The following is a 56,683-nucleotide window of genomic DNA, read 5'->3' as shown; positions in this document are numbered from 1 at the left end:
CTGCACATGGAGAACAAGGCCACCTTCGACCCGACCACGCTGCGCGCCGAGTACGGGCCGTGCAAGGGCGACTACTACGGCTTGCCGTGGCCATGCTGGGGCACGCCGGAAATGAAGCACCCGGGCACGCCCATTTTGTATGACCTGCACAAGCCGGTGATGGAAGGTGGCATGCCGTTCCGCGCCAACTGGGGTGTGGAGCACAACGGTTCCTCGCTGCTGGCGGCGGACGGCTCGACCAATGCCGGGTCGCAGATCGATACCGGCTACCCCGAGTTCGACCACGTGTTCCTGAAAAAGCTCGGCTGGTGGCAGGAGCTCACGCCCCAGGAGCAGGCACTTGCCGAGGGCAAGAACTGGAAGACCGACCTGTCCGGCGGCATCATCCGGGTGGTGATGCAGCACGGCTGCGCGCCCTACGGCAATGCGCGTGCCCGCTGCAATGTGTGGAACTTCCCCGACCCGGTGCCGGTGCACCGCGAGCCGCTGGTCACGCCGCGCCGCGACCTGGTCGCCAAATACCCGACCTACGACGACAAGGCCAATTTCTGGCGCCTGCCAACGCTCTACAAGTCGGTGCAGGACGTCGATTTTTCCAAGGACTACCCGCTGATCATGACGTCCGGCCGGCTCGTCGAGTTCGAGGGCGGCGGCGAAGAGACCCGTTCCAATCCCTGGCTGGCCGAGCTGCAGCAGAACATGTTCGTCGAGCTCAACCCCGACGACGCGGCCCAGATCAACGCCCGCCTGGGCGACTACGTGTGGGTCGAAACGCCCACCGGTGCACGGCTCAAGGTGATGGCCATGGTGACCCAGCGCGTGCCCAGCGGCATTGTGTGGATGCCGTTCCACTTCGGCGGCTGGTGGATGGGCGACGACCTCGAGCGCCACTACCCGGATGGCGCAGCCCCGATCGTGCGCGGTGAGGCGACCAATACCGGCTGGACCTACGGCTACGACGCCGTGACGATGATGCAGGAAACCAAGGTGTCGCTGTGCCGCGTAGTACGCGCGTAACGGCGGACAGGACAGGGGGGACGACATGGCTGCCAGGATGAAGTTCATTTGCGACACGGAGCGCTGCATCGACTGCAACGGCTGCGTGACCGCCTGCAAGAACGAGCACGAACTCGCATGGGGCATCAACCGCCGCCGCGTGGTGACGATCAACGACGGCGTGCCCGGCGAGCGCTCGATCTCGATGGCCTGCATGCACTGCACCGACGCGCCGTGCCTCGCGGTATGCCCGGTCGAATGCATCTACCACACCGAGGACGGCATCGTTTTGCACAGCAAGGACCAGTGCATCGGCTGCGGCTACTGCTATTACGCGTGCCCGTTCGGCGCACCGCAGTTCCCCGGCACGGGCCTGTTCAACCACCGCGGCAAGATGGACAAGTGCACTTTCTGCGCCGGTGGCCCGGAACCGGATACGTCCGAGGCCGAGTTCAAGAAATACGGCCGTAACCGCATCGCCGAAGGCAAGCTGCCGCTGTGCGCCGAGATGTGCGGCACCAAGGCCCTGCTGGGCGGGGACGCCGGCATCATCGCCGACATCTACCGCCAGCGCGTCGAAACCCGCGGCTATGGCCCCGAGCTGTGGGGCTGGAAAATCGCCTACGGCAAGCCGAAGGGCGGCGGCGAGATCAAGACCAAGGGCGACGGCCCGCGCGAGAACCAGAACCTGAACGACTCGCAGAACGACGTGGGGAGGTTCCCGACATGACCCTCGCCCGACTCGCTTTGGCGCTGCTGCTGCCGGCGGTGCTGTCCGGCTGCCTTGAGGTCAAGCAGCATCCGGCGTGGAAAAACGGCCAGTATGCCGGCAAGCACGACGATCGCCAGTTCCAGCGCCTGTTCCACAACGACAAGCTGGCATGGTTCGCCGCGATCTCGAACCGCAACAGCAAGCAGAACGAATACAACCGGGCCAACCCCTAGCAGGAGGCTGACATGCGAGCTACCAATTTTGCCGTGCGCGCGCTGCTGGCCCTGGTGCTGGCCCTGCTGCTGCCGGCCGCCTGGGCCGGCGTGCCCAACAACCGGGCGCAGCCGGCCTATGCCGAAGAGCAGACCATCATGCAGGCCGAGCAGGGCTCGCGAGCGCCAGAGCCCGGACTGGCGTCGGCCGAGTCGGGCCGGGTGCACATCGACCGCCACTTCCTCGGCCAGTACGGCGCCGCCGAGGGCGACGTCATCCTCCAGCGCGGCGGCAACACCTGGCGCGTGCTGCGCAACGGCCCCATCGGCACCACCGCCGGCACCCTGTTCGTGCTGGCCCTGGTCGGCATCGGCCTGTTCTACCTGGCCGTTGGCACGGCGCGCCAGCAGCATCCCGATTCCGGCCGCAAGATCGTGCGCTTTTCCAACTGGGACCGGCTGGTGCACTGGACCACCGCGATCAGCTTCCTGCTGCTCGCGTTTACCGGGCTCATCATCCTGTTCGGCAAGGTCGTGCTCAGGCCCTGGATGGGCGCCCAGGTGTTCTCGGTGCTGGCCTACTTGTCCAAGTACGTGCACAACTTCTTCGGCCCGCTGTTCATCCTGTGCTCGCTGGTAATGTTCTTCACCTTCCTGCGGCGCAACTTCTTCAACCGCCTGGACTGGCAGTGGTTCCGCGAGGGCGGAGGCATCGTCTCGCACAAGCATGTGCGCGCCGGCTTCTTCAACGCGGGTGAAAAGGCCTGGTTCTGGCTGGGCATCACCTTGCTCGGGCTGGTGATGTCGATCACCGGACTCATTCTCGATTTCACCAACATGGGCCAGACCCGCTACATCCTGCAGGTGGCCAACTACTTCCACATCGGCGGCGCCACGCTGTACATCATCGCTGCCATGGGCCACATCTACATTGGCACGCTCGGCACCGAAGGCGCCTACCACGCCATGCGCTACGGCACGGTGGACGAGGAATGGGCGCGCCAGCACCACGAGGCCTGGTACGAGCAGGTCAAGGCGGGCGGCGCGCCGCCGGTGCCGCCGGATGGCCGCCGCATGCCGCCGCCGTCCACGCGGCCTGGAGCGGCAACATGAGGGCCGCGATGAGAGCCTTTCCCTGGGTTTGCCACGCTGCCGCCTTCGCGCTGTTGCTGGCGACGGCGGGGTGCAACCGTGACCGTGCAGACGCGGCGGCCGGCGTGCGCCAGACCAGGTTCCCCGGCGAGGTGACCGCAGGCGGCGGCACCAGCGGGCAGGTACTGGCGCGCACCGCCAAACCGACGACCGACGCCACCTACGCCGGCGGCACGCCAGGCATTGCCGGCGGCGCCGGCGGCACCTCGGGCGGCGCGGCCACGTCCGGCACGGTCCAGGAATCCGGCCAGGGGCCCAGCCAGGGCACGTCCCAGCCGGCCTCGGCCGGGCGCCCGGGCACCAACCTGCCGCCGGGCGACATGGGCAAGCCGGCCACTCCCGCCCCCAGCGAAACCACCGGCGGTGCGGCAACCCACCGCGACGCCGGGCAGGGCGCAGCCCCCGGTCAACTGGGCAGCGGAGGAGGCAAGCAATGAAGACGACATCACTGGCGTTCACGCTGGCGTTGCTGGCACTGGGCAGCGTCGCCAATGCGGCGCTGCCGCCGCCCAGCCCGGCGCAGGCGCAGGCCGCCGCCGCAAAAAAAGCGGCCGCCGACGCCCAGGCGCAAAAGGACAAAGAGGCCCTGATGGCGTCGATGGATGCGATCGCCGGGCGCTGGCGCTCGCGCGCCGCTGGCCAGGGCTGGCACACCAACCCGTCGGTTGCGATTGCGGCGCCGGCGGCGCCCAGCGCACCGGCGGCCGGCGCCGCACCGGCCGGCCAGCCCGGCGGCAAGCCTGGCCCGGCCGCGCCGGCCGTGCCCATTCGCAGCGAAAAACTGGGGACGGCGCCGCCGAGCGCCGACGTCAAGAAAAAACCGTGATCACCACGCAAGCCTGGAGAGACCGATCGTGAAGATGGCAAGCATGCCGATCGCCGTGCTGATGCAGCGGCGCGCACCCAGCCACCGCTGGGCCGACGACGCCTGGGCGGCCGTCGGTGTCGTTCCCGACCGCGGCAGCCTGCCGCCGCTGCACGTGCTCAGCGAAAGCCCGCAGCGCGACTACTACCTGGTGTCCGGGCTCGAACTGGAGCTGTACACCGACGAAAACGACGGCTACTACGAAAACGCGGTGGCGCCCGAGTCGAAGATCTTCGTCCTGTGGCGCATGCAAGGGGGCCGCGCCATACCGGTGCGCGCCTCGGTCAGCTATGTGGAGGGCACGCGCATGTTCGACTCCGGCGAAAGCGCGGACGGCGTCGCCATGCCGGCCGAGATCCACGCCTGGCTCTCGGCCTACCTCAACGAGCACTACCGGCCCCGTCCCCGCCGTGGCCGCGAACACGGATAAGGCGCCGGCCATGAGCAAGGAAGGCTTCCTGCGCCGCTGGTCGCGGCTCAAGTCGCAGGGCGCGCCGGCCGAAGCAGACAGCGCCGGCCACGCCCCGTGTGCGCCCGGCGGCCAGGCCGGCGCAACGCGGCAAAGCGCCGACGACGCGGCCGCGTTCGACCTGCCACCCGTGGCCCAGCGCGACCCGCACCCGCCCGTCGTTCCGCGCGCGCCCGAACCGGTGCCGCCGCCACGCCTGCCCACGCTCGACGACGTGGCCTTGCTCGGGCCGGATTCCGACTTCTCCGTCTTCATGACGCAGGGCGTGGACAAGACGGTGCAGCGCCTCGCGATGAAAAAGCTGTTCTCCGACCCGCACTTCAGCATCATGGACGGCCTGGACGTGTACATCGACGACTACACCAAGTCCGCTCCCGTCTCGCCTGGCATGCTCGCCTCGCTCGCGCATGCCAAGAACCTGTTCGCCCGCTTTGCCAGCGACGATGCCAAGCCCGGCCAGGGCGAACCCGGCGCCGGGCCGCAAGGCGGGCAGGGCGGCCCCAACCCACCAGAACAAGACGACGCATGAACATACGATTGATGGCGCCTTTCCCGGCCGACCCCGCACAGGAGCAGCGCGACCTGCTGGCGCGCGCCGCCGCGCTGGCCGCAATGTCCGCACTGCCCGAGCCCGACGAGGTGGCCAGCGTGACCTACCGCTCGGCCGGACGGGTGCTCGTGGTCGGCAACGCGGCGCACGCCCAGCTTCACGCCGACCGGCTGGCGCAGTCCCTGCCGGTAACGCTGCTGCTGACCGACGCCGAGGCAGGCGAGCTGCCCGCGCGCGCCTACCCCGTCTTTGCGCCGCGCGCGGTGGCCGTGGCCGGCTGGCTGGGCGCGTTCGAGGCGCGCTGGCAAGCCGCTGGCCAGGCGCCGCAGCAGGGCAGTTTTGACCTCGTGCTCGACCTGTCGGCCAGCCCCCTGATCGCCACCCACCAGCACCCGCACGGCTACTACGCGCCGGGCCACAGCGAGGACGCGCGCCACGCCGCGGTGGACGAGCTGCTGGACATGGTGGGCGAATTCGAAAAGCCGAAGTACTTCAGCTACAAGGAGCGCCTGTGCGCGCACAGCCGCAACCAGCGCAGTGGCTGCAGCGCCTGCATCGACATCTGCTCGGCGGGCGCGATCGCACCGGCGGGCGAGCGCATCCGGGTCAACCCCTACCTGTGCGCCGGCTGCGGCGCCTGCACCACGGTTTGCCCGACGGGCGCGCTGGCCTATGCCTACCCGGGCGCGAGCTACACCGGCACGCGGCTGAAGGCCGCGCTGCGCGCCTTTGCCGAGGCAGGCGGGCGCGATCCCGTCGTGCTGCTGCACAGCCAGGCCGATGGCGCCGCGCTGCTCGCCAGCCACGCCGGCGCGGGCGGTGCCTTGCCCGGCCGCGTGATCCCGCTTGCGCTGCACCATGTGGCCTCGACCGGCATCGACGTCTGGCTGTCGGCGATGGCCTACGGCGCCGCCGGCGTCACCGTACTGCTCACCGGCGCCGAAGCCCCGCAATACGCCGCCGCGCTCGACCAGCAGATGACCATTGCCCAGGCAGTGCTCGACGGTTTGGGCTATGCCGGGCCGCATCTGCAGCTCGCGCGCGCCACCGCACCGGACGAACTGGACACCGTGCTGCGGCACGCCCCGCGTGGCGCCGTACCGTCCGAGCCCGCCACCTTCAACCTGGCACTGGACAAGCGCAACTCGCTCGACTACGCGCTCGACCACCTGCTGCGCCACGCGAGCGTGCCCGCTACCGAGATCGCGCTGCCGGCGGCCAGCCCGTTCGGCGCGCTGCAGGTCAATCGCGATGCCTGCAGCCTGTGCATGGCCTGCGTCGGCGCCTGTCCGTCCGGGGCACTGCAGGACGGCCAGGCGCTGCCCCAGTTGCGCTTCATCGAGAAGAACTGCGTCCAGTGCGGCCTGTGCGCCGACACCTGTCCCGAAAACGCCATCACGCTGGTGCCGCGCCTGTCGTTTGCCGAGACCCGCAACCAACCCGTCGTGCTGAACGAGACGGAGCCCTTCAATTGCATCCGCTGCGGCCAGCCGTTCGGCACCCTGCAGATGATCGAGAACATGCTCACCCGCCTGTCCTCCCACCCGGCCTTCGCCGATCACCTCGACCGCATCCGCATGTGCGGCGACTGCCGCGTGCGCGACATGATGCAGCCCGGCGGCGAACTGACGGTCCAGCTGCGCCGGCCCGTGTAAGCTTGCCGTAAGCGAGTATGGCCACGATGGGACTGCACAATGTACGATAGCGTACACAGCGGGACGGCAGGCCGCCGTACCCGCCAAGAATAATGAGCGCACAGGAGACCCACATGACCCCATACCAGCGCTTCGTAGAGGCGCGCGACTTCCTGCAACGGCACCGCACCGACTACGAGACCGCTTACCGCGACTACCGCGCGCCCGAGCTCGACACCTTCAACTGGGCGCTCGATTTCTTCGACCAGGAGGCCAAGGACAACCAGCGCCCCGCGCTGTGGGTGGTGGGCGACGACGGCAGCGAGCAGAAGATCTCGTTCGCCGACATGTCCTCGCGCTCGCACCAGGTCGCGCAATACCTGTACGAGTGTGGCGTGCGGCGCGGCGACCGTGTGCTGCTGATGCTGCCCAACCGCGTCGAGCTGTGGGAGATCATGCTGGCCGGGATCAAGCTCGGCGCGGTGCTGGTGCCCACGACCATGCTGGTTTCCACCGCCGACCTGCAGGACCGGCTTGACCGCGGCGCGATCCGCCACGTGATCGCACAGGCGTCCGAAGCCCGCAAGTTCGCCGGCCTGCAAGGCAGCTTCACCCGCATCGCCGTTGGCGGCAGCGCCGAGGGCTGGCGCGACTTCGAGGACAGCCGCGCCGTGACCACCGTGTTCACGCCCGAAGGCCAGACCATGGCCGACGACCCGCTGCTGCTGTACTTCACCTCCGGCACCACGGCCAAACCCAAGCTGGTGCTGCACAGCCACCAGAGCTACCCGGTCGGGCACCTGTCCACCATGTACTGGATCGGCCTGCAGCAGGGCGATATTCACTGGAACATCAGCTCGCCCGGCTGGGCCAAGCACGCGTGGAGCTGCTTCTTCGCGCCCTGGAACGCGGGCGCCACCATCTTCGTGTACAACTACGAACGCTTCAACGCGCGGGCAGTGCTCGACGTGGTCCAGCGCTGCGGCGTGACCTCGCTGTGCGCGCCGCCCACCGTGTGGCGCATGATGATCCAGGAAGACCTGTCCAAGTGGAAGCCGCCGCTGCGCGAGCTGGTCGGCGCCGGCGAGCCGCTCAACCCCGAAGTAATCGACCAGGTGGCCAAGGCCTGGGGCATCCACATCCGCGACGGCTTTGGCCAGTCCGAAACCACGGCGCAGATCGGCAACCCGCCGGGCCAGCCGCTCAAGCCCGGCTCGATGGGCCGGCCGCTGCCCGGCTACCGCATTGCCCTGCTGGACGCGGACGACCAGCAGGTATTTGAGGGCGAAATCTCGGTCGCGCTCGACCCGCGCCCGCTCGGCCTGATGCTCGGCTACGAGGGCGACGAGGCCAAGATGGCCGATGTCATGCGCGCCGGCTACTACCACACCGGCGACACGGCGACCGTGGACGAAGATGGCTACTACTTCTACGTCGGCCGCAACGACGACGTGTTCAAGTCGTCCGACTACCGTATCAGCCCCTTCGAGCTCGAAAGCGTGCTGATCGAGCACGACGACGTGCTGGAAGCGGCGATCGTGCCGAGCCCGGACCCGGTACGCCTGTCGGTGCCCAAGGCCTTCGTCACGCTGCGCCAGGGCGTGGAGCCGAGCCGCGAGGTGGCGCGTGCCATCTTCGCGTTCGCGCGCGAGCGGCTGGCGCCGTACAAGCGCATCCGCCGCATCGAGTTCCGCGAGCTGCCCAAGACCATCTCCGGCAAGATTCGCCGTGTCGAGCTGCGTAAGCAGGAAGCCGGGCGCGGCGAGGGCGGGGCGGCCGGCGTGGAATATCGCGAGGAGGAGTTCGGCAACTGAGCGTCCGCAAGGCCGGCGCAAGCGCAGTCAGTATCGTGTAACGCAGCACGCCAACGACAAGGAGAAAGCATGCCCACGATTTCGCGTATCACCCCATGCCTGTGGTTCAACACGGAAGGGGAAGAAGCGGCCCGCTTCTACACCAGCATTTTCCCCAATTCGCGCATCACGTCGCTCACGCACTACCCCGCGGTTGGGCAGGAGCTGCACCGCCGCGAGGCCGGTTCGGTGATGACCGTCGCATTCGAACTGGACGGCCAGCAGTTCACCGCGCTGAACGGCGGCCCGGCCTTCAAGTTCACCGAGGCGGTGTCGATGCAGGTCTGCTGCGACACCCAGGACGAGGTGGACCACTACTGGAACCGTCTGTCCGAGGGCGGCGAGGAGCGCGAATGCGGCTGGCTCAAGGATCGCTATGGGATGTTCTGGCAGATCGTGCCGCGCGTGCTGATGGATACGCTGGTCGAAGCCGAGCCGGCGAAGGTCGAGCGCGTGTTCGCCGCCATGCTAAAGATGCGCAAGATGGACGTGGCCGAGCTGCGCCGCGCACTGGCCGGCTAGCTCGTAGGGTGGGCGGGTTTCCCGCCCACGCGTTCAATCAGTGCTTGTTTGGATTGAGCGCGTGGGCAGGAGACCTGCCCACCCTACGAAACCAGGTGCAATCGCGCCGCCTGCCGCACAAACCCCGCAATCTCGTCCTTGAGCGCCTTCGGCTCCACCACATACGAGCGGTGCGCCTCGGCCTGCAGCATGCGCACCAACTGCAGCGAATACATCACGGTGGCCTGCAGCTCGTACGTCCCGTCCCCACGCTTGACGATGCGCTGGTCCGCCGCCATCGGCGTTTCGCGATAGCTGTCGCACAGCGCCTGCCCGTCCGCATTATCCGCAAAGCGCAGCCTGAGCGCGATCTTCCCCTTGTCGAAGAACTGCAGCTGCCCGTTCCCCAGCGCTGCCTCCAGGCTCGGCAAGCCGCGCGCCACCGGCTCCTGGCGACGCCGCGCCACGCGCCGGACGCGGTCGATCCGGAAGGTCTGCACCGGCCCCGGCGCGCGCTTGTGCACGTTCTCCTCCTTCACCGCCAGCAGGTAGAAGAACAGCCCCTGCTTGACCAGCCCGACCGGATGCAGCCGGTACGCCGTCTCGCCGCTGCTGCGCGCCGTGCGGTAGGCCAGGTCGAGCTGCTCGCCATGCAGCAGCGCCTCGTTGATCTCCTGCAGGTGCGGCATGTTCAACTCGGGCGGCCGCAGTGCCGGCCCGTCCGCGATCACGCGCACACGCTCGCGGAACTGCGCCTGCGGCTGGTTCGCATGCATGGAAAGCACCCGGTTCGACACTTTCAGGTACTGCATCAGCGATTCGTACGCCGAGGCCGGCATGAAGAACTTCAGCTCCTGCTCCACGAGGCTCAGTAACAACGCGTCTTCATTGGACAGCGTACGAAACAGCAGCGCCTTGCTGTTGGGCGTGTGGCTCCAGCGCGGCACGCGGGCGTCGTCTTCATCCATCCCCTGCTGCAGGTCCACGCCGATGCCGCGCCACACCGAGCCCACCGCGTCGATCGCCTCCAGGTCGCGCTCGACCGTGCGACGGCCGCAGTCGAAGCCGCTCGCATTGAGGTAGTCGGTCAGCTCGCCCACGGTGCGCCCGGCCGCGGGCGAGTGCCCGACCGGCAGCCGGTCGAGCAGGGCGATGCGCCGCGCCAGGGTTTGTTCGCTTGCCTGTTTGCCTTTTCCGCTCATGTTTTTTTCTGCGTCACATATTGTCGCGTATCGACTATAGCATGAGCACATCAGACAAAACACAAGAGGAGAACACAATGAGCATCCGATCCGTGACCCAGGTACGCCGTTCGCTGCTGCGCGGCGCATTCGCCCTGATTGGCCTGGCCGCCGGCACCGCTGCCCAGGCCCGCACCGCGCCCCGCGCGCGCCGCCGCTCGCGCGACGAAATGCTGTACGAGCAGGCCTTGAACCTGGTGCAGCAGCACTTCGACCAGCACGGCGACGTGATCGCCGGCCCGGTCTCGCTGCTGCAGCGCCAGTACGAACTGGGCTACGGCCAGGCGCTCGAACTGGCCGGGCAGCTCGAGCAGGCGCAGGTCTGGACCGTGTTCCGCGACGCCGCCGGCATGCGCTGCGCGCGCCGCCAGATCCGGGTCTAGACCGGCTGCGTTAAGTGTGCGCGGTGGCGCGGACGATTCTTCCATAATACGGGCAGTTCAACTCTCGCCTGCGGCATCATCGTGTTCATGTCCACCACCGCAAAGCCGGGCGCGCGCAAGGCGCCGCCGGCGTACGAAGTCAAGTCTTCACCGGTCCACGGCAATGGCGTGTTCGCCAGCCGCAAAATCCCGGCCGGCGAGCGCATCGTCGAATACAAGGGCGAACGCATCAGCTGGGACGAGGCGATCGAGCGCGCCGAGCGCCGCGGCGGCCCGGTCAACCACACCTTCTATTTCAGCCTGCACGACGGCCGCGTGATCGATGGCGGCAGCCATGGCAACCAGGCGCGTTTCATCAACCATGCTTGCTCCCCCAACTGCGAGGCGTATGAAGAAGACGGGCGCGTGTACATCCACGCGCTGCGCGACATCGAGGCCGGCGAGGAACTGAACTACAATTACGCCTTGATCTACGATGAGCGACACACGCCGGCGCTCAAGCGCCTGTTCGAATGCCGTTGCGGCACCGAGGGCTGCACCGGCACGATGCTCGCGCCCAAGCGCCGCCGCGGCAAGGCGGCGTAACGAACCGCCAGGGAGCTCATGAAATCCGTCGTCCGCAGCCTGCTCGAAACAGACCTCTACAAGTTTACGATGTGGCAGGCGCTGCTGCACCGGCATCCCGGCGCCCACGGCGAGTACGAATTCTGGTGCCGCAACCAGCCCGAGTTCCCGCTGGCCGAGCTCAAGGAAGAGGTGGAACGCGAGCTCGACCACCTGTGCTCGCTGATGTTCACCGACGAGGAAGTGGCCTACCTGCGCGGCCTGCGCTTCATCAAGAGCGACTTTGCCGATTTCCTCACCGTGTTCCGCTTCCAGCGCAAGTTCATCACCGTGGAAACGGACGGCCCGCACCTGCGCATCAAGGCCGTCGGCCCGGTGGTGCACGTGATGGGCTTTGAAATCTACGTGCTCTATATCGTCAACGAGCTGTACTTCCGCCGTTTTGAGCAAGCCCCGGCGCTGGTCGAAGCCCGCAAACGCCTGGCTGGCAAGATCGCCGAGCTGCGCGCCTTTGACAAGGAGCCGCACCGCAGCAACCCGTTCGAGTTCTTCGACTTCGGCGTGCGCCGCCGCTTTTCCGGCGACTGGCACGACGAGGTGGTGCGCACGCTGGCGCGCGAGGTGCCGCAGTACTTCAAGGGCACCTCCAACGTGCACCTGGCGCGCAAGTACAACCTGGTGCCGATCGGGACCATGGCACACGAGTACATGCAGGCCTTCCAGTCGTTCGGCGTGCGGCTGCGCGACTTCCAGAAGGCCGCACTGGAGGACTGGGTGCAGGAATACCGCGGCGACCTGGGCACTGCGCTGACCGACGTGGTGGGCATGAACGCCTTCCTCAACGACTTCGACCTGTACTTCGCCAAGCTGTTCGACGGCCTGCGCCACGACTCGGGCGACCCGGTGGAGTGGGGCGAGAAGGCGATCGCGCATTATCACAAGCTGCGCATCGACCCGCGCACCAAGCGGCTGGTGTTCTCGGACAGCCTGTCGGTGCCCAAGGCGCTGTCGCTGTACCGCCATTTCGGCGACCGTATCATGACGGGTTTTGGCATCGGCACCAAGCTGACCAACGACACCGGCATCGAGCCGCTGAACATCGTCATGAAGCTCGTGCGTTGCAACGGCCAGGCGGTGGCCAAGCTGGCCGACACGCCGGGCAAGTCGCAATGCACGGACGAGACCTTCCTGGCCTACCTGCGGCAGGTCTTCAACCACTACGTCTGACAGCATGCATTGCGCATGGCGCTTGACTCCCGGCGCGGCTGCGCTAGGATGGGCGCCAGTCCACCAACGCCAGGAGAAACGCATGAAGTTCCGCTGCCTGTTCGCTGTCGCGGCCTTTGCCGCAACCCTTGCCCATGCCCAGGACAACAACGTCAACGAAGCAACGGCCGCTGCGGAAAGCTGGCTCGCCCAGGTCGACAAGGGCGACGTCGCCGGCTCGTGGGACAACATCGCCAGCGCGTCGCAAAAGATGGTGAGCAAGGCGGACTGGGAAAAATCGGTGCGCGGTGCGCGCGACCCGTATGGCAAGCCGGTGTCGCGGCGGCTGGCGACTGCGGTGGCCACCCGGGCGCTGCCTGGCGCGCCGGAAGGCGAATACGTGGTCATCCAGTACAACACGAAGTTCAACCAGCTGCCCGCCAACCAGATTGGCATCGAGACCGTCACGCCCATGCGCGACAAGGACGGCAAGTGGCGGGTGTCCGGCTACTACATCAAGACGGTGCCGCATAACGAGCTGAAGGACTGAACGCGGTACCGTAGGGTGGGCCGCTCTGCTGCCCACGCGTTCAAACAGTGCGGGCTCTGCCTGAACGCGGCCTTCAGACCAGTTCTCGATCAGCACGTAGGGTGGGCACTTGTGCCCACGCGTTCTCACGCGCCGCGTATCGAACCGCGTGGGCTCAAGAGCCCACCCTACGGGAAGTCGCTTACGCGTGCGCCGTGGCTCGCTTGCGCGGTGCCGGTTTGGGTTTGGGCGGCGCGGCCGCTTCGTGCGCCAGCCGCTCCTCCAGCAGGGCCAGCACCGCCGCCTCCTCGGGATTGAGCTTGTGCAGCTCTTCTGTCAGCTCCTCCCCGGCGCGCTCGCGCAGCACCTGCAGCGTCGCGCCTTCCAGGTAGCTGTCCAAAATCGCCGGGTGCACGTAGCACTTGCGGCACACCGTCGGCGTGTTGCCCAGCTTTTCGGCCACTTGCTCGATCGCGCGCACCACGTTCTTCTTGGCCTGCGCCTGCGAGTCGAACTTCTCGAACTCCTGCAGCGCCATCGCGGCCAGCACCGTGCCCGACCAGGTGCGAAAGTCCTTGGCCGTGTAGTCCTCGCCGCTGATCTGGCGCAGGTATTCGTTCACGTCGCTCGAATCGACGGTGCGCGTTTCGCCGTCGTCGTCCACGTACTCGAACAGTTCCTGCCCCGGCAGGTCGCGCGTGCGCTGGATGATGCGCGCCAGCCGCCGGTCGTGCACCTTGACCTTGTGGTACACACCGCTCTTGCCGCGAAAGCGGAACTCGACGTCGCTGCCGTCGATGCGCACGTGGCGCCGCTGCAGCGTGGTCAGACCGAACGATTTGTTGGTGCGCGCGTACTCCTCGTTGCCGACCCGGATCATCGTCGTCTCCAGCAGGTACACGATGGTCGCCAGCACCTTTTCGCGCGGCAGGCCGGGCAGGGCCAACGCCCGGTTGACCTCCCGGCGGATCGCCGGCAGGGCCTCGCCGAACTTGATCATGCGCTCGTACTTGACCTCGTCGCGCACCTCGCGCCACGTGGGATGGTAGCGGTATTGCTTGCGCCCGCGCGCGTCGCGCCCGGTCGCCTGCAGGTGGCCGTTGGCAAGCGGGCAGATCCACACGTCGGTCCACGCCGGGGGAATGGCGAGCGACTTGATGCGCCGCAGGACGTCCTCGTCGGTGATCGTTTCGCCCTTGGGGTCCACATAGCGAAAAGCCTCGCCCGCGCGCTCGCGCCGGATGCCAGGCTTGCTGTCGTTCACGTAGCGCAGCCCGGCGGCCCGGGCGGCAGCGGGCGGGTCGGCGTTCGCCACCGGGCTGGCCAGCGGCAGGTCTTCGCTCTTCATGGTGTGGGGTGCGAAAATGGGCGAGAGGTCTGGCCGATCTTACTCGCTCGCTTGCGCGCGCACCGTTCGCAACATAACTTTGTCAGCGATAACGCGCTTCCACCAGGTCGATTTCGCGCAGCAGCTTGCGGGCGGTCTCGTCCGAAATGCGCTCCTCGCGCGCCAGCTGCAGGATCGTGTCGCGCTCCGCGTGCAGCGCCACCAGGCGGAAGTCGCGCTCGGACTGGTCGGCCATGCGCACCTTGGCCGGGTCCATGCTGCCGGCCACGCCGCCGGCCAGGCGGTGCTCGTAGATGCCCATCACATGGTCCGCCGCGCTGCTGTGGATCTCGGGATCGATGTGCTGGTGCGCCTGCTGGTGGCTGGACTGTTCGACCGCCGCGATCGCCGCCACCGCCGCCTCGTGGCGTGCAAAGTCTTCCTGCGCCGCGTCGGCCGGCTCTTCCGGCAGCTTGAGCGAACGCAGCAGCGGCGGCAGCGCCACGCTTGCGAGCACCAGCGACACCAGGATGACAGATGCCGCGAGGAAGATCGCGAGATGGCGGCCGGGCAGGGGCCGGCCGTTCGCCAGGGTCAGCGGCAGGGTCAGGATGCCGGCCATCGTCAATGCGCCGCGCACGCCGGCCAGCGAGGTGGCCAGCACCAGACGGAACTTGCTCACGTTCACATGATGGCCCTGGCGCTTGGCGCTGAGCAGCGTCAGCCGCAGCGAAACCCAGACCCAGATAAAGCGCAGCAACAGCAGCCCCAGGCTGACCGCGAGCGCGGTGGACGCCAGTCGCCACAGGCCGCGTTCGCCACCGCTGGCCTCGGCCGCCCGCAAGGCGCCACTGATAATGTCAGGCAATTGCTCGCCGAGCAGGACGAACACGATGCCGTTGAACGCGAACTGCACCGAGTCCCACACCACGGCACGGCGCACGCGGGTGGTGGCCAGCGCGCGCCCGCTCAGTTCCACGTAGCTCATGGTGATGCCGGCGGCCACCGCGGCCAGGATGCCGGAGCCCTGCAGGCGCTCTGCGACCAGGTAGGCGCCGAACGGCGTGAGCAGGTTGATCAGGACCGGCGAGCCGCTCTCTTCGCCAAAGCGGCGCGACAGCGAGCGCTGGGCGTACGAGATCGCCAGCGTGATGGCCACGCCGCTGGCAATGCCGGCCAGCGCCACCCACAGGAAGGTGACCGCGGCCGAGGCCAGCGAAAAGTGGCCGGTGATGGCGGCCGCGACGGCAAAACGGAAGCACACCAGGCCGCTGGCGTCGTTGAGCAGGGCCTCGCCTTCCAGGATGTGCATCAGGCGCGGCGGGATCGGCACCCGGCTGGCGATCGACGATACCGCGATCGGGTCGGTGGGCGCGACGATGGCCGCCAGCGCAAACGCCACCGCCAGCGGCATCGACGGCACCAGCCAGTGGATCAGGTAGCCGGCGCCGATCACCGTGAACACGACCAGGCCCAGCGCCAGTTCGAGGATGGTGCTCTTGTCGCGGAACAGGCCGACCTTGGGGATGCGCCAGCCATCGAGGAACAGCAGCGGCGGCAGGAACAGCAGGAAGAAGATGTCCGGCTCGAGCGTGACGCCGTGCCCGAACACGCCTTCGATCACGGCGCCCAGTGCAATCTGGACCAGCGGCAGGGGTAGCGGAAACGGCAGCATGCGCACCACGTAGCCGCTCGCCACAACCGCCAGCAGCATCGCCAGCACCAGTTCAACCGAATCCATGCATTCCCTCCTTGATAGTCAGGATGATAAAGGAATGCGAGGATGTGTTGGTCACCATTGCTATGAAAACCCGTCGTCCCGGCGAGAGCCGGGACGACGGTGGTCTGGATGCTGTTGGCTAGAGCGGCGGGCGGTCGAGTGCGGCCGTGTGCGGCACCCGCACCGAAGCGAGCAACTGCGTCAGCTGCACCGTGTTCACCGGCTTGACGAGGTAGTGGTCGAACCCGGCCAGCGCCGAGGCCTCGCGGTCCTGCTGGCGGCCGTAGCCCGTCATGGCCACCAGGGTCGCGCCGGCAGCCTGCGGCGTCAAGCGCAGCCGCCGTGCCAGTTCGTTGCCGTCGAAGTCCGGCAGCCCGATGTCGAGCAGGCAGACCTGCGGCCGGAACGCGCGCGCCAGTTCCAGCCCTTCGGCCGCGCGGTGCGCCACCCGCACCGCGTGCCCGGCCGCCTCCAGGAACAGCTGCAGCGTGTGCGCCGCGTCCTGGTTGTCGTCCACCAGCAAAATGCGCAGCGGCTCGGCCGGCGCGCCGCGCCGCTCGATCGCCGGCAGGGCGGGCGCTTGCGTGGGCGCGTGCTCTTCGTGGCGCGGCAGGCGCACCGTGAAGATGCTGCCCTTGCCCAGGCCGGCGCTGTAGGCGCGCACGCCGCCGCCGTGCAGCTCGACCAGGCTCTTGGCCAGCGCCAGGCCCAGTCCCAGGCCGCCTTGCGAGCGGTCCGGCGTGCGCTCGGCCTGCGTGAACAGGTCGAACACCCGCTCGACCAGCGCCGGCTCCATGCCGATGCCGTCGTCCGACACAGAAATCACGTAGTCGTCGTCCTCGCGCGCCAGGCGCAGCTCGATGTGCCCGCCCTCGGGCGTGTACTTGGTCGCGTTGCCCAGCAGGTTGGCCACCACCTGCACCAGCCGCTTGTGGTCGCCCTTGACGATGGCCGGCTCCTGCGGCAGGTCGATCACCACGCGGTGGCGCCGCGCGTTCACCAGCGGCCGGATCTGCTCGGCCGCGTCTTCCACCACCTTCTTCAGGTCCAGCGCCTGGGTGGACAGCGACACCAGCCCGCGCGTGACGCGCGAGACGTCCAGCAGGTCGTCCACCAGGCTGGTCATGTGCTCGACCTGGCGCGCGATGATCGCGCAGGTCTGCGTGATCTGCGCGCTGTCCGAGTGCAGCAGCTTGAGCAGGTGGGCGCCGGTGCTGATCGGCGCCAACGGGTTCCTCAGCTCGTGCGCCAGCATCGCCAGGAACTCGTCCTTGCGCTGGTCCGCCGCGCGCAATTCGCGCTCGGCCAGGCTGCGCGCGGTTTCCTTCTTCTGCAGCGCCTCGGCCATCTCGTCCAGCGCCTTGGCCAGGTTGCCGATCTCCTCGTGCCCGTACTCGATGCCGGTGCGGGCATCGAGCTTGCCGGCGGCGATGCAGCGCGCCGTGTCCATCAGCTTGCGCACACGCTGCACGATCAGGATGTCGCCCGCCAGCCAGGCCGCCAGCAGGGCCAGCATGGTGGTGGCGGCCAGCGCGGCCAGGGACATGAGCTGGTCGTGGCGCGCGGTGTACGTGATGGTGTCGGTCGGGATGCCGATCGAGACCGTGTAGTCGGTCAGCTGCGGCGCGCCTACGTGCGCGAACGCGTGCAGGCGCTCGACGCCATCGTCGCCCTTGAGCACCAGCGACTTGCCGTTCGCATGCGCCATCCCTTCCAGCATCGGCTGCGAGATGGCGGTGCCGAGCCAGCGCTCGGGCTCGGGCCGGCGCGAGATGATCTGGCCGCGCGCGTCGGCCGTGGTCAGCACCGAGCCGGGCGGCAGGCTGATGTCGTTGACGAAGGTGTCCAGGTCGGCCAGGTCCATCGCGGCGAACACCACCGCCACAACCTGTCCGTCGTGGTTGATGACCGGGTAGGTCAGGTTGATCGTATGCTTGCGTATCACGCGCCCGAACACGTAGTCGCCGGCGACGAAGCGGCGCTCCGAAATGGCGCGCTTGAAGTGGCTGCGGTCGCCCAGGTTCACCGGGTGCAGCAGCGGCACCGCACTGCAGCTCACGTCGCCGTTGAGCTGGATGAGGCCGAAGTTGACATAGCCCTCGTTGCGGTCCAGGACGTCGGCCAGCAGCGCGCGGCAGCGCTCCTTGGGGCCGAGCAGGTCCGGCACGCTGGCCAGGTCCACCAGGATCTGGCGCGCCGCCTCGATCGATTGCGCTTCGTTGGCCGCGGCCAGCCGCGTGAGCCGGCGCAGGTTTTCTTCGGACGCCTTGACCGCCTGCTCGCGCTCGCGCACGCCGTTCACCACGGTCATCACCGCGATCGGCGTGATCGCCAGCGCGACCAGCAGCATCAGCCTGCTGCGCAGGCTGTTCAGGCGAAGACTGCCCAGCGAGAACTTCATCGTTGCTTGGCGCGCGCGTAGTCGTCGCCAAAGGCGATGATACGGCGGATGCCTTCCTCCAGCGTCGCCACGTCGTCCGAGATGTAGCCCAGGCGGATGTAACCCGGCACGCCGAGCGCGTCGCCCGGCATGACGGCCACGCGCTGCTCTTCCAGCAGGCGCTCGGAAAACGCCACCGTCTCCATCGTCAGCGAGCGGATGTCGCCCCACAGGTAGGGGCCGGACGCCGGCGCGTGCATGTCGATCCACGGCACTTCGGCGAAGTGCCTGACCGCCAGGTCGCGCCGCGCGCGGTAGTCGTCCATCATCTCGCGCGGGGTGCCGCAGGCAAAGGCGGCGTCGGCCGCGATCTGCGAAATGTGCGATGCCGCCGCAGTGATCGGCCCCTGCAGCGTTTCCATTGCGCTGACCACTTCCTTGGGCGCGAGCGCAAAGCCCACGCGCCAGCCCATCATGGCGTAGCTCTGCGAGGCCGAGAAGATCGTGACCACGCCGATCTTGCGCCAGTCGCCGATCGCGGCAAAGCTGGTGTGCCGGCCCTCGAACGCGAGGTGCTCGTAGCTCTCGTCCACGATCACTTGCGCGCCGGTGCGTTCCACCCACGCGCGGATGTGTTCCAGCTCCGCGCGCGTGAACACCTTGCCGGTCGGGTTGTGCGGGTTGTTGATGATGACTACCTTGGCCGGCGCGATCGCGTCCAGGAAGGCCGGCGTGACCTGGTCCGGCAGGTCCACCAGGATTGGGGTAAGGCCCAGCAGCTGCGCGGTGGCCACGTAGGCCGGCCAGTGCGGCTTGAAGATCACGACCGCATCGCCCGGGTCGGTCATCACGTACAGCGACTCGTACAGCGCCTGCTTGGCGCCGCAGGTGACGATGATCTCCTCGCTGCCGGCTTCGATCTCGTTCTCCTTGCGCAGCTTCTCGCGCAGGTGCTCGCGCACCTGCAGGGCGCCGACCACGCTGGTGTAAGGCATGGTGCGCTCGCGCTCGACTGCCTGGGCGACCGCGTCAAGCACCGGTTTCGGCGCCGGGAAGTGTGAAATGGCGATCGAAAAATCGATCACCGACTCACCCTGGTTCCGCAGCGTTTCCACGCGGCCGTGCATGGCAGTGGTGGCGAGCGGTCGGGAAGAGGCAATACGGTTGGAGATTTTCATCTTGCATTAACGATAAGTGTTTGATGATTCGGGCTTTTTCCTGACCTCAAGCCCGGCACGGCGGGTTTCCGGATTGTACTAAATTAAGAAAATCCCGTCCTTCAATTGAAGCGCGGTCTTAGTTGACACCTAAACTAGTTATCCATGTAATATTCCTGATGACTACAAACAGGGGATGAACAATGAAAATCGTGTGCGTTGGGGGCGGGCCGGCCGGCCTGTATTTCGCGCTGCTGATGAAAAAGCAGGACCCGGCACACGACATCACGGTCATCGAGCGCAACCGCCCGTATGACACATTCGGCTGGGGCGTGGTGTTCTCGGACCAGACGCTGGGCAACCTGGTTGCCGCCGACGAGCCCACCGCGCGCTCGATCCTGCAGTCGTTCAATCACTGGGACGACATCGACGTGCACTTCAAGGGCAGCACCGTGACTTCCGGCGGCCACGGCTTTTGCGGGATCGGGCGCAAGCGCCTGTTGAACATCCTGCAGCAGCGCTGCGAAGAACTGGGCGTGCAGCTCGTGTTCGAGACCGATGTGCAGGACGACCAGGCCATCGCCACGCAGTACGACGCGGACCTGGTGATCGCCAGCGACGGCATCAACAGCCGCATTCGCAACCGCTACGCCGCCACCTACCAGCCCGACGTGGACGCTCGCCACTGCCGCTTTGTCTGGCTCGGCACAAAGAAGAAGTTCGACGCCTTTACCTTTGCCTTTGAAGAGACGCCGCACGGCTGGTTCCAGGCGCACGCTTACCAGTACGACGGCGACACGTCCACCTTCATCGTGGAGACGCCCGAGGAAGTCTGGCGCGCGGCAGGACTGGACGAGATGGAGCAGCCGCAGGCCATCGCCTTTTGCGAACGGCTGTTTGCGCGCTACCTCGACGGGCAGCCGCTGATGGCCAACGCATCGCACCTGCGCGGTTCGGCCATGTGGATCCGCTTTCCGCGCATTGCCTGCCGCGCGTGGGTGCACTGGAACAGCATCGGCGGGCGCCGCGTGCCGTTCGTGCTGATGGGCGATGCGGCGCACACCGCGCACTTTTCGATCGGGTCGGGCACCAAGCTCGCGCTGGAAGACGCGATCGAACTGGCGCGCTGCTTTGGCCGCGGCGGTGCGCTGGACGAGGTGCTGGCCGCCTACCAGCAGGCGCGCGCGGTCGAGGTGCTCAAGCTGCAAAGCGCGGCCCGCAATTCGATGGAGTGGTTCGAGAACGTGCGCCGCTACACGGCCATGGAAGCGGAGCAGTTTGCATATTCGCTGCTCACGCGCAGCCAGCGCCTGTCGCACGAGAACCTGCGCCTGCGCGACCCGGCCTACGTCGAACGCGTGGAGCAATGGATCGCCGCGCGCGCCTACGCCCAGGCCGGCCTGCCGGTGCCGGCGACCAGCCGCAGCATCCCGCCCATGCTCACCCCGTTCAAGGTGCGCGGCGTGGTGCTCAAGAACCGCATCGTGGTCTCGCCCATGGCGCAGTACTCGGCCGAAGGCGGGCTGGTGGGCGACTACCACCTGATGCACCTGGGCGCACGCGCGTTCGGCGGCGCGGCGCTGGTGATGGCCGAGATGACCTGCGTCTCGGCCGACGCGCGCATCACGCCTGGCTGCCCGGGCATGTACACGCGCGAGCACACGGCGGCGTGGAAACGCATCGTCGATTACGTCCATGCCAACACCGATGCCGCGATCGGCATCCAGCTCGGCCATGCCGGCGCCAAGGGATCGACCCGCCGCGCGTGGGACGGCATCGACCAGCCGCTGGAAGCGGACAACTGGCCGCTGGTATCGGCATCGAGCCAGCAGTACATCGAGGGCGTGTCGCAGGTCGCGCGCGAGGCGAGCCTGGAGGACATGGAGCGTATCAAGGCCGACTTCGTGCGCGCGGCGCGGGCGGCGGCCGAGGCGGGCTTCGACTGGCTGGAGCTGCACTGCGCCCACGGCTACCTGCTGTCGAGCTTCATTTCGCCGCTCACCAACCGGCGGGTCGACGCCTACGGCGGCTCGCTCGAGAACCGCTGCCGCTATCCGCTCGAAGTGTTCGCCGCGGTGCGCGCCGCGTGGCCGCAGCACCTGCCGATCAGCGTGCGCGTCTCGGCGCACGACTGGGTTGACGGCGGCATCACCCCAAGCGACGCGGTCGAGGTGGCGCGGCTGTTCAAGCAGGCCGGGGCCGACCTGATCGACTGTTCGTCCGGCCAGGTGTCCAAGCAGGAGAAGCCGGTGTACGGACGCATGTTCCAGACCCCGTTCGCCGACCGCATCCGCAACGAGGCCGGCATCCCGACCATTGCGGTGGGCGCGATCTACGAGGCGGACCACGCCAACGGCATCATCGCCTCTGGCCGCGCCGACCTGTGCGCGGTGGCGCGCCCGCACCTGGCCAACCCGGCCTGGACCTTGACCGAGAGCGCGCGCATCGGCTATACCGACTTGCCCTGGCCGAAGCAGTACCGCGCGGCCAAGCTGCAGCTCGAACGCAACCTCGAACGCGAACGCCAGCTGGCCGCCGCGAACAGCGGCTTGAGTCCGCAGCAGATCGCGGCGCGGCTGCTCGAGGGATGATTATCTGACAGGAGACCACATGCGATACCTTGCAGGCGAACCGCACGAGCTGCCCGGCAACCGCACCAACCTGGGCGGCTACCACGCCCGCCACTTCCTCTTCACCGTCGCGGCCGGCGTGGCCACGCTGACCCTGAACCGGCCCGAGCGCAAGAATCCGCTCACCTTCGAATCCTATACCGAGCTGCGCGACCTGTTCCGCGAGCTTGCCTACGCCGACGACGTCAAGGCCGTGGTGCTGGCCGGCGCGGACGGGAACTTCTGCTCGGGCGGCGACGTGCACGAAATTATCGGCACGTTGACGAAGCTCGACATGCCGGGCCTGCTCGCGTTCACGCGCCTGACCGGCGACGTGGTCAAGGCCATGCGCGCCTGTCCGCAGCCGGTCATTGCCGCCATCGACGGCGTGTGCGCGGGCGCGGGCGCCATGCTGGCGCTGGGTTCGGACATCCGCTTTGGCACCGCGCGCAGCAAGACCGCCTTCCTGTTCACCCGCGTGGGCCTGGCCGGTTGCGACATGGGCGCGTGCGCGCTGCTGCCGCGCGTGATCGGGCAGGGCCGCGCTTCCGAATTGCTGTACACCGGGCGCAGCATGGGCGGCGAGGAGGGCGAGCGCTGGGGCTTCTTCAACCGCCTGTGCGCGCCGGACACCTTGCTGGCCGACGCGCAGGGCTTTGCGGCTTCGCTCGCCGCCGGTCCCACGTTCGCGCATGGGATGACCAAGAAGATGCTGCAGCAGGAATGGAACATGGGCGTGGACGAGGCCATCGAGGCCGAGGCGCAGGCGCAGGCGATCTGCATGGCGACCAACGACTTCCACCGCGCCTACCACGCATTCGTGGCAAAGGAAAAACCGCAATTCGAGGGCGACTGATGGCCGATACCGCCTACCTCAACTGGCCCTTCCTGGAGCCGCACCATGCCGCGCTGGCGCGCGAGCTGGACGCCTGGGCCGCGGCGAACGTGACGGGACACCACGGGGCCAGCGTGGACGATACTTGCCGTGCGCTGGTGCGCAGCCTTGGCCAGGCCGGCTGGCTGCGCCATGCGGTGGGCGGCACGCGCTACGGCGGCGTGGGCGAAGCGATCGACACGCGCGCCATCTGCCTGTTGCGCGAGACGTTGGCCCGCCACAGCGGTCTTGCTGACTTCGCGTTCGCGATGCAGGGGCTGGGCAGCGGGGCGATCTCGCTGTTCGGCACCGACGAGCAGAAGCAGGCCTACCTGCCGCGCGTGGCGGCCGGCGAGGCGATCGCCGCGTTCGCGCTGTCCGAGCCCGAAGCCGGCTCGGACGTGGCCGCGATGCAGTGCGCAGCACGGCGCGATGGCGACGACTACGTGCTCGACGGCGAGAAGACGTGGATTTCCAACGGCGGCATCGCCGATTTCTATGTCGTCTTTGCCCGCACCGGCGAGCAGCCCGGCGCGCGCGGTATCTCGGCCTTCATCGTCGACGCGGGCATGGCCGGCTTTGCGATTGCCGAGCGCATCGACGTGATCGCGCCGCACCCGCTGGCACGCCTGCGCTTTGACGGCTGCCGCGTGCCGGTGAGCCGCCTGATCGGCGCGCCAGGGCAGGGCTTCAAGGTCGCCATGGCCACGCTCGACGTGTTCCGCACCTCGGTTGCGGCGGCGGCGCTCGGTTTTGCTCGGCGCGCGCTGGACGAAGCGCTGGCCCGCGCCGCCTCGCGCAAGATGTTCGGCAAGACGCTAGCCGACTTCCAGCTCACGCAGGCCAAGCTGGCGCAGATGGCGACCGGCGTGGATGCGGCCGCGCTCCTGACCTACCGCGCGGCCTGGCTGCGCGACCAGGGCCGGCGTGTGACCAAGGAAGCGGCAATGGCCAAGCTGACCGCGACCGAGACTGCGCAGCAGGTCATCGACAGCGCGCTCCAGATGTTCGGCGGGCTGGGCGTGGTGAGCGGGCAGCCGGTCGAGAGCCTGTACCGCGAAATCCGCGCGCTGCGCATTTACGAAGGCGCGAGCGAAGTGCAGCAGCTGATCATCGCGCGCGAGCTGCTGGGCGAACGCGGCATCAAACCAAGCTAAGGAAAGGCGACAGATGGAGATCCTGAACCCGGCCGGATGGCCGCGCCCGAAGGGCTATTCGAACGGCGTGGCCGCGCGCGGGCGCGTGGTGTGCGTGAGCGGCATGGTGGGCTGGGACGCGCAGGGCCAGTTCCACACCGACGACTTCGTGGCCCAGTGCCGCCAGGCGCTCGAGAATATCGTGGCCGTGCTGCGCGAGGCGGGCGCTGGGCCGCAGCACATCGTGCGCATGACCTGGTACGTGCTGGACAAGCGCGAGTACCTGGACGCCGGCGCGGCGCTGGGCGCGGCCTACCGCGACGTCATCGGCCGCCACTATCCGGCGATGAGCGCGGTGCAGGTGTCGGCGCTGATGGAGGACCGGGCGCGCGTGGAGATCGAAGCGACCGCAGTCGTCCCCGACTGAGCGCCGCCGGGGCGCCGATTCTGGTAGGGTTGGCCCCATCGTCAAGGATGGAGCGGCCATGAACACCCAGATCGTACGCATATTCGACAATTACGACGCGGCCCAGCGCGCGCGCGCCGAGCTGATTGCGTCCGGCTTTGCCGGCGAGCGCGTGCAGCTCAAGGTCAAGGAGGACGAGGCGGGGCCGGCAAAGTCCAACTTCACGGTCGGGAACGACCCGAACGTGGTGGGCGGGCAGGCCTACAGCCGCACCTATGCGCCCACCAGCCAGGTGGAGTACTTCATGATGACCGTGCTCGCCAACGACCCCGGCGAGGCCGAGGGCGCCGCGTCGATCATGGCGCGCCACGGCGCCACCAGCGGCGACCCAGCGCAGCAGCCGCCGCGCCGGTAGGGCGGCAAATGCTGACGTAGGGTGGGCAGCTCCGCTGCCCACGCGTTCAAGCGCCGCTCGCCCGCCGACACTACTTACGAGTTCAAACGCTGCCTGGACGCGTGGGCAGCGCAGCTGCCCACCCTACGAAACCCGCAACTTAGCTCCAGCTCAGGTCCACCTTACTCAACGGCAGCTCCCGCACCCGTTTGCCCGTCGCCGCGAAAATCGCATTGCACACGGCCGGAGCCAGCGGCGGCAAGGCCGGCTCGCCCAGCCCGGTCACCGGATAGTCCGTCTTGAGGAAGTGCACGTCGATCTGCGGTGGCGTCTCGGCCATACGCAGCAGCTTGTACTCGTGGAAATTGCTCTGCACCACGCGTCCATTCTCGATATTCAGCTCGGGGTACATCAGCGTGGACAACCCGTCGATGACCGAGCCCTGCACCTGGTTCTCCGCGCCGGACAGGTTGACGATCTGGGCGCCGATGTCGGTCACCACGACCACGCGGTCCACCTTGAGCTTGCCCTCGCGCGAGACCGTGACCTCGGCCACTTCCGCGATGTAGCCGCGATGGCTGAAGTGGAAGGCAATGCCCTGGCCCTGGCCGCGCGGGAACTTGCGCTTGCCCCAGCCCGACTTCTCGGCCACCTCTTGCAGCACATGCTTCATGCGCGCCACGTTGTAGGGCACGCCGCGCTCGCCGGTGCCCGGCACGATGTCCTTGTCGCCCAGCAGTTCAAGGCGGAACTCGAGCGGATCGCGGCCCGCCGCGTGGGCCAGTTCGTCGATAAAGCTATGGAACACCCACGCGAACACGTTGCTGCCCGGTGCGCGCCACGGCCCCATCGGGATGCTGCATTCCAGCGCCGTCTGCTCCAGCAGGCAGTTGGCCACCCAGCGGCCCGGGAACTCGTCGCCCGACAGGCTGCCGCCGCTGCCCGGCTGCAGCACGCTCTTGCCTTCACGCTCGACACGGTTGGCAAAGGTGACGAAATGGTTGTGCCATCCGACCAGCTTGCCCTGCGCATCGATGCCGCCGCGCAGGAAGTGGAAACCGCCGGCGCGGAAATGGTCATGCTGCAGGTCATCCTCGCGTGTCCAGGTCAGCTTGACCGGCGCGCCGACCTTCTGCGCAACCGCCACGGCTTCGACGATGAAGTCCGAGCTCAGGCGACGGCCGAAACCGCCGCCGCTGCGGGTGATGTGCAGTGTGATGTTGTCCTTGGGGATGCCGAAGGTGCTGGCGACCAGCGCCTGGCCCGCCCCCGGGTTCTGCGTCGGCGCCCACAGTTCCACCGTGCCGCTGGCCGGCTTGAACCAGGCGGTGCAGTTCTGCGGCTCCATGCTGGCGTGCGAGATGAACGGGTAGCGGTAGGCTGCTTCCACTTGTTTGGCGGCGCCGGCGATCGCATTTTTCGCGTCGCCATCCTGGCGCAGCATGGTCGTGCCCGGCTGCTTGGCCGCGGCTTGCGCTGCGGCCGCAAAGCCGGCCCAGCTGTGCGCGGCGCTCGCGCCTTCGTCCCACTCCACCTTGAGCTGCTTGCGCGCGCGGAAGGCTGCCCAAGTCGAGGTCGCGACGATCGCCACGCCCGGCACCAGGCCGTTCAGGTTGCTGGTGCCCTCGACGATGAAGGCGTCCTTCACGCCCGGCATCGCCTTGATCTCGGCCACGTTGAAGCTCTTCGGCTTGCCGCCAAACACCGGGCACTTCGCGTACACCGCGTACAGCATGCCGGGCAGTTGCACGTCGATGCCGAACAGCGGCTTGCCGGTGACCACGGCCAGGTTGTCCACCCCGCCAATGCGCGTGCCCAGCAGCTTGTAGTCGGCAGGGTTCTTGACCTTGACCTGCGCCGCGTCCGGCACCGGTAGCTTGGCCGCGGTGGCGACCAGTTTGCCGTAGGGCAGGCGCCGGCCGCTGGCCGCATGCACGACGGCGCCGTTCTCGGCGTGGCAGTCGGCGGGCGACACATTCCACGCCTGCGCCGCCGCCTGGACCAGGATCGTGCGCGCGGTGGCGCCCAGCTTGTGGAAGGGTTCGTAGTTGGTCGGCGTGGAGGTCGAGCCGCCCGCGCCCTGGCTGCCGTAGGCCGGGTTCAGGTCGCCCTGGACAATGTGCACGTCGCGCCATGGCACTTCCAGTTCCTCGGCCAGCACCATCGGCAGCGAGGTCTTGATGCCCTGGCCGATTTCCGGCTGCTTGGACACCAGCGTCACCTTGCCGGTGCTGTCGATACGGATGAAGGCGTTCGGCGCGAATTCCTCGGGCCTGGCGCTCACCGCAGCCAGTACGCCATCGGCATACATGCCAATCACGAGTGCGCTGCCGCCAAGCGCGCTCTGGCGCAAGAAGTTGCGGCGCGACGGGGAGGGGGGAAGCGTGGTCGTCATTTCTTGCCCTTTCCGTTGGCGGCGATCTCGGCGGCACGGTGGATGCCGGCGCGGATGCGGGTATAGGTCGCGCAGCGGCACAGGTTGCCGTCCATCGCGCTGTCGATCTGGGCGTCGGTCGGCTGCGGATGCTGCTTGAGCAGGGCGCTGGCGGTCATGATCTGGCCCGCCTGGCAGTAGCCGCACTGCGGCACGTCCAGTTCCTGCCACGCTTGCTGCAGCGGGTGCATCGCATGCGGGTCAAGGCCTTCGATGGTCGTGATCTTCTTGTTGCCCACGCTGGACACCGGCGTCAGGCACGAGCGGGCAGGCTCACCGTCCAGATGCACAGTGCAGGCGCCGCATTGTCCAACGCCGCAGCCATACTTGGTGCCGACCAGGCCCAGTGCATCGCGCAATGCCCACAGCAGCGGGGTGTCCGGTTCCACGTCAACGGCGCGCAGCTTGCCGTTGATGTTCAGCTTGTATTTACTCATGATTGACCTTGCCCGAGGATAACTGCGCACATGCTAACGAAATCGTGGCTGGGTGGCTAGATGCATGTAACGGATCGCGAAATATTGCCCGACAGTCTTTGTATTGCCGGGCCTCATTGAGCCAAACGAGGAACCGGGCTTGAGCGTTGATGCCGATCAATCCATGGTCAAGTTTGCTGAACTAGAGACCCGCATGCTTCTACCCTTGAGCAGGTAGCCAGAGCTACGGCGCGTTCCGGCCCGCGCTTTTAACCGCCGGTGCACAACTTAAATCGGGAGGCCCCAATGAAATCGCATGCGCTCGCTTCCGTACCAGCGCTCGCCCTGTTGATGGCCGGCGCGCCGCTTGCCCACGCGCAGGACAACATGGTCAGCATCACCAACAACGACGCCAGGGCAGCAGCGGCCTACTGGACCCCGGAGCGGTTCAAGGCCGCCAAGCCGATGCCGATGCCGCACGCCGCGCCCAACGCAACGGTGCGCGAGGAACCGGCCGGGGCACCGGCTGGCAAGGTCGAAGCCAGCGACGGCCGCGCTCCCGCCGAGAACCTGCGCGCGTCGCCCCAGCGCCTGTTCAAGCCCGATATGGCGCCGGGCCGCAGCAATGGCGAGGTGATGACGCCGGGCGCCGTCGGCACTTTCGGCGCGCACTACACGAGCACGCGCGTGTTCCCCATGTTCACCGGCACGGCCTCGCCGTTCTCGGCCGACCGCGCCTACCCGTACATCACGGTCGGCAAGCTGTTCTTCTCGATCAATAACGAACCCTACGTCTGCTCGGCCTCCGTCATCCAGCACCGCATCGTCGCCACCGCCGGCCACTGCGTGCACAGCGGCACCTCGCAGGGCTTCCACAGCAACTGGGTGTTCGTCCCGGCCTTCCGCGACGGCACCGCGCCGCTCCTGGTCTGGAACTGGCGCGCGGCGATCGTGACCGGCACCTGGGCCACGGGCGGCGGCACCGTGCCCAATGCCGCCGACTATGCCATGATCGAGTTCGGCGACCAGAACGTGAACGGGCGCACCTTCGCCCTGGGCGACGTGACCGGCTGGCTCGGCTGGCAAACGCTCAGCCTGTCGGCCAACCACACGTCCAAGCTCGGCTACCCCTGCAACCTGGACAGCTGCCAGAAGATGCAGGACGTCACCAGCGGCGCCTTCCGCAACACGGCGCCCAACAACGTCGAGTACGGATCGGACGCGCTGGGCGGCTCCAGCGGCGGACCGTGGGTGCAGAACTTCCAGATCCTGCAGACGGGCGGCGGCACCGGCTCGAACACCGGCTCCAACCGGGTCGTGGGCGTGACCTCGTACATCTACGTCCCATCCGACCCGAAAGTGCAGGGGGCCTCGATCCCCGACGGCCGCTGGGTGAGCATCTTCAGCACCCTGTGCTCCCGCGTCCCCGGCAACTGCCTGTAAGCCCGATACGGCGTCCCGGCGCGAGCCGGGACCCATGCCGGGCTCGCCGCCTGTCGATTGCTTTGTAATAATGGCATCAGTGCCGTACTATTACGAAGCATCATTTCCTGGCGGAGAGACGGATGGGCGACTTCATCAACACGGCTGTCAACTGGATCGGCAACCTGCTCGGGCCGAACCCCGACTGGAAGCAGGCGCTGTTGACGGCGATGACGCCCGTCTTCATCGTCGCTTTCATCATCGAGCTTGTGCGCGCGGGGCGTCGCCGCCAGCTGGGGCAATTCCACTGGAAGGAAATCGGGGCCAACATTGCGCTGGGCGCCGGCTACCAGGTGATGGAGGCGCTGGCCTGGATCGTGGCAGGCGGCGCCACCTTCGCGTGGTTTTACCAGTACCGGCTATTCGACATCCCGGTCAACGCCTGGACGGTGATACCGATCTTCGTGCTTGTCGAATTCTGCTATTACTGGTTCCACCGCTGTTCGCACCGGGTGCGCTGGTGGTGGGCGGCGCACGTGCCGCACCACAGCGGCGAGACCATGAACTTCACCACCGCCATGCGCCAGAGCGTGCTCAATGCGGTGGTCGGGATCTTTGTGTTCTACCTGCCGCCGGTGCTGCTGGGCGTGCCGCCGGCGGTGGTGATGCTCATGCTCGCGATCGACCTGAGTTACCAGTATTTCGTGCATACCGAGTCCATCGACAAGCTGCCGGCGTGGTTCGAGTACGTGTTCGACACGCCGTCGAACCACCGCGTGCACCATGGGCGCAACCCGCAGTACATCGACAAGAACTATGGCGGGGTGCTGATCATTTTCGACCGCATGTTCGGTACCTACGAGCCGGAGGTGGAAAAGGTCGAATACGGGATTCCGCGCCAGATACGCTCGTATAACTTCTTCGTGCTGAACTTCCACGAGTTCGTGGACATGCTGCGCGACGTGCTCGCGCCAGGGCCGCTGTGGCAGCGACTGAAGCATTTGTGGATGCCGCCGGACTGGAAGCGGCCGGGGCATGAGCCGGTGCATACGTGGACGGTGGAGCGCAAGGAGGCGCCGGCGGACGGCGCGGGCGAGGCGCCGGTGGCCAGGCAGGCGTGATTTGAACGCGTGGGCACGAGTGCCCACCCTACGTGTCGCACAGTCAGTAGGGTGGGCACTTGTGCCCACGCGTTCAACCAGCGCTGGCCGGCCTCAAACGCCTTCCGGATACGTCTCCGGCGGCTCGCCGGTATGCCACCCACTCGTGGGATCGAGTGGCTGCACGGCCGTGGTGGTATCGATGTGGATCACCGCATCGAACTGGCGCGGCATCTCGGCCGAAAAATAGTGGCTCTGGCGTTCGGTGCGCGGCAGGTAAATGACGCCGATCGCGCGCTCCAGCCGGCTTTTCATCAACGCGTCGCGCGCGCGGCCGGGCGTTCTCAGCGGCAAATAAAAGCGCGGCAAGCCCACCCGGTGCAGCACTTCCTCGTAACTGTCCGGCATGCCCGGGCGCACGCGCTTGCGCTCGGCCGGTCCGTCCCATTCGGACGCGGCGGTCACCCAGCCGTCGTAGGTCGAAAAGCCGATCAGCCGCGCGTCGTCGCCGTAGGCCTTGCGCGCCAGCTCGCCCACGTTCCATTCGCCCGCATCGCCCATTTCGGTGGCGCGCGCGTCGCCGATGTGCGAGTTGTGCTCCCACACCACGATCTTGGCCTGCTGGCCGCCGCGCGACAGGTGGCGCGACAGCGCGTCCAGCGTCTCGGCCATGTGCTTGTCGCGCAGGTTCCAGGACGAGACGCGGCCGCGGAACATGGTGCGGTAGTATTCCTCGGCGTTCTTGACCAGCCGGGCGTTCTGCTGGGCATAGAAGAACGCGTCCTCGGCATGGCCGCCGTCGGCCTGCACGTAGTCGAATGCGCGCTGCTGGAGTTCCTGCAGCTGCGCGATCACCCCCTGTTCGCACGATTCCGACATGCCGATGCCGGTGGCGTAGCCGTAGTGCTGGCTGTCCTCGAAGTAGTGGTCGAAGCAGCCGTAGCGCTTGCGCGCCTGCCCCGCGGCGTTGGGATCGACCTTTTCCAGGTAGCGCAGCACTTCCTGGATCGAGGTGAACATGCTGTACAGGTCCAGCCCGTAGAAGCCGACGCGCTGGCTGGGATCGCGCAGCGCATTGTGCCCGCGCAGCCACTCGATGAAATCGGCCACGTCGGTGTTGCGCCACATCCAGCTCGGGAAGCGCTGGAACCCGCCCAGAGACTGCACGGCGTCGGCGTCCTTCACGTCGCCGCGCACGTAGCAGTTGGCGCGGTAGGCGTCCGGCCAGTCGGCCTCGACCGCGACCGCGTTGAAGCCCTTGTCCCGGATCAGCCGCTCGGTGATGCGCGCGCGTTCTTCGTAGAACTCGTGCGTGCCGTGGGTGGCTTCTCCCAGCAGCACGTAGTGGGCGTCGCCCACCAGGTCGAGCAGGGCGTCGTAGTCGGCGTGCGCGCCCGTCAGCGGCTGCGCCGCCGATGCGATGGCGGCCGTGAGGCTTGCGGTTGCGGTCGTCATGGTGCGCCTAGTGCAGGAAACGGCTGATGAAGCCGCCCGAACGCGCCGTCTCGCGCTGCATTGCGCCGCCGCGCTCGATCAGGGCCTTCATGCGGGCCAGGTCGTCGTCCATCTGGCGCTTGGGGTCCGAGCCGATCAGGGAAGCGATCTGGTGGCCGATCGCACCGGCCGGCGGGGTGTACGACATGCGCACCGTCACGCGCGTGCCGCCGCGGCTGGGCTCGAACTGCACCGAGCCGGACTGCGGGATCTCGGCGCCCGGCTCGGTGCGCCAGGCCAGGCGGTGCGGGCGCGAATGCTCGGTGAGCTTGGCGTCCCATTCGAATTCGCTGCCGGCCGGGCCGCGCACCACCCAGTGCGAGCGTCCGCGGCCGAGGTCGCGCACATCGACCACATGTGACATGAAGCGCGGGAAGTTCTCGTAGTCCGCCCACAGGTCATACACTTCCTCGGGCGAGGCATCGATGTGCAGCGTCTTTTCCAGGTCGACGGTGCGGCCCAGTGCGCGGCCGGCGACGAGGCTGCGCAGCGGCTGGCCGCCCATGCCGCGCGCCAGCATGGCGATGCCGGCCAGGCCGATTGCCATGCCGATCGGCGAGCGGCGCATCAGCCCGTACAGGCCCAGCAGGCCGCCGCCCACCATCGCCGAATTGCGCAGTGCCGGCGTCCAGTCACCACGGCTGCCCTGCATGGACTGCTGCACGCGGCTGGCCATGTCGCTGGCGCTGTGCGTGGCGCGCGCCATGGTGTCGGACAGCGCGCTGCTGGCCTGGCGCCCGAAGCGCGAGGCCGATTCGCCAAGCGACGCGGCGCCGTCCGGCCGCCCCAGGTGGCTCACCTTGTCCCAGGCATTGCCCAGCATTTGCCCGCCCTGGCGACCCATGCCGCGCACGGCATCGGTGGCCTGGCTGCGGCGGGCGTCGCCGCGGTCGGGGTCGAGCATGTACATCAGGAGGGCGCCGGCGGCGGCGCCGCCCAGCCATTTACCAAGGTCAAGTCCCACGTCGGTCATTTGCTTCATGTTGATTCCTTTCGTCAGGGTTCGTCATGGTGTCGGCGTGGCGGCTGTCCTGGTCGCGCCAGGCCATCGCCAGCAGGTCCTGCACTTCCTCGTCGCTGGTCTGGTCAAATTCGCTGTACCACTGGCTCACGGCGCGAAAGAACATGGGCGTGGACAGGCAGACGAACTGGTCCACCCGCTGCGCCATCTCGGCCGCGGTGTCGGGCGGCGCCACCGGCACCGCCACCACCACCTTGCCGGCGCCGTGCTGGCGCGCCACCTCGACCGCCGCCATCATGGTCGAGCCCGTGGCGATGCCGTCGTCCACCAGCACCACGGTGCGCCCGCGCAGCGCCACCGGCGGGCGGTTGCCGCGGTACTTGCGCTCGCGCCGCACGATCTCGGCCGCCTCGCGCGCGGTGATGGCGTCGATCTGCGCCGCCGTCACGCCCATCTGGCCCGGAAAGCCGGGCTGCAGGTAGCGCACGCCGCCGCTGCCGATCGCGCCCATCGCATACTCTTCCTGGCCCGGCATGCCGAGCTTGCGCACGATGAGCAGGTCGAGTTCCACGCCCAGCGCCAGCGCCACGGCAAACGCGACCGGCACGCCGCCGCGCGGCAGGGCCAGCACAACCACATCGGGCCGGTGCGCATACATGCCCAGCCGCTGGGCCAGCAGCTGGCCGGCCTGGGCACGGTTCTTGAAGCGGACTTCGTCAGACATGGTCAGGCTCCCGGCACGAATGGGTGCCTGTTGGACCGTCGCCCGCGGCGGTGGTTGCGGCACACCGCGGGCGCGTTGCGTGGAGGCGCCCGCGCGCTGGCGGGCGTGCGAGCGTTACTGGATGGTCAGGCGGCGTGCCTCTGCGCCCTGTTTTTTGGGCAGGGTCAGGTGCAGGATGCCGTCTTCCAGCCGGGCTTGCGCGGTGGCGTCGTCCACCTCCGTCGGCAGCATGAAGCTGCGCAGGAACTTGCGTGCCGAGCGCTCAGAATACACCACGTTTTCGCCCTCACGCTGTTCGTTTGCCGTGCGGCATTCGCCCTCGATCGTCACCCGGTCGTGCTCGATCGAGACCTTGATGTCGTCCTTCTTAACCCCGGGCATTTCGGCTTCGATGTCGTAGCCCTTGTCGTTCTCGCGCACGTTGATGCGCGGGCTGATCGTGTCTTCCGCGCTCCAGCCGCCACCGGCGCCGCCAAACGGTGACAGCATGTCCTGGAACATGTTCTGCACGAGCCGGCCGAACTGGTCTTCAACCGAGCCCGGGCGCCAGGCCGACAGCGGGGCGCTTCTCCTGATGAGATTCATGACAGCCTCCAATCTGTTGTTGAATGACACTGAACACGCGGCGGCCAATGCCGCCACTGTCATTTATAGGGCAGTGAAAAATGTCTTTCAAGGGTCGCGACGGTGGCACCACGCAGTTCTTTTCTGGCCGATTCGCAGTACTGTCTTTGATACGGAACAGTAGGCTTGCGCGCGCCGTGAATCCCGATTTGTCCGAACGGTCAGAAGCAGCAAAAGGAGGAAACAACGTGAACGAGACATTGCTGAGATCGTGGTGGATGCCGGCCCTGCGCGGCCTGGTCACGGTGGCGTTCGGCCTGCTGGTGTTGCTCGACATTGCGCTGGTGTGGCTGGTGGCCTTGTTTGCCGCGTACGCGCTGCTGGCGGGCGCGGTGTGGGCGGCCGGGGCCTTGCACAACCGCCGTGCCGATGCGCGCTGGCGCATGCCGTTCATGCTGGGGGCGCTGGGTATCGGCATCGGCACGCTGGCGCTGGCGCGGCCGGTGCGCACCGAGCTGGTGCTCATGGTCCTGATCGGCGCGCATGCGCTGGCGACGGGCCTGCTCGACATGGTGGCGGCGCTGCGGCTGCGCAAGTTCATTCGTGGCGAGCGGCTGTTTGCCCTGTCGGCGCTGACCTCCATCGTGTTTGGCATTGCGGTGGCGGCGGCGCCGGATGCCGGGGCGGGCGCGCTGGGGCCGCTGGTCGGGATCTATGCGCTCAGCAGTGGCCTGGCGCTGTTCGTGCTCGGCATGCGGGTGCGAGCGTGGGCGGTGCGGAACATGGCGCCAGGAACCGAACTCGCGGCGCCTGCGTAGGGCTTTCGTAGGGTGGGCTCTCGAGCCCACGCGTCGGCACGCGGCACGTATCAACGCGTGGGCTCAAGAGCCCACCCTACGCCGCATGCGCGGCCGGCGCACCGGTGCGCTGCGCCGGCGTGCCAATCGCCACCTGCACCGCGTCGTCCACATCGTTCAGCCAGACAAACTGGAGCTGGCGCCGCGCTTCGTCAGGAATCTCGTCGAGTTCCTTCTGGTTGCGTGCCGGCAGCATCACGGTCGTGATGCCGGCGCGCAGCGCGGCCAGCACCTTTTCCTTGATGCCGCCCACCGGCAGCACCAGCCCGCGCAGGCTGATCTCGCCGGTCATCGCCACGTCGCTGCGCACCGGCGTGCCCATCGCAAGCGAGGCCAGCGCGATGAACATGGCCACGCCCGCGCTCGGCCCATCCTTCGGGATCGCGCCCGCCGGCACGTGCACGTGCACGTCGCAGCGCCGGAACACGTCCGGGCCGAGCCCGAAGGTGCCGCCATGCGCCTTCACCAGCGTGAGCGCGGCCTGGGCGCTTTCCTTCATCACTTCGCCCAGTTGCCCGGTCAGGATCAGCCGCCCGTTGCCCGCCACCCGGCTCGCTTCGACAAACAGGATGTCGCCGCCCACCGGCGTCCACGCCAGGCCCGTGGCCACGCCCGGCAGGCTGGTACGCATCGCCACTTCGCTTTCGTATTTGCGCGGGCCAAGGATCGCGGGCAGGTCCGGGGCGTCGATCGCCATGCTCTCGGCCGAGCCCTCGGCAATGCGCACTGCCGCGTGGCGGAACACGGCGCCGATCTCGCGTTCAAGGCCGCGTACGCCCGCTTCGCGTGTGTAATCGTCGATCAGGGCGCGCAGCGCCGCATCGGTGACGTTCACCTGGTCGGCGGTGAGCCCGTTGGCCTGCAGCTGGCGCGGCACCAGGTAGCGGCGCGCGATTTGTTCCTTTTCCTGGCTGGTGTAGCCCGGCAGCGAGATGATCTCCAGCCGGTCGCGCAGCGGCCCGGGCATGGTGTCGAGCATGTTGGCGGTGCAGATGAACAGCACCTGCGACAGGTCGAACGGCACCGCCAGGTAGTTGTCGCGAAAGGTCGAGTTCTGCTCGGGGTCGAGCACTTCGAGCAGCGCCGCGTTGGGGTCGCCATGCAGGCTGGCGCCCATCTTGTCCACTTCGTCGAGCATCATCACGCAATTGCGCGTGCCGGCCTTGCGGATGCCCTGGATGATGTTGCCGGGCAGGGCGCCCACGTAGGTGCGGCGGTGGCCGCGGATCTCGGCCTCGTCGTGCACGCCGCCAAGCGACACGCGCGCGAACTTGCGGCCGGTCGCGCGCGCGATACTCTGGCCGAGCGAGGTCTTGCCCACGCCCGGCGGCCCGACAAAGCACAGGATCGGGCTCTTGCCGTGCGGGTTGAGCTTGCGCACCGCCAGGTATTCCAGGATGCGCCGCTTGATGCGCTCGAGCCCGAAATGGTCCTGGTCGAGAATCGCGCGCGCCTGCGCCAGGTCGATCGTCTCGGCCGGCGGCTCGGCCCACGGCAGTTCGGTCAGCCACTCCAGGTAGGTGCGCAGCATCGAGTATTCGACCGAGGCCTCGGAGGTCTTTTCGAGCCGCCGCATTTCCTTGAGCGCGTGGGCCTGCGTGTCTTCCGGCATGTGGGCATGCGCAATGGCCTGGCGCAGGTCGGCCAGCTCGGTGTCGCCGCTGTCGTCCTCGCCCAGTTCGCTCTGGATGGTCTTGAGCTGTTCGCGCAGCATGAATTCGCGCTGCCGCTCGTCCATGCGCTGGCGCGTCTGTTCGTTGATCTGGCGCGACAGGCGCAACACTTCGATGCGGTGCGCCAGGTGCTCCAGCACCTTTTCCAGCCGCCGCTTCAGGTCCAGCGTTTCCAGCAGGTCCTGCTTTTCCTCGGCGCTGATGTCCATCAGGCCGGCCACGAAGTCGGCGTAGGCCGCCGCCGACGTCAAGGCCTGCAGCGCGCGCGTGAGCTCGGCCGGCACCTGCGGCAGCAGGCCGAGGATTTCGTTGGAGCGCTGGCGCAGCTGGATGAACAGGGCCTCGATCTCGGGCCGCCGGTCGTCCTGCTCGGGCAGCAGGTTGGCGCGTGCCAGGTTGAACGGGTAGCCTTGCAGGTACTCGAGTGCGCCGAAGCGCTGCTGGCCCTGGCAGACGATGTGGTGGGTGCCTTCCTGCGTGGTGACGTAGCGCACGATGGTGGCCACGGTGCCGATCCGGTGCAACTGGTCCGGCCGCGGTGTTTCGGCGGCGGGGTCCTTTTGCAGCACCACGCCGATCGGCCGCTCGCTGCGCGCGGCTTCCTGTGCGGCGGCAATCGAGGCCGGGCGCCCGATGCTGATCGGCGAAACCATGCCGGGAAACAGCACCAGGTTGCGCACCGGGACGATGAGCAGCGCGTCCGGGGGCAAGTCGAAGCGCGGCGCAGGCGGTGCGGCGTCGGTTGGGTTGTCGTTCATGGCGCGCCTTCCAGCTTGTCCAGCGTGAGGGTCAGGCAACCGTCGGCCAGCACCCGCGTGCCCAGCCGCAACATTCGCCCGGGCAGCTCGATGCGGCGCTCGAAGTGGCCATAGGGCAGTTCGAGCCGGTGGATCAGGCCGGCCGCAGCCGCCGGTGGCTGGCGGCGCTGGCCGCGCACGAGGATGGCGTGGCCGTCGATGTCGATCTGCAGCTGCTCGGCGCTCACGCCCGGCAGCGCGACCACGATGATGAACTGGCGTGCCGTTTCGAACACATCCACCGGCGGCTCCCAGGTCGGGCGCGCCTGGCCGGCGGCGCCAAGCTGGAAGAAGCGCCGGTGCAAGCGGTCCGCGCGCTCGAGCATTTCCAGCGCCTCGCCCCACATCCAGACGGTTGGGTCGCGCACATGCATGACGCTCTCCACGCGGTTCGGAAAGCGGGTTTGACCGGAGCGGGGGCGGTTCGTTCTGGACTATTCGAGCTGGCGGCGGTGAAAGCGCAAATGGTGCTCGATGAAGGTCTGGATGAAGTAGTAGCCGTGGTCGTAGCCGGGATGAAAGCGCAGCTCGAGCGGCTGGTCGGCCTGCTCGCAGGCGAGCGCGAAGTCGTCCACGTTCAGCTGCTCGGCCAGGAACTTGTCGTGCAGGCCCTGGTCGATCAGGATGCCGTTGGGGAAGGGCGTCTTCATCACCAGCATCAGCTCGGTGGCGTCGTAGGCACGCCAGGCTTCGCGCTCCGCGCCAAGGTAGCCGCCGAATGCCTTTTCACCCCACGGGCAGCGGCCGGGCGCGGCGATCGGCGCGAACGCCGACACCGAGCGGAACAGGTCCGGATTGCGCAGCGCCAGCACCAGCGCGCCGTGCCCGCCCATCGAGTGGCCGAAGATTCCGCAGCGGTTGGGGTCGGCCGGCAGCTCGCGCATCACCAGGTCGCGCAACTCCAGGATGTAGCTGTACATGCGGTAGTGGCGCGCCCACGGCTCCTCGGTCGCATCGACGTAAAAGCCGGCCCCGGCGCCGAAGTCCCAGCTGTCGGTTTCGCCGGGCAGGTTGGCGCCGCGCGGGCTGGTGTCGGGCGCCACCAGGATGATGCCTTCCTGCGCCGCCACGCGCTGGGCGCCGGCCTTGGTCATGAAGGTCTCTTCGGTGCAGGTAAGGCCGGCCAGGTAGAACAGGACCGGCAGCTTCTTGCCTTCTGCCTGCGGCGGGAGATACACCGAGAAGCGCATCGGCAAGCCGATGGCGGCCGAATCGTGGCGGTAGAAACGTTGCAGGCCGCCGAAGCAGGCGTGTTCGCTGATGAGTTCTGGCATGGTGGTGTCGTCAATGGTCAATGCCGCAAGTATGCCCTTGGCGGACGCGGCATGCCAACAGCGCACGCAATCAGACCAGGTGCAGCGCGCCGAGCAGGGCGCCCGCGCCCAGCACCCACAGGATGTGCAGGCGCGTGCGCCAGATGACGAGCATGCTGGCCGCCGACAGCAGCCCCAGGCGCCAGTTGGCGCTGCCTGTGCCGCCGGCACTGGCCAGGATCCAGGCGGTGGACAGCAGCAACGCGATCACGATCGGCGCCATGCCCAGCTTGAACGCGCGCACCGCGCGCAGTTCGCGGTTGCGGTGGCCCCATTGCGCGGCCGCGTAGGTGAGCAGGGTGGAGGGGATCATCATGCCGAGCATGGTGGTGGCCACGCCCGCCAGTGCCAGCAGCGGGCTGCCGGCGTTCATGCCCACGTGCCAGCCCATCAGCGCGACGAACAGCACGTTCGGCCCCGGTGCGGCCTGCGCCAGCGCGATCGCGTCGCTGAACTGTTCCTGCGTCAGCCAGTGGTGCTGCTCGACCAGGAAGCGGTGCATTTCGGAAGTGGTCGAGATCGCGCCGCCGACCGACATCAGCGACAGCATCAGGTAGTGCGCAAACAGGTTGAGCCAGTCGTGCCAGGCCAGCACGATGTGAAGCGGCGCGCTCGTCATGCCAGCCTCCGCCATGCGATCACGCAGCCCAGGCCGCCCAGGCCGAACAGCACCACCGGCAACGGCCAGTGCAGCAGGGCCACCAGCGCAAAGCCCACGACGACGATGGCCGCGATCCAGCCGCCCGGGATCGGGCTGCGCTTGAGTGCCGGCAGCATCTTCAGGCCGGCAGCCGCGATCAAGCCGGCGGACACGGCCGCCATCCCGCGCAGCGCACCGACCACGGCCGGGTTGCCGGCGAAGCGGTCGTGCAGCAGGGCCAGCAGGATCACCAGCACCAGCGGCAGCGCCAGCATGCCGGCCAGCGCGGTCATGGCGCCGGCAAAGCCGAAGTAGCGCGCGCCGATCATCAGCGACAGGTTGACCACGTTCGGGCCGGGCATGATCTGCGCGACCGCCCAGTCCTCGATGAATTCTTCCTGCGTCAGCCAGCGCTTGCGCTCGACCAGCTCGCGCTGGACGACGGCGAGCACGCCGCCAAAGCCCTGCAGGGCAAGCAGCGTGAAGGAGATGAACAGGTCGGCAAGCGAGTGCGGGCGAGGACGCGGTGCTTCGGCGTCGAGCGTTTCGGGACGCGGTGCGGCGGAGAAGGTCATCCGCGCATTATCGCGTCCGCCAGCCGTCCTGTCCAACCGCTAGCCGCCGCCGATGCCTTCGACGATGCGGCCGGAACCGCCGCACATGGGGCATTGGCGCCCGTCGGCCAGCTTGCCGGTGCCGTTGCAGGCCGAGCAGATGTCTTCGCCGGTGCCCGGGGTGCCCGGCAGGGCCGCGTCGCCGGGGTTGGGGGACGGCTCGGGAGTGGTTGCCATGGAAACTCCTCGCTGTGATCAGGTGGACGAGGGCATTCTAGGCATCTGTCCAACGAGGCGGCGCGCCGCTGGACAGAGTGATCGTGTGGCAACGTCGCCAGATATTTTTGGCTTCGATGGTGAGCTGATATTGACATTGAACCGTGCAGATGAATACTCGTTACCAACGCGCTACCACGCTCTACTTTTGAAGGAGTCGCGATGGATCAATCTTTGTACGAAAACATCGGCGACCCGCAAGTTGCCGTTCCTAACGTGCGGCGCGACCACCGCTGCCACGCGATCGTCGAGCACGGCATCCTGATGCAGCAGAGCGGCTGCACGGTCTCGGCGCTCGAGTACCTGAAAGCGCGCGGCGTGGCGCCGGAAGTCATTCGCCGCGTCTTGCTGGAGCCGCAGCGGCGGCGCGCGCAAAGCTGAAAGTTTCCACTTACATAAGAAATTCGATAAAAAAAATACATCGAATTCGCTGGCGCCCGGGCCGCAGGATTGCCTGGTTATGCACAAAAATTTCGTTTTTTTAACTCGCCGAGATTTTTGCGAGGCGATACCGCGGGTGCTGCCAAGTGCTTGATTTTTAATGGCACAAAATCTGCCCGTCGGATGGGCAGTTTGTTGAAACCCGCTCCAGTACGCGCTTCTGGCCTGTCAAGGGGGCGATTTTCCACATCGTTATCCACAGTGTTTGTGGATATCCGAAAAAACGCTTTTAAAACCGTGACTTAGCTTCGCTGGAGCGATGCACTGCGTGCGCTGGCGCACGGACGATTGACCGGAAGTTTGCGTTATCACAAGAAAATTTTCTTGCGATTCTGCTTGCGCTCGGCTACTGGACAAATGTACAGTTATGCCACCTGTTTCCAACACGCCAGCCGATGCAAGAAGCCGCCGTTGCCCGCGCCCCCGACGATCCGTTTGCCGCCCTCAACCCGCAGCAACGCTCTGCCGTCGAGCACGACATCGGCGCGCAGGACCCGCGCCCGCTGCTGGTGGTCGCCGGCGCCGGCTCGGGCAAGACCAATACGCTGGCGCACCGCGTCGCGCGCCTGATCGGGGCGGGCGCGGATCCCCAGCGGATCCTGCTGCTGACCTTTTCGCGCCGCGCCGCCAACGAAATGACCCAGCGCGCCGGCCATGTGCTGCAGCGGGTGCTGGGCACCGGGCTGTCGGCGGCCAGCCCCACGCTGCCCTGGGCCGGCACCTTCCACAGCATCGGCGCGCGCCTGCTGCGCGAATACGCGGGCCGCATCGGCCTGTCCGACTCGTTCACCATCCACGACCGCGGCGACTCGGAAGACCTGATGGGGCTGGTGCGCCACGAGATCGGCCTGTCGCAGGGGCAGAAGCGCTTTCCGCTCAAGGGCACTTGCCTGTCGATCTATTCGCGCGCCGTCAACAGCCGCGAGCCGCTCGACCTCGTGCTCAAATCCACCTTCCCGTGGTGCGCGGAGTGGGAGGCGCAGCTCAAGACCCTGTTCGGCGCCTACGTCGACGCCAAGCAGGAGCAGAACGTGCTCGATTACGACGACCTGCTGCTGTTCTGGGCCGAGATGGTGTCCGACCCGGAGCTGGGCGCCGAGATCGGCGCGCTGTTCGACCACGTGCTGGTGGACGAATACCAGGACACCAACCGGCTGCAGGCCGCGATCCTCACCGGCATGAAGCCGGACGGGCGCGGCGTGATGGTGGTGGGCGACGACGCGCAATCGATCTATTCGTTCCGCGGCGCCACCGTGCGCAACATCCTCGACTTCCCGCAGCAGTTCTCGCGCCCGGCCGAGGTCGTCACGCTCGACCGCAACTACCGCTCGACCCAGCCGATCCTCGATGCGTCCAACGCCGTCATCGAACAGGCCGTCGAGCGTCACGCCAAAACGCTGTGGACCGACAAGCTGTCGTCCGCCAAGCCGCAGCTGGTGCTGATTCCCGACGAAGCGGAGCAGGCGCGCTGGGTCTGCAACCGCGTGCTGGAGCACCGCGAGGCAGGCATTGCGCTGACCCAGCAGGCCGTGCTGTTTCGCGCCGCCAGCCACAGCGCGGCGCTGGAACTGGAGCTGATGCGGCGGAACATCCCGTTCGTGAAGTTCGGCGGGCTCAAGTTCCTGGAAGCCTCGCACATCAAGGACGTGCTGGCGGTGCTGCGTTTCGCGCAGAACCCGAGCGGGCGCATGGCGGGCTTTCGCGTCGCGCAGATGATCCCCGGGATCGGCCCGGCCACCGCGACCCGCCTGCTCGATGCGATGTCCGAGGCGGCCGATCCGCTGGCGGCGCTCGAGGCCTTCGCCGCGCCTGCCAAGAGCGCCGAGGACTGGCAGCAGTTCGTGGCCTTGTACCGCGCGCTGCGTGCGCCGGGGCTGCGCTGGCCGGCCGACATCGAGCTGGCGAAGAACTGGTACCTGCCGCACTTGGAGCGCATGCACGACGACGCGCCGGTGCGCTCGGCCGACGTGGAGCAGCTCGCCGCGCTGGCCGGCGGCTACGGCTCGCGCGAGAGTTTCCTGGCCGAGATTACGCTCGACCCGCCCGAGGCGACCAGCGACCGCGCCGGGCCGCCGCTGCTGGACGAGGACTACCTGATCCTGTCCACCATCCACTCATCGAAAGGGCAGGAGTGGCGATCGGTGCACGTGCTGAACGTGGTGGACGGTTGCATTCCGTCGGACATGGCCACCGGCAGCATGGAGGAGATCGAGGAAGAGCGGCGCCTGCTCTACGTGGCCATGACGCGCGCCCGCGAGCACCTGCAATTGGTGGTGCCGAACAAATTCTTCATCAAGCAGCAGTCGCAGATGGGCGACCGCCACGTGTACGCACAGCGCACCCGCTTCATCAGCCCGGCCATGCTCAGGCACTACGAAGAGTGCGTCTGGCTCGACGCCGCGACCCTGCACCAGCGTAAGCCGATGCCCGAATCGGTGCGCATGCTGGTGCGCGACCGCGCCCGCAACGCGTGGAAGTAACAGGTGGTAGGGCGCGCGTGTTGATGACTTATCCCCCGCTGTAGGAATTTGTAGGAATCTACCGCATATTTCGCTAGGACTATTTCTCTTGGATCGCGTAAGTCCTTGATTCTATTGGGGCGAAATTTTGCCTTCAGAACGGGCAAAGTGTCGAAACCCGCATGAAATCTGGGGTTCCGGCCTGTCAAGTGGGCCTTTTCCACACAGTTATCCACATTTTTTGTGGATATCGAGAAATAACGCGGAAAATCAGTAGCTTAGCGATTTTCCGTTGCCGCTTGGATATCATTCTGCAGCCGATGCAACTCGGCCAGAAAGCGCTCGGCCGCGAGCGCCGGCGCCCACGGTTCCCATGCCTTGCCGCCATACAAAGCGACCAGCGGATCGGCGGCCAGCACCGTCGAGCGGATTTTCAGAGTGCGCCGCACTTCCTGTTCCGACCAGCCGGCAATGTGCACCGCTTCGCTTGCGGCGGCAACGCGGTCGGCTTGCTTGTGCTTGCGGTATTCGCCGGGTGTCCATGCGGGCAGGCCGTAGCGCAGGAAGACGGCCTGCTCCAGCCGCTGTGTGAGCGCGCGGAATCCCTCGCCCAGGAAAGGCTTGATCACCGAGATCGCGTCAAAGCCGAGCAAACCTTCCTCGGCGTCATGCAGCAGTTCGCGCAACTCGGCTTCCGGCGACAGCGTGCCGCCGGCGGCGCGGCGCAGCAGCATGACCGTGATCGAGTGCTGGGCCACCGACAGCGGCAGTGGCCATGCGGAGTGCCCGCCCCAGCGATAGGTGCGTGCCAGGCCCAGCGCCAGGTCGGCGTCGTCCCAGTCGAAAGGCGTGGGGTCGAGCAGGTCAAGTCGTTTGCCGGAGGGCATGCGCACCCAGGCGCGAGTCGGCTGGGGCATCAGTTGGCGGTGCAGGTCTTCGTCATCACAAGATTTTACACGCCGCACCCGTCGCCATGGGGTGGGGTGGTGGTCGTCCTCGGCGTGATAAAAAAACAACATCAGCCTTTGTCGCGGAAACACTTGTTGCCAGCCGGACCGTGTTTCTATAGTCTTTTGGCAACTTTCTGCTCAGGTCACTGTTGGTCTTCTCATCGGAGGAATCATGTGCTGCTGGCGTCTTGTTTTCCCTCTCTTTCTCGGAGCGTTCCTGTCTGGTTGCCATTCGATCCCAACCAAAGAAGAGCGGGCTCGTCTCGACAGCGCAAGAGAGCAGTGTAATTACGTGAACCTGGGCGGCGCACAGCTGACCCTGAAAGCGGTCCCGGTGGTCAATGGCAAAAGCCTGAACGAGATCACGGCGAAGCTGGGTAACAATACCAAGTCGGACTACGCGCTGTTCGCCGCCCTGTGGCATCAGGACGCCTGCATGATCCAGCGCCTGGCCCCGTCAATGGATTTCAACAAGGTGTCGCAATGGGACGAGATCATTGCGGACGCGTTTGCCGCGGTACCGAACCAGATTCCAGGCGACCACGCCGCCAAGCTCGAGACGATCCGCAAGTTGCGAAGCGAGTATTTGGCGCGGCTGGACGGCAAGGACAAGACGAAAGGGCCATTGATGCCCGATTATCTCTACCTTGCTGCCATCCCGGCGGATAACTTCCTGAACATTACTGAATTTCACTCGGAAATCGCGCTTCCCGATGGCGCCGTCATCAAGGGAACAAACCTGGCGAAAAGCGCACTGAGCGCCGATCTTGGTCCGGGCGAGTTTTCCAACGAGGTGCGCCCGGCGCTGCAGGTCATACGATCGAATCTCGCCGCTTATGCCTTGGGCCACGCTACGGAGCAAGAGATTCTACAGGCCACTGTCACGTCGATCTTTAACGTCGCGACCAACAAGGTCCGGCTCGCGGAGCAACCCGCCGGCCCCGCTGGTGAGACAAAGACACCCGCGAGCAGCCAGCCGGTGACCGCAGGTGCAGCAGTTCCGGCCACGCCGGCCAATGCGGCTGGCGCGACCGCGGGCGCGCAGCCCGCCCCGGCGGCCGGTTCGTAGCGCGCGATGGCCGCCACCAGTCTCGCCGTCGCCATCCCGCTGGCCATTGCCGTCTATTCGGGGTGGCAGCAGCACAAGGCATGCATTGGCGACCAGGACCCGCGCCCGGCCGTGGAGAGCTTTTGCTCGGGCCTCAGGCAGTCCCTCAACGAAACGTGCTCGGCCATGCTGGCGGTGCCTTTGCCGGGGAATTACTTCCAGTTGAAGCTTGGGGAGACGATCAAGCCGGTGAAATTCGACGATTTCACCAAGGAGACGATCCGCGAAACGTACAAGGCGTGCACGAATTTCTGGGGCGGCGATCCGGCATGGAGCTACCCGCGATTCCTTGCGTACATCAACGAGCGCGCCTCGGTGCTGGATCTGTTGCTCGCCCAGGTCAAGCTGCCGGCGACCAGGGCGCAGACCTTGGACGCGCTGGCCGGGCAGGGCGCCAGCCCGGCGGTGGCACCCGAGCCGGTTACCAAGACGATCGACAACATATGCCAGGCAACAGGCGGCTGCCCCGAGGGTGGGGCGGGCGCGCCTGGTCAGGGGCTCAGCGAGCCCGAGGTGAAGCAGATCGTCAATACCGAGGTGGCGCAGCTGGGCGCGGAGCTGCGCGATGCGTTGGACGCCCGCGTTGCGCGGGCTAACGCACGGGTTACCGACCAACTGGTCGAGATGCGCGTGGTGCTGAAGGATATCCTGAAAGGGCACGGCACGCCGCCGCCCGGCAAGCAGCTGGTGGCGGAGGTGGCATTCGACACCGGCAAGGCCCAGATCAGTCGCCAGGACTGCGACGGCTTGGCGCGCCTGGTTGCGTCCCGCTGGCAGGCGGGAGCCGAGATCTCGGTGATCGGTTCTGCCGACTACCGTGGAACCGCGGCTGCCAACCAGCACCTGAGCGACATGCGCGCTTCACAGGCAGCCGCTTGCCTGTCAAACCATGAGCGCTTGCGTGGCGTTCCGGTGCACGCGCATGGCGACGGTGTCCTCGGAACCCTGCCGTCGAGCATGAGCCTGGCGCGCAAGGCCGCAATCTACATCGCAACGCCGGTCGAGCGCACGGCGGAATAGTCATCGACAGCGATATTGATTTAGGCAAACACAGCGCTAGATCGACAACAATACACTGGCCTGAATGCAATCCTTAGTGGGGAGGGCAAGATGGCACAGGTCCAGAAGATCGCGATCCTCGGTGGGGGCGCGGGCGCACTGGCGGCGGCGTTTTACCTGAGCGGGCAGGCGGGATGGCGCGAGCGCTACGACATCACGATCTACCAGCAGGGCTGGCGCCTGGGCGGCAAGGGCGCGAGCGGACGCAATCCCGGTCTGGCGCAGCGCATCGAGGAACATGGCCTGCACATCTGGTTCGGCCACTACGCCAACGCGTTTGCGCTAATGCGCGCGGCCTACGCCGAGCTGGCGCGGCCGGCCGACGCGCCGCTGGCCACCTGGGCCGAAGCCTTCCACCCGCAGGACTACATCGCGCTGGCCGAGCAGGCCGGGGCCGGCTGGCAGTTCTGGAACCTGGTGCTGCCGCGCCGCCCTGGCGAGCCTGGCACGGGCAGCGATCCGGTCACGCCGTGGGCGCTGGCGCTGGAAGCGATCCGCGCACTGCGCCACTGGCACGACAGCTTGCGCACGCTGGCGCCGGGCGGGGTGGAGGACGCCGCGTTCGACACCCTGCTGTCGCTCGCGCACGGCATGCCGCGCCACCCGCGTGACCACACCACGCATGACCGCGCCGCGCTGGGCCGGGCGCTGGAACGGGTGCGCGGCCATATCGACAGCTTGCGTGCGCTGTCGATCGACGGCGGCCAGGTGCAGCGACTGCTGATTGCGCTCGATATCGGTGCGACCGTGCTGAAGGGGATGCTGGCCGACGGCGTGTTCACGCGCGGTTTCGGGGCCATCAACGACGAGGACCTGCGCGCCTGGCTCACGCGGCATGGCGGCGATGCGCGCCTGTGCGTGGACTCCACGCCGATCCGCGCATTGTACGAGCTGCTGTTCGCGTTTGAAGACGGCGACCCGGCGCGCCCCAACCTGGAAGCCGGCACCGCGCTGCGCTGGATGCTGCGCATGGCCTTCGCCTACCGTGGCAGCGTGATGTACCGGATGACCGCCGGCATGGGCGACGCCGTGTTCGCCCCGTTGTACCAAGTGCTGGCACGGCGCGGCGTACGGTTCGCATTCTTCCATCGGGTCGAGGAACTGGTGCCCGACGACGATGGGGTGGGCGAGATCGTCCTGACCGAGCAGGCGATACTGCGCACCGGCCGCTACGATCCCCTGGTGGAGGTGAAAGGCCTGCCGTGCTGGCCGGATGCGCCGCTGTGGGGCCAGCTCGACGCAGGCCAGGCCGCGCTGATGCAGGAACACCGGGTGGACCTCGAATCGTATTTCAGCGACTGGCCGCGCATCTACCGCGAAGCATACGGTGCGCCGCTGCCGCGGCGCGTGCTGCGGCGCGGGCGCGACTTCGACCATGTGGTGTGCGGGATCCCGGTCGGCTCGCTGCCGCTGGTCGCGCCGCGCCTGCTGGCAGCCAGCCCGGCCCTGCGCGCCGCCGCCAATCGCTTGCGCACCATCGCCACCCAGGCCTGCCAGGTGTGGCTCGACCGCAGCGTTGCCGAGCTGGGCTGGACCACGCAGCCGAATGGCCAGCAGCCAGTGCTCACGGGCTTCAGCCAGCCCTACGATACCTGGGCGCCCATGGACCAGGTGCTCGCGCGCGAGGACTGGCCGGGCGGCGCCGCGCCTTCCAGCGTATCCTATTTCTGCGGCGTCTTCCCGGCGGGCGAACTGCCGCACCAGTCCGACAGCGCCTACCCGGCGCGCAGCAACGAACAGGCCAGGCAGAACGCGATCGAACTGCTGGCCGGGCGCATCCGGGGCTTATGGCCAGCGGGCTTCCAGTGGCAATGGCTGCACGACCCGCTGCAGGCGCAGGGACAGGCGCGCTTTGACCGCCAGTTCTGGCGCGCCAACGTCGATCCGTCCGAGCGCTATGTGCTGTCGGTGGCGGGCAGCAGCGGCTACCGGCCGGTGGCTGGCGGCTCGGGGCTGACCAACCTGTACCTGGCCGGCGACTGGCTGCGCACAGGGCTGGACTCGGGCTGCGTGGAGGCGGCGGTGATGGGCGGGATGCAGGCGTCGCGCGCCCTGTCCGGCTTTCCTGCGGTGGTCGAGGCCGAGAGCGATTTCCGCGAAGGAGGCGGCACATGGGCGAGCACCTGAACCGCATCGAATGCGACGTGCTGGTGGTGGGAGGCGGCATCAACGGCGCGGCGATCGCGCGCGACGCCGCCGGGCGCGGCCTGCGCGTGGTCCTGTGCGAAAAGGACGACCTCGGGCAGCACACCTCGTCCGCGTCCAGCAAGCTGATTCACGGCGGGCTGCGCTACCTCGAGCACTATGCGTTTGGCCTGGTGCGCAAAGCGCTGGCCGAGCGCGAGGTGCTGCTCAAGAGCGCGCCGCACATCATGCGGCCGCTGCGTTTCGTGATGCCGCACGATAGCGGCCAGCGGCCGGCCTGGATGATCCGCGCCGGCCTGGTGTTGTACGACCGCCTCGCGCCGCGCGAATTCCTGCCCGCCTCGGAGAGCGTGGACCTGATCGGGCATGCGGCCGGCAAGCCGCTCAAGCGCAGGTTCGCGCGCGGCTTCGTGTATTCGGACGGCTGGGTGGACGACGCGCGGCTGGTGGTGCTCAATGCGCTCGATGCCAGCGAGCGCGGCGCCACCATCCTCACGCATACGCTGTGCAGCGCGGTGGAGCGCCACCCAGGCCACTGGTCGGCCACGCTCAAGCACGCGCTGGGCCAGACCCGCGTGAACGCGCGCTGCCTGGTCAATGCGGCCGGGCCGTGGGCAGCGCGCTTCCTGCACGGCGCAGCCGGCGCGCAGGGCGGCGCGCTGCGGCTCATCAAGGGCAGCCACATCGTCGTGCCGCGCCTGTTCGAGCATCAGTACGCCTACATCTTCCAGCACCCGGACGGCCGCATCGTGTTCGCGATTCCCTACGAGGGCGCGTTCACGCTCATCGGCACCACCGACGTGGACTATCGCGGCGACCTGGACAAGGTCGCGATCAGCGCCGACGAAACGAGCTACCTGTGCCAGCTCGCCAACCGCTATTTCGTGCGCCAGATCGGCCCGGGCGACGTGGTGTGGAGCTATTCGGGCGTGCGGGCGCTGGTGGAGGATGCGGCGTCGAGCGCGGCGGCGGCCACGCGCGACTACCGGCTCGAGCACGACACGCACGGCGCGCCGCTGCTGTCGGTTTTGGGCGGCAAGCTCACCACCAGCCGCAAACTGGCGGAGCAGGCGGTGGACTGGATCGCGCCGGCGCTCGGTCGGCGCGCGGCGGCGTGGACGGCGCAGGCCTGCCTGCCGGGCGGCGACCTGATGGGGGCGCAGCCGGCCAGCCGCGCGGTGCTCGAATTCGACCTGTGGGTCAAGCGCCAGCAGGCGCGCTATCCGTGGCTGCCGCCCGCGCTGCTGCTGCGCTATGCGCGCGCTTACGGCACGCTGATCGAGGTGTTGCTGGCAGGCCGCAAGTCGGTGGCCGACCTGGGCGAGGAGATCGCGCCGGGGCTGTACGCCGCCGAGGCCGAATACCTGTGCCGTCACGAGTGGGCCGCGAGCGCGGAAGACATCCTGTGGCGGCGTTCCAAGCTGGGCCTGCACCTGCCGCCGGGCGCGGCGCGCCAGCTCGATGCTTGGCTGGACGCGCGCCACCGGGCGCAGGCGGGCGCGGGCGCGCCTTAGAAAACCCGCCTGGCTGTCATCAGCGCCGCTGGATCGGGTAGGGCGTCGTGTCCACCACCGTCACGGCGTCGAGGTCACCGACGAATTCGATCTTCTGGTTGGCGTTTTGTGCCGGGTCGAACCTCAGCACCTTGCAGTTGCCGACGGTGGCGTCGGCGGTGGGCATGTCGCCCACGAACACGACGCCATCGGCAGCGAGGAAGCAGGCCTTCAGGCCGTCGTAGCGGACTGCGCGCAGGGCCGCAAGTTCCGCGTGCCCTTCCGGGATCGCATCCTGTGCCTTGCGCACCGTGTCGATCGCTTCCTTGACTTCGCCGTAGTACAGGTAAGGACGCGGCCCGTCGCGCAGGCGGATGACCCAGGCCGCGCCAACCAGGTTGCGCTTGCCCTGTTCCTTGAACACCAGCGTCGCGTCCTGCCGGTCGGAGGGCAGCCGGGGCAGCAGGAAATAGCCGCCGCGTGCTACCGGCACGGCTTGTTTGAAGTCTTTGCCCGCGAGCGCCAGCGCCCAGCCCTGCGGCGTCCAGGCATCCTGCTCCGCTTCGCTCAGGTCGTCGAAGGAGAGCCGCCAGACGAAGTTGACCAGGCGTGCCTGTCCGGGCAGGTCGGCCTGCAGGCGCAATTGGCGCTTGAAGTTCCATCCATACGCGAGATTCGACAGGTTAGTGGGCGCTGCGCTTTCGGCGGCGCCTTGCGTGGCGCGCTCGCCATCCTCGTGCGCGGCGCTGGGCACACTGGCGGGCGAGGGCGAGTCAAGGTAGGTCAGGTAATCGGCGCTTTCCACCACGGTCACGATGTCGAGAGGCCCCTCGAATGCGATGGTCTGGCCATTGGCGGCGCTGACACTGTCGAATTTCAGGATGATGCAGTTGCCGACGCTGCCATCGGCGGCAGGCTTGCCATCGACCAGCGTCCTGCCGCCGCCGGCAAGGAAACACGCCTTGAGCGCATCGTATGTGCCGGTGCGTACCAGCTTGAGGCCCGACTTGTGCAGCGGGATCGCGCCTTGTACGGCGCGGATCTCCTTCAGCGCCTGTTTGAAGCTGGCATAGGTCAGGCGCTGGTCGGCCCCGACGCGCACGCGCCAGGCAGCGCCAATATGGCCCTGCAAGCTCTGCTCGCGGAACATGATGGTCGAACCCTGCAAGCCGACAGGCAGCGCAGGCAGTACGAAATAGCCACCTCGCGCGACCGGCACGGTCTGCTCGAAGTTACTGCCGACCAGCGCCACCGCCCAGCCCTTCGGCACCCAGGCGTCCTGTTCGGGCAAAGTGAACTCGGTGAACAGGATACGCCAGGAAAAGTCGACCACGCGTGCCTGCGCAAGCAGGCTACCCTGCAGCAGCTTCTGGTTGTCGAAGACCCAGCGGTACTCGAGATCGCCCGGATTGATGCGCGCCTTGATCCTGACGGTTGCCGGTGCAGCAGCTTTGTCCTCGGCCGGCGCGCCCGCGGCATGCGCGTGCGCTGCGAGCGCCAGCGCGCCTGCGAACAGGGCGCTCGACACCCGCAAGCGCACCTTAATCGGCACTGTGGCTGGCGAGCCAGGCGTCGATCTGCGGCAGCCGCTCGGTGCGCACCTTGATCCGGTCGCGGATGGCGGCGATCGCCGTCTCCGCGTCGCGGCGCGAGGTGGGGGCCAGGTGGGCGCCGGCGTACGCGTTCAGTTTGTCGATCATGGCCGGATCAAACGAGCCGTAGGCCAGCCGCGGGAAGTAGCGGCTGCGCGAAGTGGCGTCCACCCGCGCGTTCACCTGCTCGATGTGCTTGATCGCGAAGTCGAAGGCCATGTCTGGATGGTTTTCCGCGACCCGCGCCAGCATGCCCGCGCTGTTGGTCGCGCCCGGCTCGTCGGTCAGGGCCAGGTCGAGCGCGCGCTGGGCCAGCGTCTTGTCCTCGGTTGCGGCCAGCAGCTCGTACAGGCGGTCCTTGATCAGCGGAGTCTTCTCGGCCACCGCGGCGGCGTGCAGCTTGTCCCAGGTGGCCGCGTCCGCGTGCTGCGCGACGACGGCCAGGATCACCTTGCGCAGCGGGCCGGGCACCGCATCGGGGTCGCTGCCGCTGGCGGCGTAGCGCCGGCGCGCTTCGCCCACCACGGCCGGGTCGCCCAGTTTGCCGAGCGCGGCGATCAGGGTGGCGCGCAGGTTGGCGATCGGGGTCGCTTCGCCCGGGCGGGCGATCCACCCCACCTGCGCCATCACCGGCGCCAGGCGCGCGATCGCATAGCTGTCAAAGTGCTTCTGGCGCGCCGGGTCGCCGTCGTACAGGCCGTGGATATCGCTGAACACGTCGGCGATGCGGCGCCACACCTGCGGGTCGGCCGACAGCGGCGTGGCCGCAGCCAGGTCGAGGAAGGACGCGGCGTTCTGCAGCCCGGCCAGGCCCAGCGCCCAGCTGTCGGCCAGCATGCCGATCTGGTCGATCGGCGCGAGCTTGACGAACCCGGACGTGAGGTCTGCGAATTGCTTGGGCGCGTACAGCGTGCGGTAGTAGCCGCTCTGGCCTGCATTGACGACCACCGCGCCGCCGCAGCCGGGCAGGGTGATCGCACCCTTGCCGCCGGTGACGATCGCGCGGCCCTGCTTGCCCGAACCGAGTGCTTGTGCAATGACCGGGACTCGCCAGGACAGCGGCTTCTTGTCCGGCTGGTCGCGCGAGTATTCGCCCTGCGCGAGCTTCACGACCGTGGCGCCGTTCTTGCAGCTGATGTCCTCCACGCGAATCAGCGGCACGCCCGGCTGCAGCGTGAAGTCGTGCGCGATCGCGGTGATCGGTTTGCGCGCGGCTTTTTCCACGCTCTTCCACAGGTCGTCCGAGACGGTGTTGCCGTAGGCGTGCGCCTTCATGTACGCGCGCACGCCGCTGCGCCACGCGTTCTCGCCCACATAGCCCTCGAGCATGCGGATCACCGCTTCGCCCTTCTGGTAGGTGATCGCGTCGAACGCCTGGCTGGCCTGTTCCACGGTCTCGATGTGCTGCACGATCGGGTGGGTGGTGGCGAGGGCGTCGCGGTACATGGCGTCGTCGCGGCTGTTCACCGCTTCCAGCGCGGTGTTCCATTCAGGGTGCAGGCGAGCGGTGGTGCGGCCCTCCATCCAGGATGCGAATCCTTCGTTCAACCACAGGTCGTCCCACCACGACATCGTCACCAGGTCGCCGAACCACTGGTGTGCCATCTCGTGCGCAGCGGTGGCGAACACGCCCTGGCGGTCGGCCTGGGTGGAGAACGACGGGTCCACCAGCATGGCATATTCAAAGGTGAAGATCGCGCCCCAGTTTTCCATCGCGCCGAAGAACTGGCTGCGGCCCGGACCCGCCACGTTGTCGAGCTTGGGCAGCGGGTAGCGCACGCCGAAGTAGTCGTTGTACTCGCGCAGGACCGCCTTGGACGAGTCCAGCGCAAACTGCGCCTGCGCGGCGCCGCCCTTGCGCGTGACCACGCCCAGCTCCACGCCGTCCACCGTCATGCGGGCGCGCTCGAAGTCGCCCAGGCCAAAGAACAGCAGGTAGGTGGACATCTTCGGCGTGGCCGCGAAGGTCACGCGTGTCTTGCCACTGCCAAGGTCTTCCTCCTTCGTGATCGGCATGTTGCTGACGGCCATTTGGCCGGTCGGGACCACGGCGGACAGCGCGAAGGTGGCTTTATAGGCCGGCTCGTCCCACGAGGGGATCATGCGGCGCGCGTCCGAGTTCTCGAACTGCGTGTAGAGCGCGCGCTGCTTGCCTTGCGGGCTGTCGTAGTCGAGGGAGAACAGGCCCACGGCCTGCGTGCCGATGGCACCGGTGTAGTCGAGTGTGAGCTTGTAGGCGCCTTTTGCGATCGGCTGCGCAAAGGTGAAGGTGGCCGTCTGCGCATTCGCGTCCACCGCGACCTGCGCGCTTTGCGCGGCGCCGCCAGCGGCCGGGGTCAGTGTCGCGGCGCTGAATTTCATGTCCAGCGCATTGAGGGTGATCGTGGTGGTGGGAGCCTGCACGGTGAGGTCCACGACCACGTGCCCGGCAAAGGTGCCGGCCTTGGCATCGGGCGTGATCGACACGTCGTAGTGGGTTGGCACCACGCCGCGGGGGAGCTGGGTGGTCGCAAGCTGCATGGCTGCGGCAGGGGCCGGCGCGGCGATTGCGGGGTGCGCGGACAGGACGGCAAAGGCGGCGGCGACGGCTGCCGGGATGAGCTTGCGATGCATGGGCTACCTTCCGAATATGTACGTTGAATAGGCGCGGTGCCAGCAGGCGCCTCGCGCAATCTAAAGCGAAATCGGCGGGCATGTCAACGAAACAAGTTGGCGAGCACGCGACCGTAATTACGTCTATGATTTAGCTCTTCCGTGATGCACGCGATGAAGCACCAACCACCTGAAAGGAGACTTCATGAAGCTATACATCAGCAAGTTAGCGCCCAACCCGCGCCGTGCAGTGATCTTTGCGGCCGAGAAGGCGGTTCCCAATCTCGAACTGGTGCAGGTTGACCTGTTCAACGGCGAGCTGCGCAGCCCTGAGTTCCTGGCCAGGAATCCGCTGGGGCGTGTGCCGGTGCTGGAGCTGGACGACGGGCGCATGCTGTCGGAAACGCGCGCGATCTGCACTTACCTGGAAGGGTTGTATCCGCAGCCGAATTTGATGGGCGAGGGCTTCGAGGAGCGCGCCTTCATCGAGATGGTGGACCGCCAGACCGAGCTCTATTTTTTCCAGCTGATCGCCAACTGCCTGCGCCACTCGCATCCGGCGCTGGCGCCGCTGGAGCAGCCGCAGTTCGCGGACTTCGGCAAGTCGCAGGGCGAGAAATTCCTGGCCGAAGCGCGCCGCCTGGATGGGGTGCTGGCAAAGCAGCAGTACATCGCGGGGGACCGCTACACGATCGCTGACATCACCGCGTTCTGCGGCTATGAGTTCGCGCGCGGGATGATGAAGTTCAATGCCGGCGAGCTGGGCATGGAACACCTGCAGGCATGGCGCGACCGCGTCGCGGTACGGCCGACGATCGGCAAGCCCTGACCAGGTGCGCAGCCCCAGCACGGATACAACTGTGCTGCGGTCGCCTGTCACCGCGTGGGCACGATGTGCCCACCCTACGAATGCGACACGCTACCCGACTCGCTTGTACCACGGCGCGCCGGGCGCGAGCTGCAGGTAGCGGTCGCACAGCGCGTCGGATGCGGTGAGCGGCTTGTCGATGCCGAGCACGCCGAAGGGCGCCAGGCTCTCGTGGAACAGGCGCAGCACACGCTGGCGCAGCACCGGCCCAAAGTCGGGCAGGGCGCGGCAGCAGACGATTGCCTGGAATTCGTTGAACGATGCGTCCGTCACCAGGCTGTACTGCGCCCAGGTGATGTGGCTTTTCAGTTCCGGCAGCAGGCTCGCGCGGTCGCCGGACACGTCGAAGTACTCGGCGAGCTTGCCACCGCCGCCGCTGCTTTCGTAATCCTGCTGGTAGCGCGCCAGTTCGGCGGCCGGCAGCGTGGCGTCGCGTGCCTCGGCCAGCATTTCCTCGTTCGATACCGTGGCGTACACCTCGGTACGCGCGGCCAGGTTGGCCTCGGCCAGCAGAATCGCGAGGGACCACGCCTCCCCAACGCCGGCACATTCGGCCAGCCACACGCGCGGCAAGGCCGAGCTGCGCAGGGCCGGCACCAGGACCTCGCGCAGCTGGCGGGCGTGCTGCGGTTCGGCGAACGGCGCGCACGGCTCCACCGCCAGCGCGCGCATGACCAGGCCCGCGGCGCCGCCCTGGTGCAGCACGCGTTCCTGCAGCGCCGACAGCGTGCCGACCTGCAGCGCGCGCATCGGCTCCCCCAGCTTGCGCCGCAGCGCCGGGCGCGCATAGCCGCGGAAATCGACGCCGTAACGCTGGAACAGCGCCTCGAGCAGCAGCTCGATCTCCAGGTCTTCGGTCGCGACCCCGGCCGCGAAGGAATCCCAGGCCGTCAATGCAGCCACACCCGCATCAGCGACAGCAGCTGGGCCACATCCACCGGCTTGGTGATGTAGTCCGAGGCGCCGGCAGCGATGCACTTGTCGCGGTCACCCTTCATCGCCTTGGCGGTCAGGGTAATGATCGGCAGCGACTTGAACTTGGGGATGCGGCGGATTGCGCGCATCGTGTCGTAGCCGTCCATCTCCGGCATCATGATGTCCATCAGGACGATCTCGATGCTCGGGTCCTTCTCCAGCACTTCGATGCCGTCGCGGCCGTTTTCGGCGAACAGCACCTGCATCTGCTGGCGCTCCAGCAGCGAGGACAGCGCGAAGATGTTGCGCAGGTCGTCGTCCACGATCAGCACCTTGCGGCCGGCCAGGCCGCCGTCGGCCGCGTGGATTTCTTCGAGCATGCGGCGCTGCGTCTCGGGCAGGCTGGCGTGCGAGCGGTGCAGGAACAGCGCCGTCTCGTCCAGCAGCCGCTCGGGCGAGCGCGCGTCCTTGATGACGATGGTCTTGGCGTAGCGCTTGAGCTTGGTGACCTCCTTGCGCGTCAGGTCCTGCGCCGTGTAGATCACGATCGGCAGGTCGCGCAGGCGCGGGTTCTGGCCGATCTGGTCGAGCAGGTCGAAGCCGGAGATGTCGGGCAGCGTCAGGTCCAGCACCATGCAGTCGAAGCGGCCGTTTTCCAGCGCCGCGAGCGCGCTGGCGCCGTCGTCTGCCGTGACCAGCTTCAGGTCGGCGGCGCCGATCAGCTGCACGATCGCGTTGCGCTGGGCCTGGTCGTCCTCGACCACCAGCAGGCTGCGCTTGCCACCCATCAGGAACTTCTGGATGCGGGTGAATTCTTCCTGCAGCTGCTCGCGCCCGACCGGCTTGTTGATGTACGAGATCGCGCCCTGGCGCAGCGCGCGCTCGCGCTCGCGCAACGAGGACATCACGTGCACCGGGATATGGCGTGTGTTCGGGTCGCGCTTCAGGCGATCGAGCACGGTGAAG

52 protein-coding genes (2 of these 52 only partly in view) are annotated in these 56,683 nt (G+C 67.5%); 30 read left to right on the top strand and 22 right to left on the bottom strand.

Translation table 11 applies throughout. From position 1 onward, the window contains the following. The 11 genes from NX774_RS01995 to NX774_RS01945 form a co-directional block, all read left to right on the top strand. A protein-coding gene (locus NX774_RS01995; protein ID WP_258820474.1) for a formate dehydrogenase subunit alpha crosses the window boundary here: on the top strand, positions 1 to 1,017 show its 3' end. 1,809 nt of this gene lie to the left of the window's left edge; the window shows 1,017 of its 2,826 coding nt (coding positions 1,810–2,826); the start codon falls outside the window, past its left edge; its stop codon occupies positions 1,015 to 1,017. 25 nt (positions 1,018 to 1,042) lie between these two features. Then, positions 1,043 to 1,726 (top strand): formate dehydrogenase FDH3 subunit beta, encoded by a 684-nt coding sequence (fdh3B, locus tag NX774_RS01990; RefSeq protein WP_258820473.1) that lies wholly within the window; start codon positions 1,043 to 1,045, stop codon positions 1,724 to 1,726. Next, positions 1,723 to 1,941, top strand: coding sequence for a hypothetical protein (locus NX774_RS01985; RefSeq protein ID WP_258820472.1), 219 nt, complete (start codon positions 1,723 to 1,725; stop codon positions 1,939 to 1,941). Before fdh3B ends, NX774_RS01985 begins: the two co-directional genes overlap by 4 nt. Positions 1,942 to 1,953: 12 nt before the next feature. Further along, entirely contained in the window at positions 1,954 to 3,033 is a 1,080-nt protein-coding gene (locus tag NX774_RS01980; RefSeq protein WP_258820471.1) for a formate dehydrogenase subunit gamma, read from the top strand. Positions 3,034 to 3,041: 8 nt separating this feature from the next. Next, positions 3,042 to 3,509 (top strand): hypothetical protein, encoded by a 468-nt coding sequence (locus tag NX774_RS01975; RefSeq protein ID WP_258820470.1) that lies wholly within the window; start codon positions 3,042 to 3,044, stop codon positions 3,507 to 3,509. Continuing rightward, positions 3,506 to 3,898, top strand: a complete 393-nt coding sequence (locus NX774_RS01970) for a hypothetical protein (RefSeq protein WP_258820469.1) — start codon at positions 3,506 to 3,508, stop codon at positions 3,896 to 3,898. The genes NX774_RS01975 and NX774_RS01970 overlap by 4 nt, the downstream gene beginning before the upstream one ends. A 34-nt stretch (positions 3,899 to 3,932) precedes the next feature. Next, on the top strand, positions 3,933 to 4,367 hold the full coding sequence (locus NX774_RS01965; RefSeq protein ID WP_258821428.1) for a DUF3305 domain-containing protein: 435 nt from the start codon (positions 3,933 to 3,935) through the stop codon (positions 4,365 to 4,367). A 10-nt stretch (positions 4,368 to 4,377) separates the two neighbouring features. Beyond that, the gene (locus NX774_RS01960; protein WP_258820468.1) at positions 4,378 to 4,935 is read left to right on the top strand and encodes a DUF3306 domain-containing protein; all 558 of its coding nucleotides are present in this window, start codon (positions 4,378 to 4,380) and stop codon (positions 4,933 to 4,935) included. Continuing rightward, positions 4,932 to 6,611, top strand: coding sequence for a 4Fe-4S binding protein (locus NX774_RS01955; protein ID WP_258820467.1), 1,680 nt, complete (start codon positions 4,932 to 4,934; stop codon positions 6,609 to 6,611). Before NX774_RS01960 ends, NX774_RS01955 begins: the two co-directional genes overlap by 4 nt. Positions 6,612 to 6,724: 113 nt before the next feature. Continuing rightward, positions 6,725 to 8,404, top strand: coding sequence for an AMP-binding protein (locus tag NX774_RS01950; protein WP_258820466.1), 1,680 nt, complete (start codon positions 6,725 to 6,727; stop codon positions 8,402 to 8,404). Positions 8,405 to 8,473: 69 nt separating this feature from the next. Continuing rightward, a complete protein-coding gene (locus NX774_RS01945; RefSeq protein WP_258820465.1) occupies positions 8,474 to 8,965 on the top strand; it encodes a VOC family protein in 492 nt (163 codons plus the stop codon). A gap of 83 nt (positions 8,966 to 9,048) precedes the next feature. On the opposite strand, the gene NX774_RS01940 is transcribed toward NX774_RS01945, so the two are convergent. Next, positions 9,049 to 10,146 carry a helix-turn-helix transcriptional regulator gene (locus NX774_RS01940; protein ID WP_258820464.1) on the bottom strand — a complete coding sequence of 366 codons (1,098 nt, stop codon included), beginning with the start codon at positions 10,144 to 10,146 and terminating at the stop codon, positions 9,049 to 9,051. Between the two features lie 77 nt (positions 10,147 to 10,223). Here NX774_RS01940 and NX774_RS01935 point away from each other — a divergent pair, with 77 nt between their 5' ends. From NX774_RS01935 to NX774_RS01920, 4 genes are all read left to right on the top strand, one after another. After that, a complete protein-coding gene (locus tag NX774_RS01935) occupies positions 10,224 to 10,568 on the top strand; it encodes a hypothetical protein (RefSeq protein ID WP_258820463.1) in 345 nt (114 codons plus the stop codon). Between the two features lie 87 nt (positions 10,569 to 10,655). After that, a complete protein-coding gene (locus tag NX774_RS01930) occupies positions 10,656 to 11,153 on the top strand; it encodes an SET domain-containing protein (RefSeq protein WP_258820462.1) in 498 nt (165 codons plus the stop codon). Positions 11,154 to 11,171: 18 nt separating this feature from the next. Beyond that, the gene (gene pncB / locus NX774_RS01925; protein WP_258820461.1) at positions 11,172 to 12,359 is read left to right on the top strand and encodes a nicotinate phosphoribosyltransferase; all 1,188 of its coding nucleotides are present in this window, start codon (positions 11,172 to 11,174) and stop codon (positions 12,357 to 12,359) included. 82 nt (positions 12,360 to 12,441) lie between these two features. Further along, positions 12,442 to 12,888, top strand: coding sequence for a DUF4019 domain-containing protein (locus NX774_RS01920; protein WP_258820460.1), 447 nt, complete (start codon positions 12,442 to 12,444; stop codon positions 12,886 to 12,888). 181 nt (positions 12,889 to 13,069) lie between these two features. Here the strand turns inward: NX774_RS01920 and NX774_RS01915 are convergent, their stop codons facing one another. The 4 genes from NX774_RS01915 to NX774_RS01900 form a co-directional block, all read right to left on the bottom strand. Then, a complete protein-coding gene (locus NX774_RS01915; RefSeq protein WP_258820459.1) occupies positions 13,070 to 14,215 on the bottom strand; it encodes a DNA topoisomerase IB in 1,146 nt (381 codons plus the stop codon). Positions 14,216 to 14,297: 82 nt separating this feature from the next. After that, positions 14,298 to 15,935 (bottom strand): Na+/H+ antiporter, encoded by a 1,638-nt coding sequence (locus NX774_RS01910; protein WP_258820458.1) that lies wholly within the window; start codon positions 15,933 to 15,935, stop codon positions 14,298 to 14,300. A gap of 118 nt (positions 15,936 to 16,053) precedes the next feature. Then, positions 16,054 to 18,315: a hybrid sensor histidine kinase/response regulator gene (locus tag NX774_RS01905; protein WP_258820457.1), complete on the bottom strand. Its 2,262-nt coding sequence runs from the start codon at positions 18,313 to 18,315 to the stop codon at positions 16,054 to 16,056. Continuing rightward, a complete protein-coding gene (locus NX774_RS01900) occupies positions 18,312 to 19,409 on the bottom strand; it encodes a pyridoxal phosphate-dependent aminotransferase (RefSeq protein ID WP_258820456.1) in 1,098 nt (365 codons plus the stop codon). The genes NX774_RS01905 and NX774_RS01900 overlap by 4 nt, the downstream gene beginning before the upstream one ends. Positions 19,410 to 19,654: 245 nt before the next feature. Here NX774_RS01900 and NX774_RS01895 point away from each other — a divergent pair, with 245 nt between their 5' ends. The 5 genes from NX774_RS01895 to NX774_RS01875 are packed head-to-tail and all read left to right on the top strand — an operon-like array spanning position 19,655 to position 24,891. Beyond that, complete coding sequence (locus tag NX774_RS01895) at positions 19,655 to 22,042, top strand: bifunctional salicylyl-CoA 5-hydroxylase/oxidoreductase (protein ID WP_258820455.1); 2,388 nt, start codon at positions 19,655 to 19,657, stop codon at positions 22,040 to 22,042. A gap of 19 nt (positions 22,043 to 22,061) precedes the next feature. Further along, on the top strand, positions 22,062 to 22,916 hold the full coding sequence (locus NX774_RS01890) for an enoyl-CoA hydratase family protein (RefSeq protein ID WP_258820454.1): 855 nt from the start codon (positions 22,062 to 22,064) through the stop codon (positions 22,914 to 22,916). Beyond that, positions 22,916 to 24,091, top strand: coding sequence for an acyl-CoA dehydrogenase family protein (locus tag NX774_RS01885; RefSeq protein WP_258820453.1), 1,176 nt, complete (start codon positions 22,916 to 22,918; stop codon positions 24,089 to 24,091). Before NX774_RS01890 ends, NX774_RS01885 begins: the two co-directional genes overlap by 1 nt. Before the next feature lie 13 nt (positions 24,092 to 24,104). After that, positions 24,105 to 24,497 (top strand): RidA family protein, encoded by a 393-nt coding sequence (locus NX774_RS01880; RefSeq protein ID WP_258820452.1) that lies wholly within the window; start codon positions 24,105 to 24,107, stop codon positions 24,495 to 24,497. A 58-nt stretch (positions 24,498 to 24,555) separates the two neighbouring features. Further along, entirely contained in the window at positions 24,556 to 24,891 is a 336-nt protein-coding gene (locus tag NX774_RS01875; RefSeq protein ID WP_258820451.1) for a hypothetical protein, read from the top strand. A gap of 139 nt (positions 24,892 to 25,030) precedes the next feature. Here NX774_RS01875 and NX774_RS01870 read toward each other — a convergent pair whose 3' ends face one another. Together NX774_RS01870 and NX774_RS01865 are read right to left on the bottom strand one after the other, a co-directional pair. Next, on the bottom strand, positions 25,031 to 27,265 hold the full coding sequence (locus NX774_RS01870; RefSeq protein WP_258820450.1) for a xanthine dehydrogenase family protein molybdopterin-binding subunit: 2,235 nt from the start codon (positions 27,263 to 27,265) through the stop codon (positions 25,031 to 25,033). Further along, positions 27,262 to 27,741, bottom strand: coding sequence for a (2Fe-2S)-binding protein (locus tag NX774_RS01865; RefSeq protein ID WP_258820449.1), 480 nt, complete (start codon positions 27,739 to 27,741; stop codon positions 27,262 to 27,264). The genes NX774_RS01870 and NX774_RS01865 overlap by 4 nt, the downstream gene beginning before the upstream one ends. Before the next feature lie 285 nt (positions 27,742 to 28,026). Between NX774_RS01865 and NX774_RS01860 the strand changes: the two genes are divergently transcribed. Beyond that, positions 28,027 to 29,163 (top strand): trypsin-like serine peptidase, encoded by a 1,137-nt coding sequence (locus NX774_RS01860; protein ID WP_258820448.1) that lies wholly within the window; start codon positions 28,027 to 28,029, stop codon positions 29,161 to 29,163. Positions 29,164 to 29,285: 122 nt separating this feature from the next. Next, a complete protein-coding gene (locus NX774_RS01855; protein WP_258820447.1) occupies positions 29,286 to 30,263 on the top strand; it encodes a sterol desaturase family protein in 978 nt (325 codons plus the stop codon). 93 nt (positions 30,264 to 30,356) lie between these two features. Here NX774_RS01855 and NX774_RS01850 read toward each other — a convergent pair whose 3' ends face one another. The 4 genes from NX774_RS01850 to NX774_RS01835 all read right to left on the bottom strand — a co-directional run bounded on the left by NX774_RS01850 (position 30,357) and on the right by NX774_RS01835 (position 34,006). Continuing rightward, positions 30,357 to 31,697: an erythromycin esterase family protein gene (locus NX774_RS01850; protein WP_258820446.1), complete on the bottom strand. Its 1,341-nt coding sequence runs from the start codon at positions 31,695 to 31,697 to the stop codon at positions 30,357 to 30,359. A 7-nt stretch (positions 31,698 to 31,704) separates the two neighbouring features. After that, positions 31,705 to 32,718 carry an SRPBCC family protein gene (locus NX774_RS01845; protein WP_258820445.1) on the bottom strand — a complete coding sequence of 338 codons (1,014 nt, stop codon included), beginning with the start codon at positions 32,716 to 32,718 and terminating at the stop codon, positions 31,705 to 31,707. Further along, entirely contained in the window at positions 32,690 to 33,421 is a 732-nt protein-coding gene (locus tag NX774_RS01840) for a phosphoribosyltransferase (RefSeq protein WP_258820444.1), read from the bottom strand. Before NX774_RS01840 ends, NX774_RS01845 begins: the two co-directional genes overlap by 29 nt. A 114-nt stretch (positions 33,422 to 33,535) precedes the next feature. Further along, complete coding sequence (locus tag NX774_RS01835; protein ID WP_258820443.1) at positions 33,536 to 34,006, bottom strand: Hsp20/alpha crystallin family protein; 471 nt, start codon at positions 34,004 to 34,006, stop codon at positions 33,536 to 33,538. 227 nt (positions 34,007 to 34,233) lie between these two features. Here NX774_RS01835 and NX774_RS01830 point away from each other — a divergent pair, with 227 nt between their 5' ends. Beyond that, on the top strand, positions 34,234 to 34,803 hold the full coding sequence (locus NX774_RS01830; RefSeq protein ID WP_258820442.1) for an HdeD family acid-resistance protein: 570 nt from the start codon (positions 34,234 to 34,236) through the stop codon (positions 34,801 to 34,803). A gap of 76 nt (positions 34,804 to 34,879) precedes the next feature. Here the strand turns inward: NX774_RS01830 and lon are convergent, their stop codons facing one another. From lon to NX774_RS01800, 6 genes are all read right to left on the bottom strand, one after another. Continuing rightward, positions 34,880 to 37,273, bottom strand: coding sequence for an endopeptidase La (lon, locus tag NX774_RS01825; RefSeq protein WP_258820441.1), 2,394 nt, complete (start codon positions 37,271 to 37,273; stop codon positions 34,880 to 34,882). Then, the gene (locus NX774_RS01820) at positions 37,270 to 37,686 is read right to left on the bottom strand and encodes an Hsp20/alpha crystallin family protein (protein WP_258820440.1); all 417 of its coding nucleotides are present in this window, start codon (positions 37,684 to 37,686) and stop codon (positions 37,270 to 37,272) included. The genes lon and NX774_RS01820 overlap by 4 nt, the downstream gene beginning before the upstream one ends. 60 nt (positions 37,687 to 37,746) lie before the next feature. Further along, positions 37,747 to 38,586 carry an S-formylglutathione hydrolase gene (gene fghA, locus NX774_RS01815; protein ID WP_258820439.1) on the bottom strand — a complete coding sequence of 280 codons (840 nt, stop codon included), beginning with the start codon at positions 38,584 to 38,586 and terminating at the stop codon, positions 37,747 to 37,749. A gap of 70 nt (positions 38,587 to 38,656) precedes the next feature. After that, positions 38,657 to 39,244 (bottom strand): chromate transporter, encoded by a 588-nt coding sequence (locus NX774_RS01810; RefSeq protein ID WP_258820438.1) that lies wholly within the window; start codon positions 39,242 to 39,244, stop codon positions 38,657 to 38,659. After that, on the bottom strand, positions 39,241 to 39,840 hold the full coding sequence (locus NX774_RS01805; protein WP_258820437.1) for a chromate transporter: 600 nt from the start codon (positions 39,838 to 39,840) through the stop codon (positions 39,241 to 39,243). The genes NX774_RS01810 and NX774_RS01805 overlap by 4 nt, the downstream gene beginning before the upstream one ends. Before the next feature lie 39 nt (positions 39,841 to 39,879). Next, complete coding sequence (locus NX774_RS01800; protein WP_258820436.1) at positions 39,880 to 40,056, bottom strand: hypothetical protein; 177 nt, start codon at positions 40,054 to 40,056, stop codon at positions 39,880 to 39,882. A gap of 201 nt (positions 40,057 to 40,257) precedes the next feature. Here NX774_RS01800 and NX774_RS01795 point away from each other — a divergent pair, with 201 nt between their 5' ends. Continuing rightward, entirely contained in the window at positions 40,258 to 40,476 is a 219-nt protein-coding gene (locus tag NX774_RS01795; protein WP_258820435.1) for a hypothetical protein, read from the top strand. A gap of 455 nt (positions 40,477 to 40,931) precedes the next feature. Continuing rightward, positions 40,932 to 43,016, top strand: coding sequence for an ATP-dependent helicase (locus NX774_RS01790; RefSeq protein ID WP_258820434.1), 2,085 nt, complete (start codon positions 40,932 to 40,934; stop codon positions 43,014 to 43,016). A 257-nt stretch (positions 43,017 to 43,273) separates the two neighbouring features. Here NX774_RS01790 and NX774_RS01785 read toward each other — a convergent pair whose 3' ends face one another. Continuing rightward, entirely contained in the window at positions 43,274 to 43,912 is a 639-nt protein-coding gene (locus tag NX774_RS01785) for a phosphohydrolase (protein ID WP_258820433.1), read from the bottom strand. A gap of 325 nt (positions 43,913 to 44,237) precedes the next feature. Between NX774_RS01785 and NX774_RS01780 the strand changes: the two genes are divergently transcribed. The 4 genes from NX774_RS01780 (at position 44,238) to glpD (ending at position 49,771) form a co-directional block, all read left to right on the top strand. Beyond that, positions 44,238 to 45,014, top strand: coding sequence for a hypothetical protein (locus tag NX774_RS01780; RefSeq protein ID WP_258820432.1), 777 nt, complete (start codon positions 44,238 to 44,240; stop codon positions 45,012 to 45,014). A 6-nt stretch (positions 45,015 to 45,020) separates the two neighbouring features. Beyond that, positions 45,021 to 46,073 (top strand): OmpA family protein, encoded by a 1,053-nt coding sequence (locus NX774_RS01775; RefSeq protein ID WP_258820431.1) that lies wholly within the window; start codon positions 45,021 to 45,023, stop codon positions 46,071 to 46,073. A 90-nt stretch (positions 46,074 to 46,163) separates the two neighbouring features. Beyond that, positions 46,164 to 48,239, top strand: coding sequence for an NAD(P)-binding protein (locus tag NX774_RS01770; protein WP_258820430.1), 2,076 nt, complete (start codon positions 46,164 to 46,166; stop codon positions 48,237 to 48,239). Then, positions 48,224 to 49,771: a glycerol-3-phosphate dehydrogenase gene (gene glpD, locus NX774_RS01765; protein WP_258820429.1), complete on the top strand. Its 1,548-nt coding sequence runs from the start codon at positions 48,224 to 48,226 to the stop codon at positions 49,769 to 49,771. Before NX774_RS01770 ends, glpD begins: the two co-directional genes overlap by 16 nt. 19 nt (positions 49,772 to 49,790) lie before the next feature. Here glpD and NX774_RS01760 read toward each other — a convergent pair whose 3' ends face one another. Then, positions 49,791 to 51,302: a hypothetical protein gene (locus NX774_RS01760; RefSeq protein WP_258820428.1), complete on the bottom strand. Its 1,512-nt coding sequence runs from the start codon at positions 51,300 to 51,302 to the stop codon at positions 49,791 to 49,793. Beyond that, positions 51,292 to 53,955, bottom strand: a complete 2,664-nt coding sequence (locus NX774_RS01755) for a M1 family metallopeptidase (protein WP_258820427.1) — start codon at positions 53,953 to 53,955, stop codon at positions 51,292 to 51,294. The genes NX774_RS01760 and NX774_RS01755 overlap by 11 nt, the downstream gene beginning before the upstream one ends. Positions 53,956 to 54,139: 184 nt before the next feature. Between NX774_RS01755 and NX774_RS01750 the strand changes: the two genes are divergently transcribed. Continuing rightward, entirely contained in the window at positions 54,140 to 54,763 is a 624-nt protein-coding gene (locus NX774_RS01750; RefSeq protein ID WP_258820426.1) for a glutathione S-transferase family protein, read from the top strand. A gap of 90 nt (positions 54,764 to 54,853) precedes the next feature. Here NX774_RS01750 and NX774_RS01745 read toward each other — a convergent pair whose 3' ends face one another. Together NX774_RS01745 and NX774_RS01740 are read right to left on the bottom strand one after the other, a co-directional pair. Further along, positions 54,854 to 55,705, bottom strand: coding sequence for a CheR family methyltransferase (locus tag NX774_RS01745; protein WP_258820425.1), 852 nt, complete (start codon positions 55,703 to 55,705; stop codon positions 54,854 to 54,856). Next, positions 55,693 to 56,683: the final stretch of a response regulator gene (locus tag NX774_RS01740; protein ID WP_258820424.1), read on the bottom strand. 3,914 nt of this gene lie beyond the right edge of the window; the window shows 991 of its 4,905 coding nt (coding positions 3,915–4,905); its start codon lies beyond the right edge, outside the window; its stop codon occupies positions 55,693 to 55,695. The genes NX774_RS01745 and NX774_RS01740 overlap by 13 nt, the downstream gene beginning before the upstream one ends.

The sequence above is a fragment of the Massilia agilis genome, from assembly GCF_024756255.1.
Lineage (GTDB): Bacteria > Pseudomonadota > Gammaproteobacteria > Burkholderiales > Burkholderiaceae_D > Telluria > Telluria agilis.
Note: the sequence above shows the minus strand (reverse complement) of the source record. Positions and strands in the feature narration are given on the sequence as shown.

Coding starts and splice junctions, on each gene's coding strand:
- NX774_RS01880 (WP_258820452.1), top strand. CDS start 24,105: ATGGAGATCCTGAACCCGGCCGGATGGCCGCGCCCGAAGGGCTATTCG.
- NX774_RS01775 (WP_258820431.1), top strand. CDS start 45,021: ATGGCCGCCACCAGTCTCGCCGTCGCCATCCCGCTGGCCATTGCCGTC.
- NX774_RS01960 (WP_258820468.1), top strand. CDS start 4,378: ATGAGCAAGGAAGGCTTCCTGCGCCGCTGGTCGCGGCTCAAGTCGCAG.
- NX774_RS01820 (WP_258820440.1), bottom strand. CDS start 37,686: ATGCATGTGCGCGACCCAACCGTCTGGATGTGGGGCGAGGCGCTGGAA.
- NX774_RS01790 (WP_258820434.1), top strand. CDS start 40,932: ATGCAAGAAGCCGCCGTTGCCCGCGCCCCCGACGATCCGTTTGCCGCC.
- NX774_RS01850 (WP_258820446.1), bottom strand. CDS start 31,697: ATGACGACCGCAACCGCAAGCCTCACGGCCGCCATCGCATCGGCGGCG.
- NX774_RS01965 (WP_258821428.1), top strand. CDS start 3,933: ATGGCAAGCATGCCGATCGCCGTGCTGATGCAGCGGCGCGCACCCAGC.
- glpD (WP_258820429.1), top strand. CDS start 48,224: ATGGGCGAGCACCTGAACCGCATCGAATGCGACGTGCTGGTGGTGGGA.
- NX774_RS01855 (WP_258820447.1), top strand. CDS start 29,286: ATGGGCGACTTCATCAACACGGCTGTCAACTGGATCGGCAACCTGCTC.
- NX774_RS01975 (WP_258820470.1), top strand. CDS start 3,042: ATGAGAGCCTTTCCCTGGGTTTGCCACGCTGCCGCCTTCGCGCTGTTG.
- NX774_RS01805 (WP_258820437.1), bottom strand. CDS start 39,840: ATGACCTTCTCCGCCGCACCGCGTCCCGAAACGCTCGACGCCGAAGCA.
- NX774_RS01895 (WP_258820455.1), top strand. CDS start 19,655: ATGAAAATCGTGTGCGTTGGGGGCGGGCCGGCCGGCCTGTATTTCGCG.
- NX774_RS01910 (WP_258820458.1), bottom strand. CDS start 15,935: ATGGATTCGGTTGAACTGGTGCTGGCGATGCTGCTGGCGGTTGTGGCG.
- NX774_RS01970 (WP_258820469.1), top strand. CDS start 3,506: ATGAAGACGACATCACTGGCGTTCACGCTGGCGTTGCTGGCACTGGGC.
- NX774_RS01865 (WP_258820449.1), bottom strand. CDS start 27,741: ATGAGTAAATACAAGCTGAACATCAACGGCAAGCTGCGCGCCGTTGAC.
- NX774_RS01870 (WP_258820450.1), bottom strand. CDS start 27,265: ATGACGACCACGCTTCCCCCCTCCCCGTCGCGCCGCAACTTCTTGCGC.
- NX774_RS01890 (WP_258820454.1), top strand. CDS start 22,062: ATGCGATACCTTGCAGGCGAACCGCACGAGCTGCCCGGCAACCGCACC.
- NX774_RS01940 (WP_258820464.1), bottom strand. CDS start 10,146: ATGAGCGGAAAAGGCAAACAGGCAAGCGAACAAACCCTGGCGCGGCGC.
- NX774_RS01755 (WP_258820427.1), bottom strand. CDS start 53,955: ATGCATCGCAAGCTCATCCCGGCAGCCGTCGCCGCCGCCTTTGCCGTC.
- NX774_RS01930 (WP_258820462.1), top strand. CDS start 10,656: ATGTCCACCACCGCAAAGCCGGGCGCGCGCAAGGCGCCGCCGGCGTAC.
- NX774_RS01950 (WP_258820466.1), top strand. CDS start 6,725: ATGACCCCATACCAGCGCTTCGTAGAGGCGCGCGACTTCCTGCAACGG.
- fghA (WP_258820439.1), bottom strand. CDS start 38,586: ATGCCAGAACTCATCAGCGAACACGCCTGCTTCGGCGGCCTGCAACGT.
- NX774_RS01770 (WP_258820430.1), top strand. CDS start 46,164: ATGGCACAGGTCCAGAAGATCGCGATCCTCGGTGGGGGCGCGGGCGCA.
- NX774_RS01985 (WP_258820472.1), top strand. CDS start 1,723: ATGACCCTCGCCCGACTCGCTTTGGCGCTGCTGCTGCCGGCGGTGCTG.
- lon (WP_258820441.1), bottom strand. CDS start 37,273: ATGAACGACAACCCAACCGACGCCGCACCGCCTGCGCCGCGCTTCGAC.
- NX774_RS01875 (WP_258820451.1), top strand. CDS start 24,556: ATGAACACCCAGATCGTACGCATATTCGACAATTACGACGCGGCCCAG.
- NX774_RS01800 (WP_258820436.1), bottom strand. CDS start 40,056: ATGGCAACCACTCCCGAGCCGTCCCCCAACCCCGGCGACGCGGCCCTG.
- NX774_RS01840 (WP_258820444.1), bottom strand. CDS start 33,421: ATGTCTGACGAAGTCCGCTTCAAGAACCGTGCCCAGGCCGGCCAGCTG.
- NX774_RS01810 (WP_258820438.1), bottom strand. CDS start 39,244: ATGACGAGCGCGCCGCTTCACATCGTGCTGGCCTGGCACGACTGGCTC.
- NX774_RS01905 (WP_258820457.1), bottom strand. CDS start 18,315: ATGAAGTTCTCGCTGGGCAGTCTTCGCCTGAACAGCCTGCGCAGCAGG.
- NX774_RS01785 (WP_258820433.1), bottom strand. CDS start 43,912: ATGCCCCAGCCGACTCGCGCCTGGGTGCGCATGCCCTCCGGCAAACGA.
- NX774_RS01845 (WP_258820445.1), bottom strand. CDS start 32,718: ATGAAGCAAATGACCGACGTGGGACTTGACCTTGGTAAATGGCTGGGC.
- NX774_RS01955 (WP_258820467.1), top strand. CDS start 4,932: ATGAACATACGATTGATGGCGCCTTTCCCGGCCGACCCCGCACAGGAG.
- NX774_RS01795 (WP_258820435.1), top strand. CDS start 40,258: ATGGATCAATCTTTGTACGAAAACATCGGCGACCCGCAAGTTGCCGTT.
- NX774_RS01920 (WP_258820460.1), top strand. CDS start 12,442: ATGAAGTTCCGCTGCCTGTTCGCTGTCGCGGCCTTTGCCGCAACCCTT.
- NX774_RS01915 (WP_258820459.1), bottom strand. CDS start 14,215: ATGAAGAGCGAAGACCTGCCGCTGGCCAGCCCGGTGGCGAACGCCGAC.
- NX774_RS01860 (WP_258820448.1), top strand. CDS start 28,027: ATGAAATCGCATGCGCTCGCTTCCGTACCAGCGCTCGCCCTGTTGATG.
- NX774_RS01980 (WP_258820471.1), top strand. CDS start 1,954: ATGCGAGCTACCAATTTTGCCGTGCGCGCGCTGCTGGCCCTGGTGCTG.
- NX774_RS01835 (WP_258820443.1), bottom strand. CDS start 34,006: ATGAATCTCATCAGGAGAAGCGCCCCGCTGTCGGCCTGGCGCCCGGGC.
- NX774_RS01945 (WP_258820465.1), top strand. CDS start 8,474: ATGCCCACGATTTCGCGTATCACCCCATGCCTGTGGTTCAACACGGAA.
- pncB (WP_258820461.1), top strand. CDS start 11,172: ATGAAATCCGTCGTCCGCAGCCTGCTCGAAACAGACCTCTACAAGTTT.
- fdh3B (WP_258820473.1), top strand. CDS start 1,043: ATGGCTGCCAGGATGAAGTTCATTTGCGACACGGAGCGCTGCATCGAC.
- NX774_RS01750 (WP_258820426.1), top strand. CDS start 54,140: ATGAAGCTATACATCAGCAAGTTAGCGCCCAACCCGCGCCGTGCAGTG.
- NX774_RS01885 (WP_258820453.1), top strand. CDS start 22,916: ATGGCCGATACCGCCTACCTCAACTGGCCCTTCCTGGAGCCGCACCAT.
- NX774_RS01935 (WP_258820463.1), top strand. CDS start 10,224: ATGAGCATCCGATCCGTGACCCAGGTACGCCGTTCGCTGCTGCGCGGC.